The sequence below is a fragment of the Streptomyces griseorubiginosus genome, from assembly GCF_001514195.1.
Taxonomy (GTDB): Bacteria; Actinomycetota; Actinomycetes; order Streptomycetales; family Streptomycetaceae; genus Streptomyces; species Streptomyces griseorubiginosus.
This window is the reverse complement of sequence record NZ_KQ948734.1, coordinates 267,833-322,579: the sequence shown is the minus strand read 5'-3', so window position 1 is coordinate 322,579 and position 54,747 is coordinate 267,833. Positions and strand designations below refer to the sequence as shown.

62 protein-coding genes (2 of these 62 only partly in view) are annotated in these 54,747 nt (G+C 69.2%); 14 read left to right on the top strand and 48 right to left on the bottom strand.

The window, feature by feature from the left end:
* The 4 genes from AQJ54_RS01555 to AQJ54_RS01540 form a co-directional block, all read right to left on the bottom strand.
* Positions 1-141, bottom strand: partial view of an alpha/beta fold hydrolase gene (locus AQJ54_RS01555; RefSeq protein ID WP_062233073.1) — the 5' end (the start) only. 1,113 nt of this gene lie to the left of the window's left edge; the window shows 141 of its 1,254 coding nt (coding positions 1-141); it begins with the start codon at positions 139-141; its stop codon lies off the left edge, out of view.
* Positions 142-228: 87 nt separating this feature from the next.
* On the bottom strand, positions 229-1,398 hold the full coding sequence (gene alr, locus AQJ54_RS01550; RefSeq protein ID WP_062233071.1) for an alanine racemase: 1,170 nt from the start codon (positions 1,396-1,398) through the stop codon (positions 229-231).
* 74 nt (positions 1,399-1,472) lie between these two features.
* Positions 1,473-2,117, bottom strand: a complete 645-nt coding sequence (locus tag AQJ54_RS01545) for a M23 family metallopeptidase (protein ID WP_062023430.1) — start codon at positions 2,115-2,117, stop codon at positions 1,473-1,475.
* 115 nt (positions 2,118-2,232) lie between these two features.
* Complete coding sequence (locus AQJ54_RS01540) at positions 2,233-3,819, bottom strand: NAD(P)H-hydrate dehydratase (protein ID WP_248845280.1); 1,587 nt, start codon at positions 3,817-3,819, stop codon at positions 2,233-2,235.
* Positions 3,820-3,917: 98 nt separating this feature from the next.
* On the opposite strand from AQJ54_RS01540, the gene AQJ54_RS01535 reads away from it, so the two are divergent.
* Entirely contained in the window at positions 3,918-4,544 is a 627-nt protein-coding gene (locus tag AQJ54_RS01535; RefSeq protein ID WP_062233065.1) for a TOPRIM nucleotidyl transferase/hydrolase domain-containing protein, read from the top strand.
* A 55-nt stretch (positions 4,545-4,599) separates the two neighbouring features.
* Here AQJ54_RS01535 and AQJ54_RS01530 read toward each other — a convergent pair whose 3' ends face one another.
* Together AQJ54_RS01530 and AQJ54_RS01525 are read right to left on the bottom strand one after the other, a co-directional pair.
* Positions 4,600-4,971 carry a holo-ACP synthase gene (locus AQJ54_RS01530; RefSeq protein ID WP_062023424.1) on the bottom strand — a complete coding sequence of 124 codons (372 nt, stop codon included), beginning with the start codon at positions 4,969-4,971 and terminating at the stop codon, positions 4,600-4,602.
* A 9-nt stretch (positions 4,972-4,980) separates the two neighbouring features.
* Positions 4,981-5,880: a hypothetical protein gene (locus AQJ54_RS01525; RefSeq protein WP_062234802.1), complete on the bottom strand. Its 900-nt coding sequence runs from the start codon at positions 5,878-5,880 to the stop codon at positions 4,981-4,983.
* 100 nt (positions 5,881-5,980) lie between these two features.
* Here AQJ54_RS01525 and AQJ54_RS01520 point away from each other — a divergent pair, with 100 nt between their 5' ends.
* On the top strand, positions 5,981-6,604 hold the full coding sequence (locus AQJ54_RS01520; RefSeq protein ID WP_062233062.1) for a histidine phosphatase family protein: 624 nt from the start codon (positions 5,981-5,983) through the stop codon (positions 6,602-6,604).
* Between the two features lie 9 nt (positions 6,605-6,613).
* On the opposite strand, the gene AQJ54_RS01515 is transcribed toward AQJ54_RS01520, so the two are convergent.
* Positions 6,614-7,015 (bottom strand): ATP-binding protein, encoded by a 402-nt coding sequence (locus tag AQJ54_RS01515; protein ID WP_062023421.1) that lies wholly within the window; start codon positions 7,013-7,015, stop codon positions 6,614-6,616.
* 201 nt (positions 7,016-7,216) lie between these two features.
* Between AQJ54_RS01515 and AQJ54_RS01510 the strand changes: the two genes are divergently transcribed.
* Genes AQJ54_RS01510 through AQJ54_RS01495 form a run of 4 tightly spaced genes read left to right on the top strand, consistent with a single transcriptional unit; the run spans position 7,217 to position 10,904 of the window.
* A complete protein-coding gene (locus AQJ54_RS01510; protein WP_062233059.1) occupies positions 7,217-8,053 on the top strand; it encodes a helix-turn-helix domain-containing protein in 837 nt (278 codons plus the stop codon).
* Between the two features lie 5 nt (positions 8,054-8,058).
* Entirely contained in the window at positions 8,059-8,247 is a 189-nt protein-coding gene (locus tag AQJ54_RS01505) for a DUF397 domain-containing protein (RefSeq protein ID WP_062233056.1), read from the top strand.
* Between the two features lie 33 nt (positions 8,248-8,280).
* Positions 8,281-9,252 (top strand): hypothetical protein, encoded by a 972-nt coding sequence (locus AQJ54_RS01500; RefSeq protein ID WP_062233053.1) that lies wholly within the window; start codon positions 8,281-8,283, stop codon positions 9,250-9,252.
* A gap of 17 nt (positions 9,253-9,269) precedes the next feature.
* Positions 9,270-10,904 carry a M16 family metallopeptidase gene (locus AQJ54_RS01495; protein ID WP_062233038.1) on the top strand — a complete coding sequence of 545 codons (1,635 nt, stop codon included), beginning with the start codon at positions 9,270-9,272 and terminating at the stop codon, positions 10,902-10,904.
* Positions 10,905-10,921: 17 nt separating this feature from the next.
* On the opposite strand, the gene glmS is transcribed toward AQJ54_RS01495, so the two are convergent.
* Positions 10,922-12,769, bottom strand: coding sequence for a glutamine--fructose-6-phosphate transaminase (isomerizing) (gene glmS / locus AQJ54_RS01490; RefSeq protein WP_062233036.1), 1,848 nt, complete (start codon positions 12,767-12,769; stop codon positions 10,922-10,924).
* 44 nt (positions 12,770-12,813) lie between these two features.
* Here glmS and AQJ54_RS47725 point away from each other — a divergent pair, with 44 nt between their 5' ends.
* The 4 genes from AQJ54_RS47725 to AQJ54_RS01475 all read left to right on the top strand — a co-directional run bounded on the left by AQJ54_RS47725 (position 12,814) and on the right by AQJ54_RS01475 (position 16,367).
* A complete protein-coding gene (locus AQJ54_RS47725; RefSeq protein WP_428843770.1) occupies positions 12,814-13,311 on the top strand; it encodes a CPCC family cysteine-rich protein in 498 nt (165 codons plus the stop codon).
* A gap of 111 nt (positions 13,312-13,422) precedes the next feature.
* Positions 13,423-14,355, top strand: coding sequence for a CbrC family protein (locus AQJ54_RS01485; protein WP_248845279.1), 933 nt, complete (start codon positions 13,423-13,425; stop codon positions 14,353-14,355).
* A gap of 96 nt (positions 14,356-14,451) precedes the next feature.
* Positions 14,452-15,420, top strand: a complete 969-nt coding sequence (gene coaA, locus AQJ54_RS01480) for a type I pantothenate kinase (protein ID WP_051735403.1) — start codon at positions 14,452-14,454, stop codon at positions 15,418-15,420.
* A gap of 26 nt (positions 15,421-15,446) precedes the next feature.
* Positions 15,447-16,367 carry a DUF389 domain-containing protein gene (locus tag AQJ54_RS01475; protein ID WP_062233033.1) on the top strand — a complete coding sequence of 307 codons (921 nt, stop codon included), beginning with the start codon at positions 15,447-15,449 and terminating at the stop codon, positions 16,365-16,367.
* Positions 16,368-16,447: 80 nt separating this feature from the next.
* Here AQJ54_RS01475 and glmM read toward each other — a convergent pair whose 3' ends face one another.
* The 3 genes from glmM to rplM all read right to left on the bottom strand — a co-directional run bounded on the left by glmM (position 16,448) and on the right by rplM (position 19,003).
* Positions 16,448-17,806: a phosphoglucosamine mutase gene (gene glmM, locus AQJ54_RS01470; RefSeq protein ID WP_062233030.1), complete on the bottom strand. Its 1,359-nt coding sequence runs from the start codon at positions 17,804-17,806 to the stop codon at positions 16,448-16,450.
* Between the two features lie 189 nt (positions 17,807-17,995).
* Positions 17,996-18,517 (bottom strand): 30S ribosomal protein S9, encoded by a 522-nt coding sequence (rpsI, locus tag AQJ54_RS01465; protein ID WP_030317286.1) that lies wholly within the window; start codon positions 18,515-18,517, stop codon positions 17,996-17,998.
* Positions 18,518-18,559: 42 nt separating this feature from the next.
* A complete protein-coding gene (gene rplM, locus AQJ54_RS01460) occupies positions 18,560-19,003 on the bottom strand; it encodes a 50S ribosomal protein L13 (protein WP_028809313.1) in 444 nt (147 codons plus the stop codon).
* Positions 19,004-19,900: 897 nt separating this feature from the next.
* Between rplM and AQJ54_RS01455 the strand changes: the two genes are divergently transcribed.
* Positions 19,901-20,794 carry a hypothetical protein gene (locus tag AQJ54_RS01455; RefSeq protein WP_062023405.1) on the top strand — a complete coding sequence of 298 codons (894 nt, stop codon included), beginning with the start codon at positions 19,901-19,903 and terminating at the stop codon, positions 20,792-20,794.
* A gap of 79 nt (positions 20,795-20,873) precedes the next feature.
* Here the strand turns inward: AQJ54_RS01455 and AQJ54_RS01450 are convergent, their stop codons facing one another.
* The 6 genes from AQJ54_RS01450 to AQJ54_RS01425 all read right to left on the bottom strand — a co-directional run bounded on the left by AQJ54_RS01450 (position 20,874) and on the right by AQJ54_RS01425 (position 28,566).
* Positions 20,874-21,401 carry a GtrA family protein gene (locus tag AQJ54_RS01450; RefSeq protein WP_062023404.1) on the bottom strand — a complete coding sequence of 176 codons (528 nt, stop codon included), beginning with the start codon at positions 21,399-21,401 and terminating at the stop codon, positions 20,874-20,876.
* Between the two features lie 8 nt (positions 21,402-21,409).
* A complete protein-coding gene (locus tag AQJ54_RS01445; protein ID WP_062023402.1) occupies positions 21,410-22,168 on the bottom strand; it encodes a polyprenol monophosphomannose synthase in 759 nt (252 codons plus the stop codon).
* A 68-nt stretch (positions 22,169-22,236) separates the two neighbouring features.
* Positions 22,237-24,012, bottom strand: coding sequence for a glycosyltransferase family 39 protein (locus AQJ54_RS01440; RefSeq protein WP_062233027.1), 1,776 nt, complete (start codon positions 24,010-24,012; stop codon positions 22,237-22,239).
* A complete protein-coding gene (locus AQJ54_RS01435) occupies positions 24,009-25,931 on the bottom strand; it encodes an ArnT family glycosyltransferase (RefSeq protein ID WP_248845278.1) in 1,923 nt (640 codons plus the stop codon). The genes AQJ54_RS01440 and AQJ54_RS01435 overlap by 4 nt, the downstream gene beginning before the upstream one ends.
* Entirely contained in the window at positions 25,928-26,977 is a 1,050-nt protein-coding gene (locus AQJ54_RS01430) for a glycoside hydrolase family 26 protein (protein ID WP_062023400.1), read from the bottom strand. The genes AQJ54_RS01435 and AQJ54_RS01430 overlap by 4 nt, the downstream gene beginning before the upstream one ends.
* Positions 26,974-28,566, bottom strand: coding sequence for a glycosyltransferase family 2 protein (locus AQJ54_RS01425; RefSeq protein WP_062234795.1), 1,593 nt, complete (start codon positions 28,564-28,566; stop codon positions 26,974-26,976). The genes AQJ54_RS01430 and AQJ54_RS01425 overlap by 4 nt, the downstream gene beginning before the upstream one ends.
* 292 nt (positions 28,567-28,858) lie before the next feature.
* On the opposite strand from AQJ54_RS01425, the gene AQJ54_RS01420 reads away from it, so the two are divergent.
* Complete coding sequence (locus AQJ54_RS01420) at positions 28,859-33,265, top strand: Ig-like domain-containing protein (protein WP_062233024.1); 4,407 nt, start codon at positions 28,859-28,861, stop codon at positions 33,263-33,265.
* Positions 33,266-33,283: 18 nt separating this feature from the next.
* Here AQJ54_RS01420 and truA read toward each other — a convergent pair whose 3' ends face one another.
* From truA to rpsJ, 31 genes are all read right to left on the bottom strand, one after another.
* Positions 33,284-34,138: a tRNA pseudouridine(38-40) synthase TruA gene (gene truA / locus AQJ54_RS01415; RefSeq protein WP_062023396.1), complete on the bottom strand. Its 855-nt coding sequence runs from the start codon at positions 34,136-34,138 to the stop codon at positions 33,284-33,286.
* Between the two features lie 68 nt (positions 34,139-34,206).
* Positions 34,207-34,722 carry a 50S ribosomal protein L17 gene (rplQ, locus tag AQJ54_RS01410; protein ID WP_062023394.1) on the bottom strand — a complete coding sequence of 172 codons (516 nt, stop codon included), beginning with the start codon at positions 34,720-34,722 and terminating at the stop codon, positions 34,207-34,209.
* A 186-nt stretch (positions 34,723-34,908) separates the two neighbouring features.
* Complete coding sequence (locus AQJ54_RS01405; RefSeq protein WP_003966937.1) at positions 34,909-35,931, bottom strand: DNA-directed RNA polymerase subunit alpha; 1,023 nt, start codon at positions 35,929-35,931, stop codon at positions 34,909-34,911.
* Between the two features lie 218 nt (positions 35,932-36,149).
* A complete protein-coding gene (gene rpsK / locus AQJ54_RS01400) occupies positions 36,150-36,554 on the bottom strand; it encodes a 30S ribosomal protein S11 (protein WP_003956432.1) in 405 nt (134 codons plus the stop codon).
* Between the two features lie 70 nt (positions 36,555-36,624).
* Positions 36,625-37,005, bottom strand: a complete 381-nt coding sequence (gene rpsM / locus AQJ54_RS01395) for a 30S ribosomal protein S13 (RefSeq protein WP_020135802.1) — start codon at positions 37,003-37,005, stop codon at positions 36,625-36,627.
* A gap of 194 nt (positions 37,006-37,199) precedes the next feature.
* A complete protein-coding gene (gene rpmJ / locus AQJ54_RS01390) occupies positions 37,200-37,313 on the bottom strand; it encodes a 50S ribosomal protein L36 (protein ID WP_003998809.1) in 114 nt (37 codons plus the stop codon).
* A 29-nt stretch (positions 37,314-37,342) separates the two neighbouring features.
* On the bottom strand, positions 37,343-37,564 hold the full coding sequence (infA, locus tag AQJ54_RS01385) for a translation initiation factor IF-1 (protein ID WP_003948620.1): 222 nt from the start codon (positions 37,562-37,564) through the stop codon (positions 37,343-37,345).
* Between the two features lie 224 nt (positions 37,565-37,788).
* Positions 37,789-38,625 carry a type I methionyl aminopeptidase gene (gene map, locus AQJ54_RS01380; RefSeq protein WP_062023392.1) on the bottom strand — a complete coding sequence of 279 codons (837 nt, stop codon included), beginning with the start codon at positions 38,623-38,625 and terminating at the stop codon, positions 37,789-37,791.
* Positions 38,626-38,739: 114 nt separating this feature from the next.
* Positions 38,740-39,402: an adenylate kinase gene (locus AQJ54_RS01375; RefSeq protein WP_062233021.1), complete on the bottom strand. Its 663-nt coding sequence runs from the start codon at positions 39,400-39,402 to the stop codon at positions 38,740-38,742.
* The gene (gene secY / locus AQJ54_RS01370) at positions 39,402-40,715 is read right to left on the bottom strand and encodes a preprotein translocase subunit SecY (protein ID WP_030317309.1); all 1,314 of its coding nucleotides are present in this window, start codon (positions 40,713-40,715) and stop codon (positions 39,402-39,404) included. Before secY ends, AQJ54_RS01375 begins: the two co-directional genes overlap by 1 nt.
* Before the next feature lie 176 nt (positions 40,716-40,891).
* Positions 40,892-41,347: a 50S ribosomal protein L15 gene (gene rplO, locus AQJ54_RS01365; RefSeq protein WP_003974249.1), complete on the bottom strand. Its 456-nt coding sequence runs from the start codon at positions 41,345-41,347 to the stop codon at positions 40,892-40,894.
* A 2-nt stretch (positions 41,348-41,349) separates the two neighbouring features.
* Complete coding sequence (gene rpmD, locus AQJ54_RS01360) at positions 41,350-41,532, bottom strand: 50S ribosomal protein L30 (protein ID WP_003974250.1); 183 nt, start codon at positions 41,530-41,532, stop codon at positions 41,350-41,352.
* Positions 41,533-41,534: 2 nt separating this feature from the next.
* A complete protein-coding gene (gene rpsE / locus AQJ54_RS01355; RefSeq protein WP_009190144.1) occupies positions 41,535-42,140 on the bottom strand; it encodes a 30S ribosomal protein S5 in 606 nt (201 codons plus the stop codon).
* 39 nt (positions 42,141-42,179) lie between these two features.
* Positions 42,180-42,563 (bottom strand): 50S ribosomal protein L18, encoded by a 384-nt coding sequence (gene rplR / locus AQJ54_RS01350; RefSeq protein WP_030317315.1) that lies wholly within the window; start codon positions 42,561-42,563, stop codon positions 42,180-42,182.
* 3 nt (positions 42,564-42,566) lie between these two features.
* On the bottom strand, positions 42,567-43,106 hold the full coding sequence (gene rplF, locus AQJ54_RS01345) for a 50S ribosomal protein L6 (RefSeq protein ID WP_062023388.1): 540 nt from the start codon (positions 43,104-43,106) through the stop codon (positions 42,567-42,569).
* A 25-nt stretch (positions 43,107-43,131) separates the two neighbouring features.
* Positions 43,132-43,530, bottom strand: coding sequence for a 30S ribosomal protein S8 (gene rpsH / locus AQJ54_RS01340; RefSeq protein WP_007384075.1), 399 nt, complete (start codon positions 43,528-43,530; stop codon positions 43,132-43,134).
* A 210-nt stretch (positions 43,531-43,740) separates the two neighbouring features.
* Complete coding sequence (locus tag AQJ54_RS01335; RefSeq protein ID WP_003956452.1) at positions 43,741-43,926, bottom strand: type Z 30S ribosomal protein S14; 186 nt, start codon at positions 43,924-43,926, stop codon at positions 43,741-43,743.
* A 5-nt stretch (positions 43,927-43,931) separates the two neighbouring features.
* Positions 43,932-44,489 (bottom strand): 50S ribosomal protein L5, encoded by a 558-nt coding sequence (gene rplE / locus AQJ54_RS01330; RefSeq protein WP_020135807.1) that lies wholly within the window; start codon positions 44,487-44,489, stop codon positions 43,932-43,934.
* Positions 44,489-44,812: a 50S ribosomal protein L24 gene (rplX, locus tag AQJ54_RS01325; RefSeq protein ID WP_003992365.1), complete on the bottom strand. Its 324-nt coding sequence runs from the start codon at positions 44,810-44,812 to the stop codon at positions 44,489-44,491. Before rplX ends, rplE begins: the two co-directional genes overlap by 1 nt.
* 2 nt (positions 44,813-44,814) lie before the next feature.
* Entirely contained in the window at positions 44,815-45,183 is a 369-nt protein-coding gene (rplN, locus tag AQJ54_RS01320) for a 50S ribosomal protein L14 (protein WP_003998823.1), read from the bottom strand.
* A 195-nt stretch (positions 45,184-45,378) separates the two neighbouring features.
* Entirely contained in the window at positions 45,379-45,666 is a 288-nt protein-coding gene (gene rpsQ / locus AQJ54_RS01315) for a 30S ribosomal protein S17 (protein WP_007384073.1), read from the bottom strand.
* The gene (rpmC, locus tag AQJ54_RS01310) at positions 45,666-45,890 is read right to left on the bottom strand and encodes a 50S ribosomal protein L29 (protein WP_010036720.1); all 225 of its coding nucleotides are present in this window, start codon (positions 45,888-45,890) and stop codon (positions 45,666-45,668) included. Before rpmC ends, rpsQ begins: the two co-directional genes overlap by 1 nt.
* Positions 45,890-46,309, bottom strand: a complete 420-nt coding sequence (gene rplP, locus AQJ54_RS01305) for a 50S ribosomal protein L16 (protein ID WP_004927269.1) — start codon at positions 46,307-46,309, stop codon at positions 45,890-45,892. Before rplP ends, rpmC begins: the two co-directional genes overlap by 1 nt.
* Before the next feature lie 5 nt (positions 46,310-46,314).
* The gene (gene rpsC, locus AQJ54_RS01300) at positions 46,315-47,139 is read right to left on the bottom strand and encodes a 30S ribosomal protein S3 (protein ID WP_062023386.1); all 825 of its coding nucleotides are present in this window, start codon (positions 47,137-47,139) and stop codon (positions 46,315-46,317) included.
* Positions 47,139-47,486, bottom strand: coding sequence for a 50S ribosomal protein L22 (rplV, locus tag AQJ54_RS01295; RefSeq protein ID WP_003974262.1), 348 nt, complete (start codon positions 47,484-47,486; stop codon positions 47,139-47,141). Before rplV ends, rpsC begins: the two co-directional genes overlap by 1 nt.
* 44 nt (positions 47,487-47,530) lie before the next feature.
* Positions 47,531-47,812 carry a 30S ribosomal protein S19 gene (rpsS, locus tag AQJ54_RS01290; protein ID WP_007384069.1) on the bottom strand — a complete coding sequence of 94 codons (282 nt, stop codon included), beginning with the start codon at positions 47,810-47,812 and terminating at the stop codon, positions 47,531-47,533.
* Positions 47,813-47,824: 12 nt separating this feature from the next.
* Complete coding sequence (gene rplB, locus AQJ54_RS01285) at positions 47,825-48,661, bottom strand: 50S ribosomal protein L2 (protein WP_007384068.1); 837 nt, start codon at positions 48,659-48,661, stop codon at positions 47,825-47,827.
* A 38-nt stretch (positions 48,662-48,699) separates the two neighbouring features.
* Entirely contained in the window at positions 48,700-49,119 is a 420-nt protein-coding gene (rplW, locus tag AQJ54_RS01280; RefSeq protein WP_062023384.1) for a 50S ribosomal protein L23, read from the bottom strand.
* Positions 49,119-49,775: a 50S ribosomal protein L4 gene (gene rplD, locus AQJ54_RS01275; RefSeq protein WP_062023383.1), complete on the bottom strand. Its 657-nt coding sequence runs from the start codon at positions 49,773-49,775 to the stop codon at positions 49,119-49,121. Before rplD ends, rplW begins: the two co-directional genes overlap by 1 nt.
* Positions 49,776-49,779: 4 nt before the next feature.
* Entirely contained in the window at positions 49,780-50,424 is a 645-nt protein-coding gene (rplC, locus tag AQJ54_RS01270) for a 50S ribosomal protein L3 (RefSeq protein ID WP_020135811.1), read from the bottom strand.
* A 17-nt stretch (positions 50,425-50,441) separates the two neighbouring features.
* Positions 50,442-50,750, bottom strand: a complete 309-nt coding sequence (gene rpsJ, locus AQJ54_RS01265) for a 30S ribosomal protein S10 (RefSeq protein WP_003948644.1) — start codon at positions 50,748-50,750, stop codon at positions 50,442-50,444.
* A gap of 869 nt (positions 50,751-51,619) precedes the next feature.
* Between rpsJ and AQJ54_RS01260 the strand changes: the two genes are divergently transcribed.
* Entirely contained in the window at positions 51,620-53,875 is a 2,256-nt protein-coding gene (locus AQJ54_RS01260) for a hypothetical protein (RefSeq protein WP_159055495.1), read from the top strand.
* Between the two features lie 17 nt (positions 53,876-53,892).
* A protein-coding gene (locus tag AQJ54_RS01255) for a M14 family metallopeptidase (protein ID WP_062233016.1) crosses the window boundary here: on the top strand, positions 53,893-54,747 show its 5' portion. The gene runs 339 nt beyond the window's last position; 855 of the gene's 1,194 nt are visible here — the first part of the coding sequence; the start codon lies at positions 53,893-53,895; its stop codon lies off the right edge, out of view.

Sequence of the window (54,747 nt, the reverse complement as noted above, 5' to 3'; positions counted from 1 at the left end):
CGCGGCGCCCGCGGCGATCACGCCTATCGCGGCGCCGGCGATCCCGGTCGCCCGGCGCCAGCCGGCGCCCGCCCCCGCCGCGGAGGCGAGGGCCACCGTGGCGGCGGCGTCCACGACGGCCTCCGCACTGCTCTCGCTCACGTACCGCTCCTGTTCAATGGGTCAGGTGTCGCTGGGTCGGGTGACACGGGTGTGGCACGAGGCGTGGTTCTGACACGCACTGTGCGACTACCCCGCTTGTTCCTCGTTCACATAGACGCGCGGAACGCGGGTTCCGATGCGGGTCACGATTTCGTACGCGATGGTGCCCGCGGCCTGGGCCCAGTCCTCGGCGGTGGGCTCGCCCCCGTCGCCGGGCCCGAAGAGCACGGCCGGGGCGCCGGCCGGCGGTTCGTCGCCGCCGAGGTCCACGACGAACTGGTCCATGGCGATCCGCCCGGCGACCGTACGCCACTTGCCGTCGACCAGGACCGGGCCGGCCCCGGAGGCGTGCCGGGGGACGCCGTCCGCGTAGCCGACGGGGACGAGGCCGAGGGTGGTCTCGCCGGGGGTCACATAGCGGTGGCCGTAGCTGACGCCGTGGCCGCCCGGGACGCGCTTGACCAGGGCGATCGACGCGGACAGCGTCATCACCGGGCGCAGCCCGAAGTCGGCGGGGGCGCCGAGGTCGGGGCTGGGCGAGATGCCGTAGAGCGCGATCCCGGTGCGGACCAGGTCGAAGTGGCTCTCCGGGAGGGTGAGCGTGGCGGGCGAGTTGGCGATGTGCCGGACCTCGGGGGTGACGCCCTGGCCCTCGGCGTACGCCACCATCTCGCGGAAGAGGGCGAGCTGGGCGGCGATGGAGGGGTGTCCGGGCTCGTCGGCGCAGGCGAAGTGGGACCAGAGGCCGGTGACGCGCAGGAGTCCCTCGGACTGGGCGCGCAGGGCCTCGGCGACCAGCTCGGCCCAGTCCTCGCCGGGCTGGCAGCCGCCGCGCCCGAGCCCGGTGTCGGCCTTGAGCTGCACGCGCGCGGGCAGGTCCGCCGCGCGGGCCGCGTCGGCGACCTCGCGCAGCGCCCACAGGTCGCTGGCGGACACGTCGAGGTCGGCCTCGATCGCCTCCCGCCAGGGCCCGCCGGGGGTCCACAGCCAGCACATGATCCGCCCCGGCAGACCCGCCTTGCGCAGCGCGAGGGCCTCCTCCGGGGTGGCGGTGCCCAGCCACTTCGCACCCGCCTCGACCGCGGCGCGGGCACAGGGCACCGCGCCGTGGCCGTAGGCGTCGGACTTGACCACCGCCATGAGGGCGGCCCCGGACGCGCGGGCGCGCAGGGTCCGCACATTGGCCCGCAGCGCGGCCAGGTCGATCTCGGCTCGGGCGCGGAGCGGTGCGGTCGGGGCGGTGGCTGTCTCGTTCATGGCGCCCCCAGTGTCTCAGAGGCGACCGACACCACCGATGAGCACGTCCCGTGGGACGCCCTCGGATACGGGTGTCAGAGGGTCAGGCCGTGCCGGGCCAGGTACTTCACCGGGTCGATGTCCGAGCCGTACCCGCGTTTGGCGCGCACCTCGAAGTGCAGGTGCGGGCCGGTGGCCCGCCCGGTGGCACCGCTGCTGCCGATGCGGGTACCGGCCTTGACCTTGGCACCGCGGGCGACCGAGATCTTGGAGAGATGGCCGTAGACGACGTACTTGGAGTCGCTCAGCTTGATCGTCACGGCCTTCCCGTACGACCCGGACCAGCTGGCCAGGACGACGGTGCCGGTGCCGACCGCGTAAACCGGGGTTCCCGTGGAGACGGCAAGATCCACTCCGGTGTGGTATCCCACCAGCCAGTTGCCCCGCACGCGGTAACGCATCGTCACCCGGGCGCGCTTGCGGATGGGTCTGCTCCACTTGGCCAGGGCGCGGTCACTGTCATCGACCTCGACGTCCTCGGTGGCCGCCAGCAGTTCCTCGAATTCCTCGTCGTACTCGTCGCCGGCGCAGGTGCCTTGAGGCTCCTCCGCCGACGTATCAGGGGGGTTGGGGGGATCCGGGGAGTCCTCACGGAAACCGAGAACGGGACTCCCCAGAACGACTGCCGCTCCGCCCAGCCACTCACGCCGGGTGGTGCCGCGTATATTTGGCTCATCCATGCGGCCAGCGAAACATCGCTCTTTCGGCGCCGCATATTCGACCGAGCGGTATTGGTCCCATCAGGTAGTAGTTCGGGGCCCGTCGTCCATTTGCCGCCCCGCGCTCGGGCCTCCGTCAGTCAGCGAGGTCCCTCACGTCCCGCCAGGCCTCCGGCACGGCGTCCGCCACGTCGTGCGCCCCCACCGGCGCCCCGTCCGCCGCGAACCGCCCGGCCAGCCCGTGCAGGTACGCGGCCGTGCTGCCGGCGTCCAGGGCACCGAGCCCCGACGCGAGCAGGGAGCCCGCGAGACCGGACAGCACGTCTCCGCTGCCGGCCGTGGCCAGCCAGGCCGTCCCGGTCGGATTGACGCGTACGGCCCCGCCGCCCGGGTCGGCGACCAGCGTGGTCGAGCCCTTGAGCAGCACGGTCGCGTCATAGCGGGCGGCGAGTTCCCGCGCGGAGGCCAGCCGGGCCCCCTCGACCTCCTCCCGGGGCACCCCGAGCAGCGCGGCGGCCTCGCCGGCGTGCGGGGTCATGAGGGTCGGCGCGGTCCGCGCGCGTACGGCGTCCCGGTCGGCGAGCCGCAGCCCGTCCGCGTCGACGAGCACGGGCACGTCCGAGGCCAGTACCTCGGCGACGGCCGAGGCGTCGTCCCCGGCGCCCGGCCCGACCACCCAGGCCTGGACCCGTCCGGCCTGCCGCGGCCCGCGGTCGGAGACGAGGGTCTCGGGGAAGCGGGCGAGCACGGCGTCCCCGGCGGGCCCGACGTACCGCACGGCACCGGCACCGCCGCGCAGCGCCCCGGCGACGGCGAGCACGGCGGCCCCCGGATAGCGCGCCGACCCGGCGGCGATCCCGACGACACCGCGCCGGTACTTGTCGCTCTCCCCGGACGGCACCGGCAACAGCCGCCGTACGTCGGCGTGCTGGAGGGCCTCCAGGACGGGCTCCCCGGGAAGGTCGAGGCCGATGTCGACGAGCCGTACGGACCCGGCGTACTCGCGCGCCGGATCGACCAGCAGCCCCGGCTTGTGCGTCCCGAAGGTGACGGTGAGGTCGGCCCGCACGGCCGCGCCGCGCACCTCCCCGGTGTCGGCGTCGACCCCGCTCGGCAGATCCACGGCGACGACGGCACAGCGCGCGCTGTCGGCGAAGGCGGCGAGGCGTGCCGCGTCGGGCCGCAGCCCGCCCTTCCCGCCGATCCCGACGATGCCGTCGAGGAGGAGGTCGGCGTTTCGGATCGCGTGCTCGGCGGTCTCGAAGGTCTTGGCGGTGTCGGCGGTGTCGGCGGTGTCGGCGGTCTCGGCGGTCTTGGCCGTATCACCGTTCTTAGCCGTATCGGCGGTCTTGGCCGTATCACCGTTCTTAGCCGTATCGGCGGTCTTGTCCGTCTCGGCGGTCGCGGTGATCTCGACGGTTCGCCCGCCGGCCCGGCGCAGGGCGGCGAGCCCCGCGGCGTGGGCCCGCTCGGGTGCGAGGAGCACGGCGGTGACTCCGGCGCCGCGCCGCGCGAGGCGGGCGCCCGCGTAGAGGGCGTCCCCGCCGTTGTCGCCGCTGCCGACGAGCAGCACGACCCGGCGGCCGTACACCCGCCCCAGCAGGTCCGCGCAGGCCGCCGCGAGCCCGGCCGCCGCCCGCTGCATGAGCGCACCCTCCGGCAACCGGGCCATCAGCTCCCGCTCGGCCGCCCTGACCGTCTCCACGCTGTACGCAGTTCGCATGGGTCCGAGTCTCCCCTTCCTTCCGTGGTCCCGGCTGCCTCTCGTGGTACCCGGATATTCCGTGCCGTCGCCCGGACCGGGGGTGCAGACTCGGCGGCATGGCAGACATGGGGGCGTTCCGGGACGCGGTGACCGACTGGGCGAACGGGGGTTCCGGCGAGGCGGCGCGTGAACTGGCCGAGCGGCTGGGGGTACGGGCTGCGGTGCTGCTGGAGGGCCCGAGCGATCTGGCGGCTGTGGAGACGCTGGCGGCGCGGCGGGGCCGGGACCTGGCCGCGGAGGGGGTGGCCGCGGTGTCGATGGGCGGCGCGATGAGCATCGCCCGCTTCGCCGCGGTGCTCGGACCGCCGGGCCTCGACCTGCGTCTGACGGGCCTGTGCGACGTCCGCGAAGAGCCCTTCTACGAGCGTGGGCTCCAGCGGGCGGGCGCGGCCGACGCGGTGTACTTCGTGTGTGTGGCGGACCTGGAGGACGAGCTGATCCGCGCGCTGGGCACGGCGAGGGTCGAGGAGATCGTCGAGGCGGAGGGCGACCTGCGCCCCTGGCAGACCTTCCTCTCCCAGCCCGCCCAGCACGGCCGCCCCCGCGACCAGCAGCTGCGCCGCTTCCTGGGCACGAAGAAGGGCCGCAAGATCCGCTACGGCCATCTGCTGGTCGAGGCGCTGGAGGCGGACCGGGTGCCGGGGCCGTTGGAGGAGTTGTTCGGGGCGCTGGGGGACGGGTGAGGGGGGCTCCGTGGGGGCGAGGTTCAAGGGCGGTCGCCGGTGTTCCGAAGCGCCGTCACCCCTCCGCGATCACGACCGCCGAGGCGACTCCCGCGTCGTGACTGAGCGACACGTGCCAGGACTGCACCCCGAGTTCGGCGGCCCGCGCGGCCACGGTCCCGGTCACCCGCAGCCGGGGCTGCCCGCTGTCCTCGACGTACACCTCGGCATCGGTCCAGTACAGCCCGGCCGGCGCCCCGAGCGCCTTGGCCAAGGCCTCCTTGGCGGCGAACCGGGCGGCCAGCGAGGCGACCCCTCGCCGCTCCCCGCTGGGCAACAACAACTCACCGTCCACGAACAGCCGCTGCGCCAGCCCGGGCGTCCGCTCCAACGACGCGGCGAACCGCTCGATCTCGGCGACGTCGATACCTACCCCGATGATGCTCATGCGGGCACTTTACGATTCGTCGTCGAACAGCTCCTCGGCCCGCTCGACCGTCCGGGATCGCTCCAGCCAGGTGTCCATGCGGTCGAGGTCGGTGCAGCTGGTGATCCGCTCGCGCACACTGTCCGTCACGGGGATGCCGCGCACCTCCAGCACGGACAGAATCCCCTTGGCCTCGCCTTCGGCCCGTCCCTCCGTCTTGCCCTCCAGATAGGCCATCTCCCGAACGGTCCCCCGGCCGGGGAAGTAGCTGACGAACGACATGATCCGATTCCATTTCTCTCCGGCTGGGGTCTTGCCCAGGGTGACTTCCAGGAAGTCGAAGAAGTACTCGGCGGTGCCGGGATCCGTCTCCCGTAGTTCCTGAAGGGCGCTGCTGATCGCTTCCAGTATGGCGTCGCAGCCGGGGTTACGGGCGTGTGCCAAGGCGGAGAGCACGGCCAGAGCGAGGTTCTTCGCCGCGGTCCTGGCATCGGTGATCACCGGCAGGTTGTCCGGCCCGGCGACCAGCGGATACACCCGTAGAGCCGTCCACCCGCGCGTGCCGCAGTCGAAGGGACCGGCGGCCCACTTGGCCGTGGGGCCGTCCTGACAGACCACGAGCAACAGCACGGGAAGCCGGAACTTCGCCTGGAGGTAAGCGACGTAGTACGCCCAACTCGCCTCCTTGCTCGCGACCTTGCCCGACTGCGACTCGATCGCGAGCAGGAAGTCCTCGCCGTCGGACGGCCCGATGCGCAAGACAGTGTCCACGCGCCGCTCCAACGGGCGGGCCTCCGTCACGTCGGTCGTGATGGCGTCCACGGTCGCCTTCGCGGATAAGGGGACGCCCAGCACCTCGAACACGGAACCAAGGATCTCGGGCCGCTCCTGAAAGATCCGGTGCATGCCCTCGTGAGCTGATGTGACCATGTGGGGAACGTAGATCACCCGGCGGCCGGTCCCCACGCGGAACCGTGCCGTTCACTCTTTCGAGGAGCGCTGAAACGTTCCCTGCACAGAGGAGCCCGAGATGACCGGCAGAGCCACCCGTTACCTCTATCTCGCCCGGCACGGTGAGGCGCTGGTGGATGAGAGCGGGTTGACCGAGGTGGGTCGGCGGCAGGCCGGGCTGCTCGGTCGGCGGCTTCGGGGTGTCCCGCTCACGGCCGTTCACCACGGGCCGTTGCCGCGGGCGGCGCAGACCGCCCGTCTGGTCCACGAGCAGCTGGAGAATGTTCCCCTGCTGCCCTCGGACGTCGCCGACGACTACGTCCCTTACATTCCCCCGGCGGACGAACTCCCCTCCGACCACGCCGACTTCTACCTCCGTTTCCTCGCCGACACCACCGACGAGGAGCGTGAGCGAGGTGCTGTGCTCGCAGACCAGGCGCTCGATCTCTTCACCGGCCCGGTCGACGGCGACGAGGACCGGCACGAGCTGGTCGTCACCCACAACTTCCTCGTCGCCTGGCTCGTGCGGGACGCCCTGCACGCCCCCAAGTGGCGCTGGCTCGGCCTCAACCACGCCAACGCGGCGCTCACGGTGATCCGTTACCCGCCCGACCGGGCCCCCGCCGTCCTCGTCACCAACGACATGCGCCACCTGCCCGCCGCCCTGCGCTGGACCGGCTTCCCGCCCGAGTCCCACGTCTGACGGCCCCGTTCAGGCCGCGGCCAGCTCGCACCACACGTACTTCCCCCGGTTGCCGTGTCTCGCCAACGGCTGCCACCCCCACAGATCCGCACAGGCCGCGACCAGCGCCAACCCCCTCCCCTCCTCCCCCAGCACCTCCAACTCACCCGGCGGCGGCGGAGGTTCGGGGTCCGCGTCCCACGCTCCGATCCGCAACACCCCGGCCGACCACCGCACCCGCAGCGCGGCCGGCCCCTTCGTATGCCGTACGGCGTTCGAGACCAACTCCGCGGCGAGGAGCTCCGCGGTGTCCGTCAGACGGATCAGGCCGTGCATGGTCAGGATGAGGCGGAGGGTGCGGCGGGCCACGGTGACGGCTCGGAGGTCGTTGGGGATGTACAGCGTGTACTCCCAGGGGTCGGCTGGAGGCATGGGTCAACTCCGCATCGGTGAGAGGTGGTTGGGTGCGGTGGCGGTGCCGCGTCCGTCATGGCAGAACGGAGCGGTGCACTTCCGCAGAGTGAGCGTTGCGTCACCGACGGTAGGGCTTTCATGTAATACATAGCAAGCGGATCGCGTAATCTGCCCCCTAACGAGCCATTCCGGCAGGCATGTTGAAGCGAGGAGCGATCGATGGTCCTGAGGCGCGAGCCCACCGCGCGTCACATGCGTCTGGGGATCGAGCTACGGAGGCTCCGCGAGGGCGCCGGCCTCACCACCATCGAGGCGGCGGCCCTCCTCGGGGCGAACCGCGTCCAGATCACCCAGATCGAATCGGGCCTCGCAGGCGTCAGCGAGGAACGGCTGCGCCGCCTCGCCAGCCATTACGACTGCACCGACCAGGAGTTCATCGACGCCCTGGCCGCCATGGCAACCGACCGGACACGCGGCTGGTGGGAGGAGTACCGAGGGCAGCTGCCCACCTCGTTCCTGGACCTCGCCGAGCTGGAACACCACGCCACATACCTGCACGAGGTGTCGATCCTGTACGTGCCGGGGCTGCTCCAGACGGAGGACTACGCTCGCGCCGTCTTCTCGGCCAGGGTCCCCGAACTCACCCCTGAGGAACTCGAACTGCGCGTGGGGCACCGCATGAGGCGCCAGGAGATCACCGTCGCGTACGAGTCGGTGATCCACGAGTCGGCACTGCGCATCAGGGTCAGTGACCGCGCCGCCTCCCGGGCACAACTCGTCAGGCTCCTCGAACTTTCCGAGTCGGACGACATCAGCGTTCGGGTCATTCCGTTCGACCTGGACGGCTTCGCCTCGGCTGCCAGCACCATGGCGTACGCCGGTGGCCCCGTGCCCAGACTGGACACCGTGGTGCGTGATGTCCCCCACGGCTCTGCCTTCATCGACTCCGAGGCTCAACTCACCGCCTTTCGAACGCGCTTCCGTAAGGTGGAAGCCGTATCACTGGACCCCGGGCAGTCGCGCGACTTCATCAACCGGCTGACGAAAGAGCTGTGAGGCCCATGGAGAACTGGCGGAAGTCGTCCTACTCAGGCCCGGACGACGGCAACAACTGCGTCGAGATATCCACCTCCCCCACCCACGTATCCATCCGCGACTCCAAAACCCCCGCCCGAGCCACCCTCACCCTCCCCACCCCCGCCTTCACCACCTTCCTCGACGCCCTCAAGCGCACCCTCGAAACCCGGTAACCCCGCGTAACCCCTCCTGCTAGCCTCCGCCGTATGGGCGACAGCACTGACGACGGGCCCAGACCCCTCGTCACCGATCCCTTCGACGCCGTGCCCGCGCTCGCCCCGCTGAGGGATGCCGCGTGGGACGGGGACTGGGAGGCCGTGCGGGCGTTCTTCGAGGGGATCGCCGCCGACGAAGCCACCGGCGTCGAGAAAATCTCCCTCGCCGCCGCGCTCCTCGCCGGGGTCGACCGGACCGAGTGGTTCCTGGAGAAGGCGGTGAAGGACCGGCCCGCCGGCCCCCTCCCCCGCACGCTCCTCGCCGAGCGGTACGTCCAGCTCGGCTGGCGCGCCCGCGGCCGCGGCCCCGCCGAGAGCCTCTCGTGGGACGCGGCCCGGCAGTGCCACGACTGGCTGTGCAAGGCGGAGTTGCTGCTGATCGAGGTGTGCGCGGAGGAGCCGGCGTACGTCCCCGCGTGGACGACCCGGCTTTCGACCGCCCGTGGGCTGGGGCTCGGGCAGTCCGAGGCCCGGCGGCGTTACGACCGGCTGGCCGAGCACCACCCGCACCACGTCCGCGCGCAATCGGAGCTGTTGCGGCAGCTGTCCCCCGAGTGGGGCGGTTCCTGGGAGGCGGCCCACGGCTTCGCCGAGGAGTGCGCGAGCGCCGCACCGGACGGATCGCACGCCGGTGTCCTGATCGCCGAGGCCCACCTCGAACACTGGGCCGCGCTGGAGGGTGCCGAGGCCGAGGAGTACCTGCGGAGCACGACGGTCCGCGACGAACTGCTGCGGGCCGCCCGCGTGTCCGTCCTGCACCCGGACCACCGCCGGGACTGGCGCTGGACCGACAGCCACAGCGCCTTCGCCCTGGCCCTCTCCCTCGGCGGCCATGCCGGTGACGCCGCCCCGCACTTCGCCGCCCTGGGCGACACGGTGTCGGAGTCGATCTGGCGGAACGTGCCCGACTGGAGGACCCGGTTCATCGAGTACCGCACGGCCGCCGCTCAGGCGACGCCCTGAGGGAGGGGACACCCGACATGACCGCACAGGAGCACCCGCCCGCCCCGACGGCGAACGGCCTCGCTGCCCCCGACGGCCTCGACGCGCTCGACGGCCTCGTCCGCCACACCACCGTCCACGGCATCCCCACCCTCTTCGCCCCGAGCGCCGACCGTCAGATCACCGCCGGTCTCGCCTTCCGGGTCGGCCACGCCGACGAGACCCTGCCCACCGCGGGCATCACGCACCTCGTCGAACACCTCGCGCTGCACCACCTGGGCCTGTCCGACCTGCACTTCAACGGCGCCACGGCGAGCACGTACACCCTCTTCCACGTCACAGGCGACGAGGACGAGGCCGTCACGTATCTCAACGGCGTGTGCGCGGCCCTGCGTGACCTCCCGATGAGCCGGATGGAGACGGAGAAGGAGATCCTGCGCACCGAGGCCGGCAGCCGCGGCAAGGGTCCGCTGTCCCGGATGCCGCTGTGGCGTTACGGCGCCCAGGGCTACGGCCTGGGGAGCCAGGACGAACTCGGCACCTGGAGCCTGACCGCCGACCAGGTGCGCGACTGGGCCGGGACCCGCTTCACCCGGGACAACGCCGTCCTCTTCCTCACCACGGACCGCGTCCCGGACGGCCTGGACCTCACCCTGCCCGCCGGCCGCCGCTTCCCCACCCCGCCCGCGACCAGCACGCTCCCCGCCACCCCCGCCTGGCTGCACGGCGAGGACGGCCATGTCGTCTTCACCTCCGTCGTGCGCCGCTCCACCGCGGCCACCGTGTTCGCCGAGGTGCTGGGCCGCGCCCTCTTCCAGGACCTGCGGCAGAAGGGCGGCTACTCGTACTCGGCGGAGGCCGACTACTCCTCGCGCGACGCCGACTTCGCCACCGTCACCGCGTACGCCGACGCGCTGTCGCAGAAGCAGGACGCGGCGGTCGGCGGGTTCGTCGACGCGTTCGCCCGGCTGCGCGCGGGCCGCATCGAGCAGTCCGAACTGGACTCCGCGCGCGGCAAGTTGCTCAAGCGCTACGACGTCCCCGACCTCGGCGCGGCCCTGCTGCCGTCGTACGCGCTGAGCCTGCTGACCGGCCATCGGATCCTGGCTCCCGAGCAGTACCGGGAGGAGCTGCGGGCGGTCACGGTCGAGGATCTGCGCGAGGTCGCCCGGGAGGCGTGGGACGCCGGGCTGCTCCAGGTGCCGGGCGCGGGAGCCGACTGGGCGGGCCTCACCCAGGCCCCCCACTTCTCACCGTCCGGGGTCTCCGGCACCCTGCACCCGTCCCTGGAGGACGAGGACGTCACGCTGATCATCGGGGCCGCGGGCGTGACCCTGTCGACGCCGGCCGGCCTGGTCACCGTGCGCTACGACGGCTGTGCCGCGATGACCACCCGCCCCGACGGAGCCCGGTGTCTGATCGGCCTCGACGGCTTCCAGGTGATCGTGGAACCGACCCTGTTCGGGGAGGTCACGGAGGAGCGGATCGCCGTACTGGACAAGGCCGTTCCGCCCGCTGTGATCGTCCCGCTGCCCGCACGCCCCGCGGCGGAGATCCCTCAGCCGCGCGAGGGTGCGGCCCCCCGGCCGCCCGCCGGCCCCCGCAAGAAGGCGGGTGCCGTACGGGGCGAGTCGCTCATGACCCGGCTCCTGAGGGCCGGCCGGAGGAAGTAGCGGCGTCCGACCCCTGCCTATTCGACCGTCACCGACTTCGCCAGGTTCCGCGGCTGGTCCACCTCGTTGCCGCGGGCGGTGGCCAGCTCGCAGGCGAACACCTGCAACGGCACGGTCGCCACCAGCGGCTGGAGCAGGGTCGGGGTGGCCGGGATCCGGATCAGGTGGTCGGCGTACGGCACCACGGTCTCGTCCCCCTCCTCCGCGATGACGATCGTCCGCGCGCCCCTGGCCCGGATCTCCTGGATGTTGGACACGATCTTGTCGTGGAGCACCGACCGTCCGCGCGGCGACGGCACGACGACCACGACCGGCAGGTCCTCCTCGATCAGCGCGATCGGCCCGTGCTTCAGCTCGCCCGCCGCGAAGCCCTCGGCGTGCATGTAGGCGAGTTCCTTGAGCTTGAGCGCGCCTTCGAGGGCCACCGGGTAGCCGACGTGCCGTCCGAGGAACAGCACGGTGTTCTTGTCGGCCAGCGACCGCGCCAGCGCCCGCACCGGCTCCATGGTCTCCAGGACCCGCTCGACCTCACCGGAGATGTGCGACAGGTCCCGGATCACGGCGGAGATCTCGTCGCCCCACTTGGTCCCGCGCACCTGCCCCAGGTACAGCGCGACCAGGTAGCAGGCCACCAGCTGGGTCAGGAACGCCTTCGTGGACGCCACGGCGACCTCGGGCCCGGCGTGCGTGTACAGCACGGCGTCGGACTCCCGGGGGATCGTGGACCCGTTGGTGTTGCAGATCGCCAGCACCTTGGAACCCTGCTCGCGGGCGTGCCGCAGCGCCATGAGGGTGTCCATGGTCTCCCCGGACTGGGAGATGGCGATGACGAGGGACCGGGAGTCCAGGATCGGGTCCCGGTAGCGGAACTCGCTGGCCAGCTCCACCTCGCAGGGGATACGGGTCCAGTGCTCGATGGCGTACTTGGCGATGAGGCCCGCGTGGAAGGCCGTACCGCAGGCGACGATGACGACCTTGTCCACCTCGCGCAGTTCGGCGGTGGGGATCCGCACCTCGTCGAGGCTCAGCGACCCGGCCGCGTCGATCCGGCCCAGCAGGGTGTCGGCGACGGCCTTGGGCTGCTCGGCGATCTCCTTGAGCATGAAGTAGTCGTAGCCGCCCTTCTCGGCGGCGGAGGCGTCCCAGTCGACGTGGTAGGAGCGGACGTCGGCGGGCCGCCCGTCGAACCCGGTGACGGTCACGCCGTCGCGCCGCAGCTCCACGACCTGGTCCTGACCGAGCTCGATGGCCGACCGGGTGTGCGCGATGAAGGCGGCGACGTCGGAGGCGAGAAAAGCCTCCCCCTCGCCTACGCCCACGACGAGCGGCGAGTTCCGCCGAGCACCGACGACCACATCCGGCTCGTCGGCATGCACCGCGACCAGCGTGAACGCCCCCTCCAGCCGTCGGCACACCAGCCGCATGGCCTCGGCGAGGTCGGCGGTGGCGGAGAACTCCTCGGCGAGCAGATGCGCGACGACCTCGGTGTCCGTCTCGGAGGCGAGGGTGTGCCCCCGCTCCTCCAGCTCGGCGCGCAGCGCGGCGAAGTTCTCGATGATCCCGTTGTGGACGACGGACACCCGGCCGGCGTTGTCCAGATGCGGATGCGCGTTGGCGTCCGTGGGCCCGCCGTGGGTCGCCCACCGCGTGTGCCCGATCCCGGTGGGCCCCGACGGCAACGGCCGATCGACCAGCTCCTTCTCCAGATTCACCAGCTTCCCGGCCTTCTTGGCAGCAGCCAGCCCCCCGTCCGCCAGCACGGCGACCCCGGCCGAGTCGTACCCCCGGTACTCCAGCCTCTTCAGCCCGGCCATCACCACATCGAGCGCCGACTGCGACCCCACGTATCCCACGATTCCGCACATGCGGGGCAGCCTAGGGGGCGGAGGGCTACGGGACACGGCACTTGGTGCCCGGTTTCGGATATTGCCACCAGGGTGGAATCCGGCCAACCTTCCCGTCGCCACCCCCGCGTGCAGGGCACGGTGGCTCCGACGGGTACCCCGATTCCGTGGTAGCGAGCACCGTGTATCCCTGTCCGTGCTGCGGGTACCTCGTCCTCGACGATGGGCCCGGTGGGTACGAGATCTGCCGTATCTGTCGCTGGGAGGACGATCCGGGGCAGCTCCGCTCGCCCTGGCTCCCGAACGGGCCGAACCGGCCTCCGCTCATGGAGGCGCAGCGCTCGTTCGCGGAGACGGGTGTGAGTGATCCGCGTCGGCGCCAGTGGGCCACCGCCCCGCTGGCGTCCGATGTGCGGGACCCGGGCTGGAGGCCGTTCGACGTGGAACTGGACGGCGGTCCGGACCAGCGGACGGAATCCGGGTACTGGCCACCGGACAGGACCACTCTGTACTGGTGGCGACCGGGATACTGGCGGTCTTCCAGCGCCCGGCACCCGGCCTGATCACACACGGGGGCGGCTTCCCGACAGGGGGCCGCCCCCGGCTGTGCACCTGCGGGGAGTCCGCGTGAACCCCACTTCGGCCTGGCAGCGCACCGCATACGTAGGAGCAACGTGAGTTACAGCCTGTACCTGTGGCGGTTCGTCGGCGGTGAGCCCGCCCCCATGGACGAGACCGCGATACGCGACGTCCTGGGCCCCGTGACCGTCGGCGGAATGCCGGCCACCGGCTTTCCGGAGTTCTGGGACATCGAAGCCGAGGACGGCGGCGAGGCCGAGGTCTACGGTGACGGCCTCGGGCTCTCCTTCAACCGCTTCGCCACCGGTGACGTCCTCGACCTCGTGGCCGAGCTCGCCCGCAGAACGGGCGCGGGCGTCATCCCGCAGGACTGCCCGGTGATCCTGACGCACGAGGCCGACCGCGGACACCTCCCGGAGAGCCTCCGCGCCGAAGCGATCGTCGTGGCCCCCGAGGCCCTGACCGGCCACGCGATCCAGCTGTTGATCTCCCCGCAGCCGGAAGCCCGCAGACGGCCCGCCCTCCCCGCGTTCCCCTATCACCCGAGCCCCGTCGCCACCGGCTCCGTCACCGCCTCCGACGCGCCCTGCGTATGCTGCGGGCAGGAACGCGGCTGGGTCTACACCGGCCCCGTCCACGCCATCGACGCCCCGGACAGCGGCATCTGCCCGTACTGCATCGCCTTCGGGAAGGCCGCGGAGCGCTATGACGCCACTTTCGCCGACGGCATCGAGGGGGACGTGTCCGAAGAGGTCGTCGAGGCGGTCCTGAGGCGTACACCGGGGTTCGTGGCCTGGCAGTCCCCGTACTGGCTGACCCACTGCGGGGACGGCGCCGCCTTCCTGGGCCGTGCCGGGGCGAAGGAGCTGGAGAAGCATCCGGAAGCCGTCGACCGGCTCCGCGCCGAGTGGCCGGACGACCGGTTCGACGATTTCCTCGCCGCCCTCGACGAGGACGGCGGGCCCACCGCGTACCTCTTCCGCTGCCGCCACTGCGCCACCCACCTCGCCTACGCGGACTTCACCTGAGCCCTGTCGCCCCGTCGAGGCCCCGCGTGACACACCCCACCCCCCACCCCGTTCAAACTCCGTTAACAATGGACTGTGATCTCTCCGGTCTCCCCGATGCCCCGGAGCGCCCACCGGCACAAGCCGGAGGCGACTCCCTACGTCGACCTCACCCGAGCCGAGTGGAGTGCGCTGCGTGAGAAGACGCCGCTCCCGCTGAACGCCGAGGAGGTCGAGAAGCTGCGTGGTCTCGGTGACGTCATCGACCTCGACGAGGTGCGGGACATCTACCTCCCGCTGTCCCGGCTGCTCAATCTCTACGTCGGTGCCACGGACGGGCTGCGAGGGGCGCTGAACACGTTCCTCGGCGAGCAGGGCTCCCAGTCCGGCACCCCCTTCGTCATAGGCGTCGCCGGCTCGGTCGCCGTCGGCAAGTCCACCGTCGCCCGGCTCCTGCGCGCCCTGCTCTCCCGCTGGCCCGAGCACCCCCGCGTCGAGCTCGTCACCACGGACGGCTTCCTGCTCCCCACCCGGGAACTCCAGGCCCGCGGCCTCATGTCCCGCAAGGGCTTCCCCGAGTCGTACGACCGCCGGGCGCTGACCCGTTTCGTCGCCGACATCAAGGCGGGCAAGGACGAGGTCTCGGCGCCGGTCTACTCCCACCTGATCTATGACATCGTCCCCGGCGAGAAGCTCACCGTCCGCCGCCCCGACATCCTGATCGTCGAGGGCCTGAACGTCCTCCAGCCCGCCCTCCCCGGCACCGACGGCCGCACCCGCGTCGGTCTCGCCGACTACTTCGACTTCAGCGTGTACGTCGACGCGAGCACCGAGGACATCGAGCGCTGGTACCTGAGCCGGTTCAAGAAGCTCCGCCAGACCGCCTTCCAGGACCCCGAGTCGTACTTCAGGAAGTACACCCAGGTGTCCGAGGAGGAGGCACTCGACTACGCCCGCACCCTCTGGCGCACCATCAACAAGCCCAACCTGGTGGAGAACATCGCCCCCACCCGCGGCCGGGCCACCCTCGTCATCCGCAAGGGCCAGGACCACAAGGTGCGCAAGCTCAGCCTCCGCAAACTCTGATCGCGGGCGCCTGTTAGAAAGGCGTCATGCTGCATCTGCGCCTCATCACACCGGCCGGGAAGACCGACGACGTGGTCCGCCTGATCGAGAACACGGTCGGCACCACCCACCTCGTCGTGCTGCCGGGCGCCGCCCGCAACCCGGCCGGCGACGTCGTGATGTGCGACGTGGCCCGCGAGGCCGGTGACGAACTCATCGGTGCGCTGCGGGAGTTGGACCTGGACAAATCCGGCTCCATCGCCGTGGAGAACATCGACCTGTCGCTCTCCAAGCGTGCCGACAAGGCCGAGGACGAGGCACCAGGCGAGGGCGCCGACGCGGTCCTGTGGGAGCACCTGACGGACGCCACCCACGAGGAGTCGACGCTCTCCGTCACCTACCTCGCCTTCCTCGTCCTCGCCACGATGATCGCGGCCTGCGGCGTGGTCCTCGACAACGCGATCCTCATCGTGGGCGCGATGGCGGTGGGCCCGGAGTTCGGCCCGCTCGCGGGCATCTGCACGGCGGTGGTCCAGCGCCACCCGCGGCTGGCACTGCGCTCCCTGATCGCCCTGCTGGTCGGCTTCGCGGCGGCCATGGTGGTGACGGTCGGCTTCACCTGGTTCATGGACGCCCTGAACCTGTTCACCAAGGACCAACTGGAAGCCGACCGCCCCAACACCGGCTTCGTCTACGCCCCCGACGCCTTCTCGTTCGTGGTGGCGGTCCTGGCCGGAATCGCCGGCACCCTGAGCCTCACGTCGGCCAAGTCGGGCGCCCTGGTGGGCGTGGCCATCTCGGTCACCACGGTCCCGGCGGCAGCGAACGCGGCGGTGGCCCTGGCCTACGGCGACATGAGCCAGACGGTCGGCTCGACCAACCAGCTCCTGCTCAACCTCATGGGCATCGTCCTGGCAGGCACTCTGACGCTGCTCCTCCAGAAGTGGCTCTGGCGAAAGCCCCGTTAGGGGCGCGGGGAACTGCGCGACAAGCCACAACAAGCCCGCAGCCCGCCACGCACCTCAACCCCCCACCCCTACCCGGCCCTTCAGCCAAGCGCAGACTTCACCGCATCCGCCAACCGCCCGGCGACAGACCGCGCCTGATCGATGTCCGCCGCCTCGACCATCACCCGAACCAACGGCTCGGTCCCGGACGGCCGCAACAACACCCGCCCCGTCTCACCGAGTTCCCGCTCCGCATCGGCGACAGCGTTGGCCAGCTCCGCGGACGTCGACACCCGAGTCCGGTCCACATCAGGCACGTTGATCAGAACCTGCGGCAACCGCTCCATCACACCCGCCAGCTCGCGCAGCGACCGCCCGCTCTCCGCGACCCGAGCGGCCAGCATCAGCCCGGTCAGCGTCCCGTCCCCGGTCGTCGCGTGGTCCAGGATGATGACGTGCCCGGACTGCTCGCCGCCCAGGGCGTACCCGTGCTCCTTCATCTCCTCCAGCACATAGCGGTCCCCCACCGCGGTCTGGACGAGCCGCAGCCCCTCCCGCTCCAGCGCCAGCTTGAACCCGAGGTTGGACATGACCGTGGCGACGACGGTGTCGGACCGCAGCGCGCCCCGCTCCTTCATGGCCAGCGCGAGCACGGCCATGATCTGGTCGCCGTCGACCTCCGCACCGGTGTGGTCGACGGCCAGGCACCGGTCCGCGTCCCCGTCGTGCGCGATGCCGAGCGCGGCCCCGTGCTCGACGACCGCGGCCTTCAGCAGGTCGAGGTGGGTGGACCCGCAGCCGTCGTTGATGTTGAGGCCGTCCGGGGACGCACCGATCGTGATCACCTCGGCCCCGGCCCGCGAGAACGCCTCCGGCGAGACCCGGGCGGCGGCGCCGTGCGCCTCGTCGAGGACGATCCTCAGCCCGTCCAGCCGGTTCGGCAGTACGGCGATGAGGTGCGCCACGTACTGGTCGAACCCCTCACCGTAGGACCGCACCCGGCCGACCCCGGCACCGGTCGGCCGCTCCCACGGCTCACCGTGCCGGTGCGCGTCGTAGACCGCCTCGATCCGGTCCTCCAGCTCGTCGTCGAGCTTGTGGCCGCCGCGGGCGAGGAACTTGACGCCGTTGTCGGGCATGGCGTTGTGGCTCGCGGAGAGCATGACGCCGAGGTCGGCGCCGAGGACGCCGGTGAGGTACGCCACCGCGGGCGTGGGCAGTACGCCGACCTTCAGCACGTCCACGCCGGCGCTCGCGAGGCCCGCGACGACGGCGGCCTCCAGGAACTCCCCGGACGCGCGGGGATCACGTCCGACGACCGCCGTTGGCCGGTGGCCCTCGAACGAACCCGCCTCGGCCAGCACGTGCGCCGCCGCGACCGACAGACCGAGCGCCATCTCGGCCGTCAGATCCGCGTTGGCGACACCGCGCACGCCGTCCGTGCCGAAGAGTCGTCCCACTTGTCCTCCTGGGGAAGCGTCAGTTACGGAGATCATCCGATCACATGAGCCTTTGAGCGCCTTGTGCCGTTATACGCCTCAGGCAGTGATAAACGAACGCCCCGACGGCACTGTGGCGTGCCGCCGGGGCGAACGGACGTACTGCTGACCCGCGGATACGAGCCGGTACGAGCAGACAGGCAGCGAAGCTTAACGCTTGCTGTACTGCGGGGCCTTGCGGGCCTTCTTGAGACCGGCCTTCTTGCGCTCGACCGCACGGTCGTCGCGGCGGAGGAAGCCGGCTTTCTTGAGGGCGCCGCGGTTGTTGTCCACGTCGGCCTCGTTCAGCGCGCGGGCCACGCCGAGGCGCAGGGCACCGGCCTGACCGGAGACACCGCCACCCGCGATGCGGGCGATGACGTCGTAGCGGCCCTCGAGCTCGAGCACCTTGAAGGGCTCGTTGACTTCCTGCTGGTGCACCTTGTTCGGGAAGTAGTCCTCGAGGGTGCGACCGTTGATCTTCCACTTGCCGGTGCCCGGGACGATCCGGACGCGGGCGATGGCGTTCTTGCGACGGCCCAGGCCGGCCGCGGGCTGCGGGTCGCCGAAGCGGCCCGCGAGCGACTCCGAGGTGTAGTCGCCCTCGACGGGGACCTCGGACTCGGTGGTGTAGCTGTCGATGTCGACGATCTCTTCGCCCTCGACGGGCGTCTCGACGGTGGTCTCGGCCACGATGCTCCTCAGATTCTCTTCAGTCTTAGGGGGTGGCCGGACTTACTGCGCGACCTGGGTGATCTCGAACGGCACCGGCTGCTGGGCAGCGTGCGGGTGCTGGTCGCCCGAGTAGACCTTCAGCTTGGTGAGCATCTGACGGCCCAGGCTGTTCTTGGGGATCATGCCCTTGACGGCCTTCTCGATGGCCTTCTCGGGGTTCTTGTCGAGGAGCTCGTCGTAGCGGACGGAGCGCAGACCACCCGGGTAGCCGGAGTGGCGGTACGCCATCTTCTGGGTCCGCTTGTTGCCGGACAGGTGAACCTTGTCGGCGTTGATGATGATGACGAAGTCGCCCATGTCCATGTGCGGGGCATAGGTCGGCTTGTGCTTGCCACGGAGAAGGTTCGCGGCAGTGGTGGCCAGACGGCCCAGGACGACGTCCTGGGCGTCAATGACGTGCCACTGGCGAGTCACATCACCGGGCTTGGGGCTGTACGTACGCACTTCGCAGCCTTCTTCTTCAGTGGATGGGTGCTGACACATGGCATCACTGAAGCGATCGTGCAGCTGGGGACGACAAATATGCCGGGACACCGCCCGTATGCCGCCCACTGGTAACTGCTCCAGGGAACCTAGGTAGAGGCCTCTCGCATGAGAACGAGCACACCTATACACAACGAAGAAGCAGGATACCCGGGGTCCCACGGACGGGTCAAAACGAGCCCCGAACCACCCCCTCGCCCCCCCGATACTGATCCGAGCCACCACAGACCGTCGTCCGGGCCGCGGCCGTCTCCCGTCCGCGCCGACCAGCCCCCGGACCGAGCCGACGCCGACTCCCATCCGAGCCGGCTCAGACCCCCGGCCGAGCCGGCTCAGATCACCGGCCGAGCCGCCCGAGACCTCCGGCCCGGGCCCACGCAGACACTGGTCCGGGGCGATGCAGACTCCCCGCTCCGGGCGACGCGGACCCCGGCCCGCACCGATGTGGACCCCGGTCCGGGCCGCTGCCGGCTCTGGTCAGAGCCGACCCCGTCCCCCGGCCCAAGCCGAGACCCACTCGCTCCGGGCCGGCTCAGGTCCCCGGCCCGGGCCGAGCCGACGCGGACTCCCCTCCGGGCCGATGCCGACTCCCGTCCGGGCCGACGTGAACCCCCGGGCCCGAGCCGACACAGAACCGCGGCCGAGCCCACTGGCCCAAGCCCACACCGACTCCCGTCCGAGCCCCACTCAGCCCTCGGCCCGAGCCGACGCCGCCCCTCGGTTCAGGCCAACCCCAAACGGCTTCTCGGGACGTGGCGGAGGCTTCGGGAGGAGATGTGCACGGGTGCCGGAAAGGTCCCCCGGGCCGGTGTCCACAGGCCCGACAGCACCTCCCGCACCCCGTCTAAGATGCGCCCCATGAGCTTTGGGCAGCAGGGGGGACCCCCGTCCCAGTGGGATCCCTGGAAACCGCAGTCGCAGCAGCCGTGGAGCAGCGGCGGGGGCGAGCAGACTCCGGACTGGGCCGCGCTCGCCGAGGCCTCCGAGATCCGTAACAGGCGCCGTCGGCTGTTCTTCATCGTCGGCGGCGCGCTCGCCACGGTCGGCATAGGCACCGCCGTCGCGATGGCCGTCGTATCGGCGAACAACGGCGACGACCAGGCCAACAAGCCGACCTCGTCGCTGCCGGCGACCGCCGACATCCCGAGCGCCACCGGGACCGCGCCGTCGTTCGCGCCGACCAGCGCCCCGCCGCCGCTGGACCCGAAGGAGTTCATCGCCAGCAAGGCCAAGGACACGGACCCGCTCAGCGCCAAGCTCCTCTTCCCGGGGACCCAGCTGACCATGGGCTCCACCGTGTACAAGAAGGGCGAGACCTCCGACACCAGGAACTGCGCCGCCGCGGACACCGTCCAGGCGAGCCTCGGCAAGATCCTCAAGGCCGACGGCTGCACCCAGTTCATGCGCGTCAGCTACACCAAGGACGGCGTCTCGGTGACGGTCGGTGTGGCGGTCTTCGACACCGAGGCCCAGGCGCAGAAAGCCAAGGGGCAGGTCAACACCAAGAAGGACATCGTGAAGTCGCTGTCCGGCGGCGCGGTCAAGCCCTTCTGCAACGCCGCGATCTGCCGCACGACCTCGAACTCCTACGGCCGCTACGCCTACTTCACCATCTCCGGCTTCGCGGGCGGCAAGAACGTCACGGAGAAGGACACCGCGGTCTTCAGCATCGGCGACAACCTGGCCGAGTTCACCTTCCGCCAGATCCACCGCCGGGGCGAGGCACAGGCCTCCACAGCGGCGGGCGAGTGACCCGGCGCCCCCGAGGGCGCGCCGGGTCACTCCGGCCGGATCAGGTCAGCGGCCGGATCAGGTCAGCGGCGGTATCAGGTCAGCCGCGCTCCCAGGAGCCGCTCAGGGCGGGCTCGGGGTACGGCACGACGGGATCGGGGGACTCCTCGGCGGTCCGCCGGCTCCCCGTCGCCCTGAAGACCCAGGTGCGGTAGGACCAGAACCGGAACAGGGTCGCGATCCCGATGCCGAGGAACTTGCTGACGTTGGTGGCGAGCGTGCCGTCCCAGCCGAGACCGTAGGTCGTCGCGTAGAGGACCGAGTTCTCGATCACCAGGCCGATCGCGCTGAACAGCAGGAAGAGCGTCAGCTCCTTCCTGCGGCTGTTGCGGTCCTCCTGGTCGCGGTTGCGGTACGCGAAGTACCGCAGGCCCAGGTAGTTGCTGAGGATCGCGACGACCGTGGCCAGGACGCTGGCCCGGACGGTCTGCCACTCGGTGACGGTCCGGATGAGGTTGAAGACCGCGAGGTTGACCACGAAGCCCGAGGCACCCACCATGCCGAACTTCGCGATCTCGCGGTACAGCTTCCCGAATCGGGAGGGAAGCGCGTGTCGTCCGCTGCTCACCGTCCCGTTCAGCCCCGTCGGTTGCGCAGTCGCAGCCGTACGGGCATCACCGCCGACTCGATCTGCGTCGAGAGGTTCATCTTGGAGACGCCCTCGGTGCGCTCCTCGAAGCGGATCGGGATCTCCACGGCGCTGTGCCCGGCCCGGACCGCCTTGAACTTCAGCTCGACCTGGAAGCTGTAGCCGGCGCTGTCCAGCGTCGCGAGATCGATGTCCCGCAGCGTGGCGGCCGACCACAGGTTGAACCCGGCGGTGATGTCCCGGATCTTGGTGCCGAGCACGGTCCGGGCGTAGCGGTTGGCGAAGCGCGAGAGCAGCACGCGGTGCCTGCCCCAGTCCTCGTCCAGCGAGCCGCCCTCCACGTACCGGCTGCCGACGACCAGGCCGACCCCGGACGCCAGGGCCGTACCGAGCATGCGTGGGACCGCTTCCACCGGGTGGCTGCCGTCGGCGTCCATCTGGACGACGTACTCGGCGCCCTCGTCGAGCGCAGCGCTCATGCCGGCGACGTACGCCCGGCCGAGACCGTCCTTCTCGGTCCGGTGCAGCACGCTCATCCGGCGCCGCCCGTCCCAGTTGTACTTGTCGGCGAGCTCCTCGGCGATCCGTCCGGTGCCGTCCGGGCTGGAGTCGTCGACGACCTTCAGGTGCAGCCCCTCGATGGGCAGCCCGAGGACCAGCTCCGCCATGCGCGGCAGGTTGGCGGCCTCGTTGTACGTGGGCATCACCACGGTGACAGCCACGTCCGCCCCCACGTCGTACGTCATCTTCTTTTCCCTCCCCAATTGATTGCTCCCCCCGCCGGACGCGGGTCGTCCCGCGTCCGGAACCCAACTCAGGTATGCACCTTGCGCTTGGCGGCGTCGTCCCCGTCCGCGGACGGGTCGTCCGTCGCCGCGCGTGTCCTTTCGAGGAGCACGAGCTGGAGGTATGACAGCTTCTTGGTCCTCACGACCTTGAAGCTCTTCTGGATCGCCTTCGCCGTCGTCTTCGGCATGCCGCTGAACGGCTGTCCGTCGAGCGTCGTCGACACGAGCCACAGCCGGTCGGCCTTGGCCAGGCACCGCGCGGCGTCCGGGCATTCGAGCGCGCCGAACGACCCCAGTTGCTGGGGCGTGCGGTACATCAGCGAGTCGCGCGGGCGGCCGGCGTCGTCGCGCAGTTCGTAGTCCATGGCCCGGCGCTCGGACATCACCCCGCTGAAGACGATGCCGTCGCCCTTCTTCTGCCCGGCCTCGACGATCCGGGCGGCGCCGCGGAAGTCGGGCTCGCCCAGGGCGTTGTGCCGGGTCTCACGGATGCCGGGCAGGGCCTGGAAGGCGAGCCCGGCGACCGCCGCCGCCACGAGCACCCAGCCGAAGCCCCGCCGCACCGCCGCTCCCGTGCCGGCCTTGGCCCCGGCCACCGGTCCCGCGATCCGCACCACGGCGACGGCCGCGAGCAGCACCCAGGCGGGCGCGGTGAAGAGCAGGTAGCGCGGCAGGAAGAGGTGCAGCTGCGCGGCGGTGGCGTAGGTCGCCACGGGCGGCAGCACGATCCAGACGGCCAGCGGAAGGGCCCGCCGGCCCGCGAAGAACAGCCCGAGCGCGCCGAGCGCCATGACCGGCACGGCCACCGCCCAGGTCCCGAAGAGGTTCTTCGGGAAGTCGAGCAGGTCGTTGACGGTCGGGTTGTTCCAGGCGATCTGGCCGCTCTGCCCCGAGCCGGAGACGGCCATGGGGATGACGAAGCACAGGCCGAGCGTGCAGGCCGCGGCGAAGGCCCAGCCCACGATCTTGTCGCCGGACCGCCGGGCGATGAGGATCATCACCAGATGGGCGCCGAGGACGGCCATCGACGCCAGGTGGCTCCAGCCGATCATGGGCACCGACAGCGTGTAGGCGACCCACACCTTGAACGACGGCTTGTCCAGCGCCCTGGCGAGCAGCAGCGTCGACAGCAGCACCGCGGCCACCGCGAAGGCGTACGGGCGGATCTCCTGCCCGTACCGCGTGGTGGTCGGCACGACGGCGAAGGCGAGCCCCGCGAGCAGTCCCGCCTGCGTGGTGAACAGCCGCCTCCCGAGCAGGGCGAGCAGGCCCGCGGAGGCCGCCATGGCCACCGCACCCGGGATGCGCATCGCGGTCGGGGAGTCCCCGGCCACGGCGATCCAGAAGTGCATGAGCACGTAGTACGGCGTGAACACGACGTCGATGGAGCGGATCAGCAGGCTCAGGTCGTGGAAGGACAGCGTGGCCGCCCACCAGGTGGCGTGCTCGTCGCGCCACAGCTCGCGGTCGCCGATCCGGTGCAGGATCAGCGCGAGGGCGAGGGCCGTGGGCACCAGGAAGACCGCCGCGGTGGCGAGCCGCCCGCCCTTGCGCCTCTCGGGCTTGTCCTCGGCCGGCCCGTCGGTGGGCGGCTGCGGATCCACCGGTTCGGGGGCGTACGTGTCCTGCCCGCCCGGATACCCGCCCCGGTCGGCGTACTGCCCCGGAGCGCCGTACGCGCCCGGCTCGGCGTAGGTGCCCTGCGCCGAGCCGGCGTACGTGCCCTGCCCGGCGTAGGGGTCGTGGCCGCCCGAGGTGTCGGGGTACCCGCCTCCGTAGGGAGCGGGGGCGTGGGGACTCATCGCTTCACCCAAATCCGGTAGGCGTGCTCTCCGCTGCTCGTGGTGTACGGGAACACGGCCGCCAGCCGGTAGTGGGAGTTGTTCTTCAACCCCTCCTTCACCGCCTGGTACGTCACCGGGCTGACGTCGCCGTGCATCACGATCGCGTCGAACTTTCCGTCACGGACGGCCTGGCGGAACGCGTCGGGGCCGGTGTACTGCTTGCCGTCCTTGCCCCGGTAGTCCATGAAGTAGGTGTTCTGCCACTGCGTCCAGTTGGTCTTGTCCCGCAGGTAGTAGGCGGGGACCTCCTGCTCCTCGGCGAGGTAGGTGCCCTTCCGGTCGACGACCGTGCTCAGGTACGCGGTCATCTGCGTGGAGTCCGGGAAGCTGTACGCCCGCTGGGCCTGCACCATGCCGAACACGAGGGTGGCGACGTACAGCAGGATGCCGAGCTGGGGATGCCGGAAGTGCGGGCCGACCAGACGGGCCATGCCGAGGCCGGCCAGCGGCGCCGCGAAGAACAGTCCGAAGCCGACGTGCTTGTAGAGCGAGATCTCGGTGTGCAGGTGGATCTGGTAGGCGGGAGCGAGCAGCGCGGTGCCCGTCAGGACCAGGCCGAGCGCGGCGCGCCGTACGCGCCCCGGGGTCTCGCCCTCGATCCACGGCATCTCGCCCATCCGCCCGCGCAGCACGTAGGCGATCGTGCCGCCGAGCGCGGCCAGGAAGACCAGTCCGCCCCACTCGGCGCTGTGCTGGAGCATCGTGGCCGCCGTGTCCGTGCCCTTGGCACGGTCGGTGGTGGTGGAGCTGATGCCGCCCAGCGGTCCGGAGAAGTAGTAACCGATCCCGAGCAGGGCCGCGATGCCCGTGCCCAGCACCACACCGCGGCCCAGGGCGCGGATGCCGCGGTGCCGGTGCGCGGTGATCACGGCGAGCACCACCAGGGTGGGGAGGTACAGACCGGAGGCGTACTTCACGCCGAACGCGAGCGCGGCCGGCGGGGCCGCGAGCAGCACGGCGAAGGCCTTCATCCGGTCGGTGCGCACCACCGCCCAGGCGGACAGCGCGAGCAGGAAGATGGCGGCGGCGTCGTAGGTGGCGAAGTTGCCGAGCACGATCGTCGACTGGAGCACCGAGAAGAGCGCGGCCGCCCCGAGCGCGGCGCGCAGGTTGAACAGGCGCCGGGTCAGCGCGTACAGCAGCGCGGTGGCGCCCAGCATGAACAGCAGGCTGACCACGCGGACGCCGGTGAGGCCGAAGTAGCTGTCCACGGCACCGGCGAGCACCGGGTACAGCTTCGGGTGCCCGGAGAAGTAGGCCGCGAAGTCCACCGGCAGCTTGGTGCCGTGCAGCAGGTTGGCCAGCTCGTAGTGGCCCGCCGCGACGTAGAGCGCCTCGTCCTGGAAGGCCGTCCCGGTCAGCCGCAGGGACAGCCCCGCCTGCACGAGCAGGATGAACAGCAGCACCCCGCGCCCGAGCAGCTTGCTGCGCCGCGTGTCCACGGCCCATGACGACTCCGGCACGGCCGGCAGCGTGTAGCCGGGCTTCCTCGGCTCGGGCTCGGCGGCCGCGGGGGCCGCCGGTCCGGGCTCGACGGCGGTGTAGGAGGCGTACGGGTCGAAGGGCGCGAAGGTGTCGTAGGCCTGCTGGTCGGTGTACTCGGACGTCCGGCCCTGGACGTCGAAGCGCCAGCTGCCGGTCTCGGTGAACCAGCCGGGCTGGTAGTCACCGGCCTGATGCCCCGCGGGCGCGTGGGCCTGCTGCGCCTGGGGGCGGGTCGGGGCCTGCTGCGCGTACTGCCGCAGGCTCTCCCGCTGCTCCTGCCGCCGGTCCTGTGGCGCGGGTCCGTGACCGCCGTCGCCGTACTGCTGCGCGTACCCGTAGGGGTCGTGCACCTCGGGCTCGTCCGCCCACGTGGGCGTGGTGCGATCGCTCACGGCTTCGTCACATCGAATCCGAAGTCCGGGTTCGCGGCCTGCTTCTTGAAGGTCTTCTCGGACAGCGGACCGCTGTTGATGCGCCAGTCCGTCTCCTTGTCGAAGTTGAACCAGACGAACCCGATGACGTCGTCGCGGTCGGCGGTCCCCTGGAAGAGGGACTCGATGTCGGCGGGCTTGCGCTCACCGGCCTGGGCGGCGGTCTCCGCGATGATGAACGGTTTCTTTGTGAAGCCGCGGATCTCGGTCATGGTCGGCCCGTACAGCGTCTTGTACGTGTTCGGACCGGTGGCCCCGTAGTAGCCGATGACGCCGACCCAGTCGACGTAGTCGTCGCCCGGCCAGAACGGCTTGAGCTTCACGTTCGGCATCGGGTGCGTGACGTTGGGGCTCCACACCCAGATGACCTGGGTGGCGCCCTCGTCGTCGAAGATGTCGTGGATGTGCTTGTACGCGGCGGTGAACTGGGCGGCGGTGGCCTTCTTGGTGCCCCACGGGTACCAGAAGCCGTTCATCTCGTGCCCGAAGCTGATCGCCACGGGCAGGTTCAGGTCCGCGACGGACTGCGCGTACTCGCGGATGTAGGCGTCCTGCCTGCCCGAGGCGATGTCCTTCAGGCTCGTCTTGAACGGCTCCCAGGCGATGAACGCCACCGCGCCGTAGTCCCAGGAGTTCTGCACGAGCTGCTGCTCGTACTGGTCGCCCCAGGCCGAGTAGAACTCGATCAGGTTGGGCTTCTTGCCGGCCCTCTTCGCGAAGTCCTGGACGGCCGTCATCCTGGCGGGGGCGCCGTCGGCCGCCACCCCCAAATACTTCTTCTTCGGGTCCAGCAGCGGCCGCACGTCGTACGGCGGCTCGGGCTTCGCCGACTCGGTGGCCTCGGCCGTGCCGGTGGCGTCCGGGTTCTCGCCCTGGCCGCGCTCGTACTGGGCGCGGCCCTCGTCGGAGAACGTGCTGCATCCGGCCAGCAGGGCGCCGGCGAGCAGGACGGCGGCCAGCGCCCGCAGGGGACGCGGGGCTCGCACCTGGCGTACGGAGAAACTCATGCGGTCGCTTCCTGCACTTCCTGGGCGTGCGGCTGGACGAGAACACGGCCGACGACCATGGCGTAGAAGAGGCCGGCGGACAGCATCAGCGCGAAGTCCGGCGGATAGAGGGTGAGCATGCGCCAGGCCGCGACGAGGATCCAGGCCACGGCGGTGCCGCCGGTCCAGAAGATCATGCAGTTCCAGTAGCGGCGCATGCCGTTCTTCTTGGCACCCGCCGAACCGGTGGGCTTCCAGCCCATGGGGCGGCCCCGCAGCACGTCCCAGACGGCGAAGACGTGCGACCACCCGTACATGACACGGACGGCCCAGGCCTCCAGCCGGTACGGCGCCCGGTGCCACAGCGGCAGCACCAGCGTGACGTACGCGACGCTCGGCAGCACCCAGAGGGTGGCCTCGGCCCGCATCAGGTCCGGGCGCAGGATCATCAGGCCGAGCGGGATGATCGGCGCGATGAACGTGGCGAGCGCGGTCTGGAGGTAGTAGAGGAAGCCGGAGACGTAGCAGAGCCGCGTCTTGAACTTGAGGTCCATCTCCCAGAACCGCTTGCTGGTCAGCAGCTCCAGCGAGCCCATGCACCAGCGGTACTGCTGGTTGTGGAAGGCGCCGGCCGTGTCCGGGCACACCCCGGCGGACAGCGCGACCGGCACGTAGCGCAGCTTCCAGCCGAGGGCCCGCAGGTCGAAGCCGGTGTACATGTCCTCGGAGTGCTCGATCAGCGTGATGCCGCCGGTCTGCTCCAGGGCCGCGCGCCGGTAGATGGCGCACGAGCCGACGCAGATGGACCCGTCGTGGTCCTCACGGGAGGTCTGCACGGAGCGGTAGAACTGCTCCTGCACGGCGCCCGCGCCCCGCTCGATCCAGTTCTGCGCGTCGACGATGCGGAAGAACTGCGGCGACTGCACGATGGCGACCTTCTCGTCGTCGTCCATGTGCGGCAGCAGCTCGTCGAGCAGGTCGGCGCGGGGCGCGAAGTCGGCGTCCAGGATGAGGATGTGGTCGCCGTCGGTCTTCTCGAAGGCGTGGTTGAGGTTGCCGGCCTTCTTGAACCAGCCGCGGTTGGGCCGCACCACGTAGTGGAAGCCGAAGTCGGCGGCCATGGCCCCGACCTCGTCCTCGGCGGCGTCGTCGAGGACGTACGTCTTCACGACGCCCTGGTAGCTGCCGGCCAGCCGGTTCACATGGACCCAGGTGTTGTGCAGCACCTCCAGGGGCTCACCGCACACCGGCAGGAAGATGTCCACGCTCGGATACCGGGCGGGCTGCCAGGCGCGGACGAGGCGCTTGTGCTTCTTGACGTCGAAGTCCTTGCTGAGCCCGTCGAGGTACAGCGAGATGAGGTAGTCCGCGATGACGAACGCCAGCAGCGGCAGGGTCAGCCAGAACCAGGGGCTGGACGCCGTGAACAGGAGCTGGCTCACCGCGAGGCACGCGAAGCTGATCAGCGAACCCGCCGTCAGGACCCACAGGTGGCGGCGCGTGTACGAGTACTTCTCCACGTCGTCCGGCGGCTGCGGCAGCAGCCCGTGGGTCTCCTCGACCCGCTTTCGCCGGCGAGAACGCGCGGCGGTGCCGACTGCACTAGTCATCAAACCCCCCAGGGCCGAACCGGCCCTGCCTACCCCTCCGGATGCCCGACCATCCCCATAAATCGAACTCTCAGTCGGACCGCGAAAGCATAACCGGCTTTGCGCTTTACGCCTCAACTTTCTTGTTAAGTGAGGGTTTCATCACGGGTCACAGGGGTAACCGCTGTCGCTCCAGTGGGCAATCCGGTCAACAGATGATAAGAACAACCACTCAGTCTTCACGTATGTGCCGTACCTGTGACCGTTCCGGGCGCGGACACCAGAGGGGGGTTCCGTCTTGCCTGGGTTTCCCATGCCCGCACGCGGTGGCAGGCACCGCAGCCGTCGGCGCACATGGCTGCTCTCGGTCGTCGCCACGGCCGTCGCGGCGCTGATCGGCACGATGATCAGCCTGATCGCGTCCTCCGCCCAGGCCGACCAGAACACCCAGGGTGTGGACAACCTCCGCACCAACTGGGACCAGGACGAATCCGCCCTCTCCCCCGCGGTCGTCCAGTCCTCCGCCTTCGGCCGGCTCTTCGCCACCAAGCTGGACGGGCAGATCTACGCCCAGCCGCTGGTGCTCGGCGACCAGGTGATCGCGGTCACGGAGAGAAACACCCTGTACGGCCTCGACCGCACCACCGGCGCGATCGAGTGGAGCAAGAACTACGGACCGTCCTGGCCCGCCTCGGCGATCGGCTGCGGGGACCTGACCCCCGACATCGGGGCGACCGCGACCCCCGTCTACGACCCCGCCACCAGCTCCCTCTACTTCACCACCAAGGTCGACGACGGCACCGCCACGCACCGCAACCCGAAGTGGCTGATGCACTCCGTGGACCCGGCGTCCGGAGCCGAGCGCCCGGGATGGCCGGTCACCATCGCCGGCAGCCCCGTCAACGACCCGAGCGTCAGCTTCGACGCCTACTACCAACAGCAGCGCCCCGGCCTGCTGCTGATGGACGGCATCGTCTACGCCGGCTTCGGCGCCCACTGCGACGCGTGGCCGTACCGCGGCTACGTCGTCGGCGTGAGCACCACCGGACACGACATCACCTCGATGTGGGCCACCGTGACCGGTGCCACCACGGGCGGCGCAGGCATCTGGCAGTCCGGCGGCGGACTCGTCTCGGACGGCTCCGGCCGGATCTTCTTCAGCACCGGCAACGGCATCAGCCCCGCGCCCGGACCGGGCAAGACCGTCCAGGGCACCCTGGCCGAGTCCGTCGTCCGCCTCCAGGTGGGCGCGGACAACAGCCTCAGCACCGCCGACTTCTTCAGCCCCAGCGACGCCGCGACCCTGGACCTCACCGACCAGGACATCTCCTCGGGCGCCCCGATGGCGCTCCCGGACGGCTACGGCACCGCCGACCACCCCCATCTGCTGGTCCAGCAGGGCAAGGACGGGCGGGTCTTCCTGCTCGACCGCGACAACCTCGGCGGCATGGGCCAGGGCCCCCAGGGCGGCGACGCCGCGGTGAGCGTGTCCGGCCCCTACCAGGGCATGTGGGGCCACCCCGCGTTCTGGGGCGGCGACGGCGGCTACGTCTACGTCGTCGGCAACCAGGGTCCGCTGCGCGCCCTCAAGTACGGCGTGCGCAACGGCGGTACGCCCACGCTGACCCTGACCGGCCAGAGCCAGGACACCTTCGGCTACACCAGCGGCTCCCCCCTGGTCACCTCCGACGGCGACGACGAGTCCAGCGCCCTGGTGTGGATGACCTCCGCGAGCAACGCCTCCGGAGCCGACGGCACCCTGCGCGCCTACAGCCCCACCCCCGACGGCAACGGCCTGCTCCAGCTGCTGTGGTCCGCGCCCATCGGCACCGCCACCAAGTTCAGCACCCCGACCGCCGACCGCGGCAAGGTGTACGTCGGCACCCGCGACGGTGTCCTCTACGGCTTCGGCAGCCCCGCCCGCACCGCTCTGACCGCGGCCTCGCTGAACTTCGGCCAGGTCGGCGTGGGTGACAGCAGCGCGGCCACGATGAAGCTGACCGCCACCCAGGACGTCAGCATCACCGGCCTCAAGGCCTCCGGGGCGTTCACGGTCGACCCGTCCGCCGTGCCCACCCCCGACCAGCCCACCGCGCTGGCGACGGACGCCACCCTGGACGTACCGATCAGCTTCGCCCCCACCACCACCGGTGGCATCAACGGCACCCTGACCGCGAACCTCTCCGACGGCCAGAAGCTGGTCTTCGCCCTCCACGGCGTCGGCACCCGGCCCGGCTTCGGAGCCGCACCCGGCGCCCTGGACTTCGGGGAGGTCCCCACCGGCAGCACCTCGACGCTGAACCTCCAGGTCACCAACACCGGCACCGCCCCCGAGACCATCGACGCGGTCGACGCGCCCGGCGGCGCCTTCTCCGCCTCGGGGCTGCCCAGCCCGGGGACGGTCGTACCGGCCGGCGGCTCGTTCGTGCTCTCGGTCACCTACACACCGGACGGCGACCAGGTCGACACCGACGCGCTCGTGGTCAGCAGCAGCGGCGGCGGCGCCACGCACACGCTGAGCGTGCCGCTCAGCGCGACGGCCATCACCGGTCAGGGGCACCTGGAGTTCTCCACGGACTCGCTGGACTTCGGCCAGGTCCCGGTCGGCAGCTCGAAGTCGCTGTCGTTCACGATCACCAACACCGGCAACATCCCGGTGAAGGTGACCAAGGCGAAGGCACCCACCGGTGACTTCAACAGCCCGGTGCAGCTCTCGGAGGGCCTGGTCATCGGCCCTGAGCAGACCGCGGTGCAGAGCGTGACGTTCACCCCGCGCTCCGGCACGGACCTGAGCGCCTTCTACGAGGTCACCGGCACCGGCACCGACGAGAACGGCAGCGCCCAGGGCGCCATGTACGTGCAGATCAAGGGCACCGGCACCGGCAGCGCCACGACCAGCTCGGCAGCCGACGGGAAGTGGCAGACCAACGGCTCGGCGGTGCCCGCCGACGGCGGCGGGGTCCAGCTGACCCCGGCCACCACCTATCAGGCGGGCTCAGCGGTGTACACCCAGCCGGTGCGCACCGAGGGTCTGCGCGCCACCTTCACCGCGAAGTTCGGCCCCGGCACCAGCGGGAAGGGCATGGCGTTCGCCCTCCTCGACCCGGCCCAGAACTCCGCCTCCGCACTGGGCGACTCCGGGGACGGCCTCGGCATCGCCGGGCGGCCGGGCACGGTGGTGGCGTTCGGCACGGGCTGGAACGACACGCTCAAGACGCAGAACTTCGTGGCCGTGGGCCGCAGCACGGCCGGTTCCCCGACGATCGACTACCCGTCGGCGAACACCCTCGGCATCGCCCTGCGCCAGGGCACGCACCAGGTCGACGTCCAGGTCGCCGCAGGCCATCTGTACGTCTGGATCGACGGGACGCAGGTGATGGACGCGACACCGACGCTGACGTCCACCGCGCTCCTGGCCTTCTCCGGTGCCACCGGCGACACCGCCGACGTGCACACGGTGAGCGGCCCGGTCGTCAGCGAGGCGGCGCCGGTCACCGAGCCGAAGGCGTCCACCTCGCTCCAGCTCACCGCGCCGAGCAAGGGTGTCCCGGGCCGGCAGCTCACCGTCACCGGCACCCTGACCTCGACCGCGGCACTTCCCGCGGGCCAGGCCCTGCACCTCACCCGGAACGGCACCGCGCTGCCCGACGTGACGACGAAGGCGGACGGCACGTTCACCTTCACGGACACCCCGCCGGCGGAGGGCACCTACACCTACGCCGCGAGCTACGCGGGCGACGCGACCCACGCGGCGGCGAACGCCACGGGTCTCGTCCAGGTGACCAAGCTGACCACCTCGGTCAGCGTGACGGCCCCGGCCACGGCCGACCGCGCGAAGAAGCTGACCGTGTCCGGCAAGCTCTCCGGTGCGCCCTTCGCCGCCGGCGGGGTCGTCAAGGTCACGAAGACCGACCTGGGACACACGTCCGGCACCGCACTGGCGGACGCGAAGGTCGCCGCGGACGGTTCGTTCTCGTTCCCGGACACCCCGCAGATCGGCGGCGCCAACGTCTACAAGGTGTCCTACGGCGGTGACGTCTCGCACACCCAGGGCAGCGGCAGCGCCACCGTCCAGGTGTCCAGGGCCGCCACGTCCCTGACGGTCGCCACCGACCACGGGACGTACAAGTACGGCCAGACCGCCAAGGTCACCGCCCACCTCGGCACCACCTACAACAGCCGTACGGTGGCGGTCTACGCCCAGCCGTACAGCGGCACCAAGGTCCTGGTGAAGTCCGCCAAGGTGGACTCGCACGGCAACCTGACGGTGTCGTACAAGCTCACCCGCAACACCACGTTCAGCGCGGTGTTCACGGGCGACCACCGGTACGCCCCGAAGACGACCGCCCGTGCGGTGCACACCTACGCGGGGGTCTCGCAGAAGCTGTCCGGCTACTACACGAACACGACCATCGGAAGCACCGTCTACCGGGTCTACCACCGCACCGCCAAGGAGCAGCTCGACGTCACCGTCGCGCCCAACAAGGCCGGCCAGTGCGTCAAGTACCGGGTGCAGCGGTACTACAACGGCGCCTGGCACACGCAGTCCACCTCGGCCTGCGCGGCCCTCAGCTCCAGCAGCACCGGCCGCCAGAAGATGTCCCTCACCAACGGGCTGAACAACAGGTACCGGGTGGCGGCGCAGTACGTGCACAGCAGCCGGGACAACACCAACATCGACACCTGGGGCTCCTGGCAGTACTTCACCGTCAGGCGGTGAGCTCAGCCTGCGGCCGGCTCAGGAGCCGGCCGCAGGCAACGTCCGCCTGTTGCGCGCCTGCTTGTTCCGCGCCGCCAGCAACTCGTCCGCCGGGTACCCGACTTCCTCAAGGGTCAGCCCGTGCGGCCGTACGACATGGACGGCACTGTCCCGGACCCCCGCGTCCAGCACCTTCCGCGGCCACTCCACGCCCCGGTGCCCGTCCCCCACGAACAGCAGGGCGCCGACCATGGACCGCACCTGGTTGTGGCAGAAGGCGTCGGCCCGGACCTCGATCTCCACGACCCCGTCCGCCCGCCGCCGCACCCCGAAGTCGAGGATCTCGCGGATCGTCGTCGCCCCCTCGCGCTTCTTCGCGTACGCGGCGAAGTCGTGCTCCCCGACGAGGGACCTGGCGGCGGCGTCCATGGCGGCGACATCCAGCTCCCAGTCGTGCCACAGCACATGGTTGCGCAGCAGCGGGTCCACCCCACCGGGCCGGTCCCCCACCCGGTAGACGTACCGCCGCCACAGAGCCGCGAACCGGGCGTTGAACCCGGCGGGAGCCTCCCGCAGGGACCACACCCGGACGTCCTTGGGCAGCCGCCCGGCGAGCCGCTTCAGCAGCTTCTCGCGATGCTCCTCCCACAACCCCGCGGGCAGATCCACATGCGCCACCTGCCCCCGCGCATGCACCCCGGCGTCGGTGCGCCCGGCCACCGTCAGCTCGTACGTCACGTCCCCGGACCGCGTCACGGTCCGCAGCGCGTCCTCGATCTCCCCCTGCACGGTCCGCCGCCCGCCGGCCTGCTTGGCCCACCCGGAGAACTCGGTCCCGTCGTAGGAGAGATCGAGACGGACACGGACATGACCGGGCTCTACTTCGTCACTCACACAGAGATCCTCTCAAGAACACCAAAGCGGGCCCGCTCCTCGAAAGGAACGGGCCCGCGGCGGAACGCTTACGCGTCCTTGGACTCCTCGGCAGCCTCAGGCTTGGCGTCCTCGACGACCTCGGTCTCCTCGACCTTGGTCTCCTCGGCGACCGGAGCAGCCTCGGCGTCCTTGGCGGCACGCTTGGTGGCGGCCTCGGCCTCACCCGTGGCCTGCTGCGCGACCGTCAGCGCCTCGACCAGCTCGATGACAGCCATGGGCGCGTTGTCGCCACGGCGGTTACCGATCTTGGTGATACGGGTGTAACCACCCGGACGGTTCTCGTAGCGCGGGCCGATCTCGGTGAAGAGCGTGTGGACGACGCTCTTGTCCGTGATCACCTGGAGCACCTGACGGCGGTTGTGAAGGTCGCCCTTCTTCGCCTTGGTGACCAGACGCTCGGCGTACGGCCGCAGCCGGCGGGCCTTCGCCTCGGTGGTGGTGATACGGCCGTGCTCGAAGAGGCTCTTCGCGAGGTTCGCGAGCAGCAGCTTCTCGTGCGCGGCACTGCCGCCCAGACGGGCACCCTTGGTGGGCTTCGGCATGATGTTTCTCCTAGGTGTCTGCCCCGGCCGTACCAGGTACCGGGGTCAGTATCTGAGCAGACGGTCGCCTGTCAGAGATCCGGACGACAAGCCCCGAAGGGGCGCGTCGTCCGGAAGGGGCGCGGGGAACTGCGCGACAAGCCACAGCGCACCCGCACCCAAGATCGAACCGTAGGGCCCGAGCTCTTAGTACTGCTCGGTCTCCACGAAGCCCGCATCCGCGTCGTCGTCCGCGCCGAACGCGTCCGCCGCAGCGGTGGGGTCGAACCCGGGAGGCGAGTCCTTGAGCGCCAGGCCCATACCCGCCAGCTTCGCCTTGACCTCGTCGATCGACTTCGCACCGAAGTTGCGGATGTCGAGCAGGTCGGCCTCGGAGCGGGCGACGAGCTCACCCACGGAGTGGATGCCCTCACGCTTGAGGCAGTTGTACGACCGAACGGTGAGCTCCAGCTCCTCGATCGGCAGCGCCAGGTCGGCGGCCAGGGCGGCGTCCGTCGGGGACGGGCCCATGTCGATGCCCTCGGCGTCGATGTTGAGCTCGCGGGCCAGACCGAACAGCTCGACCAGGGTCTTGCCGGCCGACGCCATGGCGTCACGGGGACGCATGGCCTGCTTGGTCTCGACGTCGACGATCAGCTTGTCGAAGTCGGTGCGCTGCTCGACACGGGTCGCCTCGACCTTGTAGGTGACCTTGAGAACCGGCGAGTAGATGGAGTCGACCGGGATACGGCCGATCTCCTGGCCCACCTGCTTGTTCTGCACGGCGGAGACGTAACCGCGGCCACGCTCGACCGTCAGCTCCATCTCCAGCTTGCCCTTGCCGTTGAGCGTGGCGAGGACCAGGTCGGGGTTGTGCACCTCGACACCGGCCGGGGGCGCGATGTCGGCGGCGGTGACCAGACCCGGGCCCTGCTTGCGCAGGTACATCACGACCGGCTCGTCGTGCTCCGAGGAGACGACCAGCTGCTTGATGTTGAGGATCAGGTCGGTGACGTCCTCCTTGACGCCCGGCACGGTGGTGAACTCGTGCAGGACGCCGTCGATGCGGATGCTGGTGACAGCAGCGCCGGGGATCGACGACAGGAGGGTGCGGCGGAGGGAGTTGCCGAGGGTGTAGCCGAAGCCCGGCTCCAGCGGCTCGATCACGAACCGGGAGCGGAACTCGTCGACGACCTCTTCGGTCAACGAGGGACGCTGAGCGATCAGCATGTGAATCCTTCAGTTCAGGGGCACCCACTATTTGATGCCCTGAGGTACTGCTACAAGGGTACGGGCGATACGACCCTTACAGAGCCGTACCGCCCGAGAAGCCCGAATGAAGCGAGGTCAGACGCGACGACGCTTCGGCGGACGGCAACCGTACTGCGACATGTGGGGGATAACCCCCACACCCCCAGCCGACAGCCGAGCCACCGTGAACCAGCGCGTCAGACGCGACGACGCTTAGGCGGACGGCAGCCGTTGTGCGGGGTCGGGGTGACGTCCTGGATGGAGCCGACCTCGAGGCCCGTGGCCTGGAGCGAACGGATCGCGGTCTCGCGACCGGAACCCGGGCCCTTCACGAACACGTCGACCTTGCGCATGCCGTGCTCCTGCGCGCGACGGGCAGCCGACTCGGCGGCCATCTGCGCGGCGAACGGCGTGGACTTCCGGGAGCCCTTGAAGCCGACGTGGCCGGCGGAGGCCCAGGAGATCACGTTGCCGGACGGGTCCGTGATGGAGACGATCGTGTTGTTGAACGTGCTCTTGATGTGCGCGTGGCCGTGAGCGACGTTCTTCTTTTCCTTGCGGCGCACCTTCTTGGCAGCGCCCTGACGACCCTTGGGGGGCATCTACAAACTCCTACGGGGAGGTGGTCGGTCCTACAGCGAAGACCGCTGATGAAGCGTTGTCCGCTGAGGACTACTTCTTGCCCGGCTTCTTCTTGCCGGCGATGGCGCGACGCGGGCCCTTGCGGGTGCGGGCGTTCGTGCTGGTGCGCTGACCACGGACAGGCAGACCACGGCGGTGGCGCAGACCCTGGTAGCAGCCGATCTCGACCTTGCGGCGGATGTCGGCCTGGATCTCGCGACGGAGGTCACCCTCGGTCTTGATGTTGTTGTCGACGTACTCGCGGATCGCGACGAGCTGCTCTTCGCTCAGGTCACGAACACGGGTGTTCGGGTCGATACCCGTCTCCGCCAGCGTCTGCTGCGAAAGAGTCCGGCCGATGCCGAACACGTAGGTCAGGGCGACCTCCACGCGCTTTTCGCGCGGGATGTCAACACCGGAAACGCGTGCCATTCAATGGCTCCAGTTGATCTTCGGAGGTCTGACGCAGAACCGGATCCCGACCGCCGTACCAGGTACGAATCGGGTCCTCGGCCTCCGAACCGAGGGTGTCGGGCGTGCACTGGCCGCCCGGGTTCCGCGTATTTACATATTCAGCTCGCGTCGCGCGAATCTCTGCGGATGCAGAGGGTGAGGCCGGTTTGCGATTAACCCTGGCGCTGCTTGTGGCGCGGGTTCTCGCAGATGACCATGACCCGGCCGTGACGGCGGATCACCCTGCACTTGTCGCAGATCTTCTTGACGCTCGGCTTGACCTTCATGGGATTGAGGTTCTCCGAGTCAGAGGGATCTACTTGTACCGGTAGACGATCCGGCCACGCGTCAGGTCGTACGGAGACAGCTCCACCACGACCCGGTCGTCAGGGAGGATACGGATGTAGTGCATCCGCATCTTGCCGCTGATGTGTGCCAGGACCTGGTGGCCGTTCTGGAGCTCGACCTTGAACATGGCGTTCGGAAGAGACTCGACGACAGTGCCCTCGATCTCGATGGCACCTTGCTTCTTGGCCACGCTTCGCCCTTCGAATCGACTACCTTGATCGACTCCCGCCAACGCATGAAGACATGCGGGCACACGAGAGTCGACGAGTCAGTCTACGTCAGCACTACCAGAAAAGACGAATCGAGGATCCATGCCCCGAGAGGGAGATCCTTATGCACGCCGGGACGCAAGGACACCCAGGGGCGCGGGGAACTGCGCGACCAGCCACAGCGCGCCCGCAGACGGCATACGCCCTAAGCAAGCGGATCCGGCGCCGCAACAACCCCGTGCTCCGCAAGCTTCGCCTTACCACCGTCCGGAGCCGTGAGCACCAGAGGACCAGCCTCCGTCAACGCCACCGAGTGCTCCCAGTGCGACGACCACGTCCCGTCCGTCGTGATGACCGTCCAGTCGTCCGACAGGACCTCCGTCCGGGGCGTCCCCAGGGACACCATCGGCTCGATCGCGAGGCAGAACCCCGGCACCAGCTTCGGCCCCTTCCCCCGCCGCCGGTCGACGTAGTTCAGCAGGTGCGGGTCCATGTGCATCTCGGTGCCGATGCCGTGGCCGCCGTAGTCCTCGATGATCCCGTACTTGCCGCCGCCCGGCTTCGGCTGGCGGCGGATGTACGTCTCGATGGCCCGGGAGACGTCGACCAGCCGGTTCCCCTGCTTCATCGCCGCGATGCCGGCCCACATGGACTCCTCGGTCACCCGGGAGAGCTCGATCAGCTCCGGGGCGTGACCGGATCCCACGAACGCCGTGAACGCCGCGTCCCCGTGCCAGCCGTCGATGATCGCGCCGCAGTCGATGGAGATGATGTCGCCGTCCTTGAGGACGACCTCGTCGGACGGGATGCCGTGGACGACGACCTCGTTCACCGAGGTGCAGATCGTCGCCGGGAAGCCGCCGTACCCCAGGAAGTTCGGCTTGGCGTCGTGCTCCGCGAGGACCTTGCGCGCGACCTGGTCGAGATCCCTGGTCGTGGCCCCGGGCACCGCGGCCTCACGGGTGGCCGCGTGGATGGCGGCGACGACCAGCCCCGCCTCACGCATCTTGGCGATCTGCTCGGGGTTCTTGATCTGCACCATGCTGCGGGGGCCTTTCGGAGAAAGAGAGACGGGCGCCATCAACGATACGTGCACCCACACAGCAGCCGCGGCCCCCTCGGAAGGGGGCCGCGGCTGTAGTACGGGGTGGAACCGCTACGCGGCGTGGTCCTCGCGCTTGAGGGCCTCCATCGCGCGGCCGGTGACGTCCTCCACCTTGCCGAGCGCCGAGATCGTGACCACCAGGCCCTGGGCCTTGTAGTAGTCGATGATCGGCTCGGTCTGGGTGTGGTAGACCTCCAGCCGCTTGCGGACGGTCTCCTCGGAGTCGTCGTCGCGCTGGTACAGCTCGCCGCCGCAGACGTCACAGACGCCGTCCTGCTTCGGTGCCTTGTACGACACGTGGAAGACGTGCGCCGAGTCGTTGCGGCAGATGCGGCGGCCGGCGATGCGCTTGACGACCTCCTCCTCGGGTACCTCCAGGTCCAGCACCGCGTCCAGCTTCATGCCCTCGGTGTGCAGCATCTCGTCGAGCGCCTCGGCCTGCGAGACGTTGCGCGGGAAGCCGTCGAGCAGGAAGCCGTTCTCGGCGTCGGGCTGCTCCATGCGGTCCTTGGCCATCCCGATGGTGACCTCGTCCGGAACCAGGTTGCCCGCGTCCATGTAGGACTTCGCGAGTTTGCCGAGGTCCGTCTGCTGGCTGATGTTGGCGCGGAACAGGTCGCCCGTGGAGATGTGCGGGATCGACAGGTTCTTGGCGAGGAACGCGGCCTGCGTTCCCTTGCCGGCACCCGGCGGCCCGACGAGGACGATACGCATCAGCGGAGGAACCCTTCGTAATTGCGCTGCTGGAGCTGGCTCTCGATCTGCTTCACCGTCTCGAGACCGACACCCACGATGATCAGGATGCTGGTCCCGCCGAACGGGAAGTTCTGGCTTGCCCCGAAGCCGACCAACGCCATCGTTGGCACAAGAGCGATCAGACCCAAGTACAGCGAACCCGGCCAGGTGATCCGGTTGAGTACGTAGCTGAGGTACTCAGCGGTCGGTCGGCCAGCCCGGATGCCCGGGATGAAGCCACCATACTTCTTCATGTTGTCGGCGACTTCCTCGGGGTTGAAGGAGATCGCCACGTAGAAGAACGCGAAGAAAACGATGAGCAAGAAGTAGAGCGTGATGTAGATCGGGTGGTCGCCCTTGACGAGGTTCTGCTCGATCCAGGTCTTCCAGCCCGAGTTGCCGTTCGAGAACTGCGCGACCAGAGCCGGGATGTAGAGCAGCGACGACGCGAAGATGACCGGGATCACACCCGCCTGGTTGACCTTCAGCGGGATGTACGTCGACGTACCACCGTAGGACCGGCGGCCGATCATGCGCTTCGCGTACTGCACCGGGATACGGCGCTGGGCCTGCTCGACGAAGACCACCAGACCGACCATGACCAGGCCGACCAGGATGACGGTGCCGAACTCGATCCAGCCGTCGGCCAGGGTGCCCTGCTTCTTGATGGCCCACAGCGCGGACGGGAAGGTCGCGGCGATCGAGATGAACATCAGGATCGACATGCCGTTGCCGATGCCGCGGTCGGTGATGAGCTCACCGAGCCACATGACGACGGCGGTACCGGCGGTCATCGTGATGACCATGACGATCGTGGTGAAGATCGCGCGGTCCGGGACGATGCTCGACGCCACGGTGCAGCCGGAGAAGAGCGCGCCGCTGCGGGCGGTGGCCACCAGACCGGTGCCCTGGAGGATGGCGAGCGCCACCGTGAGGTACCGGGTGTACTGCGTGATCTTCGCCGTACCGGCCTGGCCCTCCTTCTTGAGGGCTTCCAGACGCGGGATGACCACGGTGAGCAGCTGGAGAATGATGCTCGCCGTGATGTACGGCATGATGCCGAGCGCGAAGATCGTGATCTGCAGCAGCGCGCCACCGCTGAACATGTTGACCAGACCGAAGAGTCCCGTGTTGCCGGACGCCTGGTCCACGCACTCCTGGACGGACTTGTAGTCGACGCCAGGGATCGGAATGTGGGTACCCACGCGGTACACCACGATGATGGCGAGCGTGAAGAGCAGCTTCTTGCGCAGGTCGGGCGTCCTGAACGCCCGGGCGAACGCGGTGAGCACGGTGCCTCCTGCGACCCCCGCGCTACTGCGTCAAGGGTGACGGTCTTGAGGTTCGACGAATATGAGAGAAAGCAGTGCAGGCCACCTTACCGGCGACACTGCCCCCCGTGGAACGACCAACCGGGGATACCCCGTTGTGAGGTATCCCCGGTGGGTACTGCTTTACGTCATCGCGCTCAGACGAGCTCGGTGACCGTGCCGCCGGCGGCGGTGATCTTCTCCTTGGCGGAGCCGGAGACGGCGTCGACCGTCACCTGCAGCGCCACGGAGATCTCGCCCTGGCCGAGGACCTTGACGAGGCTGTTCTTGCGAACGGCACCCTTGGCCACCAGACCCTCGACGGTGACCTCGCCACCCTCGGGGTAGAGCGCGGCCAGCTTGTCGAGGTTCACGACCTGGAACTCGGTCTTGAACGGGTTCTTGAAGCCCTTCAGCTTCGGAAGACGCATGTGGAGGGGCATCTGCCCACCCTCGAAGCGCTCCGGAACCTGGTAGCGGGCCTTCGTGCCCTTGGTACCACGACCGGCCGTCTTACCCTTCGACGCCTCACCACGACCCACACGGGTCTTGGCGGTCTTGGCGCCCGGGGCGGGACGGAGGTTGTGGATCTTGAGCGGGTTGTTCTCCGCCATGATCAGTCGACCTCCTCGACCGTCACGAGGTGGCGGACGGTGTGCACCATGCCGCGGAACTCGGGGCGGTCCTCCTTGACGACCTGCGTGTTGATGCCCTTGAGACCAAGGGAGCGCAGGGTGTCACGGTGGTTCTGCTTGCTGCCGATGTAGGACTTGACCTGCGTAATCTTGAGCTGCGCCATGATTACGCACCCGCCCCGGCACGCGCACGGAGAAGAGCCGCGGGAGCGACGTCCTCAAGGGGCAGACCGCGGCGGGCCGCGATCTCCTCGGGACGCTGCAGACCCTTCAGGGCCTCCACGGTCGCGTGCACGATGTTGATCGCGTTGTCGGAGCCGAGCGACTTCGACAGCACGTCGTGGATACCGGCGCACTCGAGCACGGCACGCACCGGACCACCGGCGATAACACCGGTACCGGGCGACGCGGGCTTCAGGAGCACGACGCCGGCAGCCTTCTCACCCTGGATGGGGTGCGGGATGGTGCCCTGGATACGGGGGACCTTGAAGAAGTGCTTCTTGGCCTCCTCCACACCCTTGGCGATGGCGGCCGGCACCTCCTTGGCCTTGCCGTAACCGACACCCACGGTGCCGTCACCGTCGCCCACCACGACCAGCGCGGTGAAGCTGAAGCGACGACCACCCTTCACAACCTTGGCGACGCGGTTGATCGCGACGACGCGCTCAACGTACGCGGTCTTCTCGGCGGCAGCAGCGCCGCCGTCACGGCCCTTCCGGTCCCGCCGCTCGCCGCCACCGGCACCGCCACCGCGGCGCTGGGGTCCAGCCATTGGAATTACCTCTCTCTTTTTCCGCTAGCTACGAACGGCTCAGAACTTCAAGCCGGCTTCGCGGGCGGCGTCCGCCAGGGCGGCGATGCGCCCGGCGTACTGGTTGCCACCACGGTCGAACACGACAGCCTCGACACCGGCGGCCTTGGCGCGCTCGGCGACCAGGGCACCGACCTGCTTGGCCTGCGCCGACTTGTCGCCCTCGCCACCGCGCACCGTGGTGTCCAGGGTGGACGCCGACGCCAGGGTGTGACCCTTGATGTCGTCGATCACCTGGGCCACGATGTGGCGGTTGGAGCGGGTAACGACCAGACGGGGACGCTCCGCCGTACCGGAGATCCGCTTGCGGATCCGGATGTGACGGCGCTTGATCGCGGCGCGCTTGTAGGCGTCGCCCTTCAGGATCTTCTGTCCGTATGCCATGGCTTACTTACCCGCCTTTCCGACCTTGCGGCGGATGACTTCGCCCTCGTACTTGACACCCTTGGCCTTGTACGGGTCGGGCTTGCGCAGCTTGCGGATGTTGGCCGCAACCTCGCCGACCTTCTGCTTGTCGATGCCCTCGACCGAGAACCGGGTGGGGGCCTCCACCTTGAAGGTGATGCCCTCGGGGGCCTCGACGGTGATCGGGTGGCTGTAGCCGAGAGCGAACTCGAGGTTCGAGCCCTTGGCCGTCACGCGGTAACCGACACCGCTGATCTCGAGCTTCTTCACGTAACCCTGGGTCACGCCGGTGATCATGTTCGCCACCAGCGTGCGGGACAGGCCGTGCAGGGCCTTGTTCTGACGCTCGTCGTTGGGGCGGGTGACGTTGAGAACGCCGTCCTCACCCTTGGCGATGTCGATCGGCGCAGCGACGGTGTGCGAGAGGGTGCCCTTGGGGCCCTTCACCGAAACCGTACGGCCGTCGATGGTGACGTCCACGCCGGCGGGAACCGTGATGGGGAGCTTGCCAATACGCGACATAGCTGTTTCCTCCGATTCCTTTCCGCTACCAGACGTAGGCGAGGACTTCTCCGCCTACGCCCTTCTTGCCGGCCTGCTTGTCGGTGAGGAGCCCGTGGGACGTGGAGATGATGGCCACGCCCAGGCCGCCGAGCACCTTCGGCAGGTTGGTGGACTTCGCGTACACCCGGAGACCGGGCTTGGAGATCCGCTTGATGCCCGCGATGGAGCGCTCACGGTTCGGGCCGAACTTCAGCTCGAGGACGAGGTTCTTGCCGACCTCGGCGTCCTCGACCTTCCAGCCCGTGATGAAGCCCTCCTGCTGGAGGATCTCCGCGATGTGCGACTTGATCTTGGACGCCGGCATCGTCACGGAGTCGTGGTATGCCGAGTTCGCGTTCCGCAGACGCGTAAGCATGTCTGCGATCGGATCAGTCATGGTCATGAATTGGCCTTCGGCCTCTCTCGCCGGGGTTTCCAGGTGCCCATCCCTCTCCTCGATCCGAGACGAGGCGGGTGCGGTGCGGTGGACCTACGGCGTAGTAAGTCGTACGGGCGTCAGGGCGCCCAACCCTCCTAGCCTAAGCCATGGAGGGGTGGGCCCCTGACCAAACCCTTTGCTTACCGAGAGCTTCAGGTAACCCCAACTAGGGGATTACCAGGAGCTCTTGGTCACGCCCGGCAGCTCGCCACGGTGAGCCATCTCACGAAGGCACACGCGGCACAGGCCGAACTTGCGGTACACGGAGTGCGGACGGCCGCAGCGCTGGCAGCGGGTGTACGCACGCACACCGAACTTGGGCTTGCGAGCAGCCTTGGCAATCAGAGCCTTCTTCGCCATCTCGCTCACGCCTCCTTGAAGGGGAAGCCGAGGTGACGAAGGAGCGCGCGGCCCTCAGCGTCGTTGGTCGCCGTGGTCACCACGGTGATGTCCATGCCCCGGGTACGGTCGATCTTGTCCTGGTCGATCTCGTGGAACATGACCTGCTCGGTGAGACCGAAGGTGTAGTTGCCACGGCCGTCGAACTGCTTGGGGGACAGACCACGGAAGTCGCGGATGCGCGGCAGCGCGAGCGACAGGGTGCGGTCCAGGAACTCCCACATGCGGTCGCCACGGAGCGTGACGTGGGCACCGATCGGCTGGCCCTCACGCAGCTTGAACTGCGCGATGGACTTGCGGGCCTTGGTGACGGCCGGCTTCTGACCGGTGATCGTGGTGAGGTCGCGGATGGCGCCCTCGATCAGCTTGGAGTCGCGGGCGGCGTCGCCCACACCCATGTTGACCACGATCTTGACGAGGCCGGGGATCTGCATGACGTTCTCGTACTTGAACTCGTCACGCAGCTTGCCCGCGATCTCCTCGCGGTACTTCGTCTTGAGACGCGGAGTCGTGGTGGTAGCCATCAGATGTCCTCACCCGTCCGCTTGGCAACGCGGATCTTGTTGCCCTCGTCGTCGAAGCGGTAACCGACACGCGTGACGACCTTGTTGCCGTCCTTCTCCACGACCAGCTGGACGTTGGAGACGTGGATCGGGGCCTCGGTCGTGACGATGCCGCCGGCCTGCGAACCGCGAGCGGTCGGACCGGCCTTGGTGTGCTTCTTGACCCGGTTGACACCCTCGACCAGGACGCGGTCCTCGCGGGGGAAGGCCGCGATGACCTTGCCCTGCTTGCCCTTGTCCTTACCGGTGATGACCTGGACCAGGTCGCCCTTCTTGATCTTCATGCTTACAGCACCTCCGGAGCCAGCGAGATGATCTTCATGAACTTCTTCTCGCGCAGCTCACGCCCGACCGGGCCGAAGATGCGGGTGCCGCGAGGGTCGCCGTCGTTCTTCAGAATGACGGCGGCGTTCTCGTCGAAGCGGATGTACGAGCCGTCCGGACGGCGGCGCTCCTTGACGGTGCGAACGATGACCGCCTTGACGACGTCACCCTTCTTCACGTTGCCACCGGGGATCGCGTCCTTGACGGTGGCGACGATGACGTCACCGATGCCCGCGTAGCGGCGACCGGAGCCACCGAGCACACGGATGCAAAGGATCTCCTTCGCACCAGTGTTGTCGGCGACACGCAGTCGCGACTCCTGCTGGATCACGTCTATCTCCTGTTTGTCTGCCGGTTCCCTCCGGGGTTGAGCCGGAGAGCCTGGCGGAACCGTCCTGCGGATTTGCCCCGCAGGAATTACTTGCGCCTCGGGAAGGGAAGAACCCGCCCGCCGGGGATCTCGGTCCCCGGCGGGTGCCGGGGCCGAAGCCCCGGCGGGGGTCAGCGGGGGCGAACCCCCGCTTGATTACTTCGCCTTCTCGAGGATCTCGACGACGCGCCAGCGCTTGGTCGCCGACAGCGGGCGGGTCTCCGCGAGGAGGACCCGGTCGCCGACGCCGGCAGCGTTCTGCTCGTCGTGCGCCTTGAGCTTGTTGGTACGGCGGATGACCTTGCCGTACAGCGCGTGCTTGACGCGGTCCTCGACGGCGACGACGACGGTCTTGTCCATCTTGTCGCTGACGACGAGACCCTCACGGGTCTTGCGGAAGCCGCGGGCCTCTGCAGTCTGCTCAGTCACGTTGCTCTCACTCATCAGGCGCTCTCCACCGTCTCGATGCCCAGCTCGCGCTCACGCATCAGGGTGTAGATCCGCGCGATGTCCTTACGGACGGCCTTGAGCCGACCGTGGTTCTCGAGCTGACCGGTCGCCGCCTGGAAGCGGAGGTTGAACAGCTCTTCCTTGGCCTCGCGGAGCTTGTTCAGCAGCTCCTCGTTGCCCAGCTCGCGCAGCTCGGACGCCTTGGTACCGGCCGACATCACGCTTCACCTGCCTCGCGCTTGACGATCCGGCACTTCATCGGCAGCTTGTGGGCTGCGCGAGTCAGGGCCTCACGGGCGATCTTCTCGTTGGGGTAGGACAGCTCGAACATGACCCGGCCCGGGTGCACGTTCGCGATCCACCACTCCGGCGAACCCTTACCGGAACCCATGCGGGTCTCGGCAGGCTTCTTCGTGAGCGGGCGGTCCGGGTAGATGTTGATCCAGACCTTGCCGCCACGCTTGATGTGGCGGGTCATCGCGATACGGGCCGCCTCGATCTGGCGGTTGGTCACGTACGCCGGCGTGAGGGCCTGAATGCCGTACTCGCCGAACGCGACCGTCGTACCGCCCTTGGCCTGACCACGGCGCTTCGGGTGGTGCTGCTTGCGGTGCTTGACCCTACGGGGGATCAGCATGTCGGTCAGGCCTCCGTTCCGGTGCTCTCAGCCGGAGCGGCGGCGGGAGCCTCGGCCTTGGGGGCCTCGGCGCCGGCAGCCTGCTGCGGCTTGCGACCGCGCCGCTCGCCACCACGGCCACCACGGGCCGGGCGGTCGGCACCGCCACCGCGAGCCGGGCGGTTACCCGCACGGGCGGCAGCGTTCTCGGCGCGGACCTCGGCGATGTTCTTGACGTCGCCCTTGTAGATCCAGACCTTCACACCGATACGGCCGAAGGTCGTCTTGGCCTCGAAGAAGCCGTAGTCCACGTTCGCGCGGAGCGTGTGCAGGGGCACGCGGCCCTCGCGGTAGAACTCCGAGCGGGACATCTCGGCGCCACCGAGGCGGCCACCGCACTGGATCTTGATGCCCTTGGCGCCGGCCTTCATCGCCGACTGCATGCTCTTGCGCATGGCACGGCGGAAGGAGACGCGGGAGGAGAGCTGCTCGGCGACGGCCTGGGCAACCAGCTGAGCGTCGGTCTCGGGGTTCTTGACCTCGAGGATGTTCAGCTGGACCTGCTTGCCCGTGAGCTTCTCGAGGTCACCGCGGATGCGGTCGGCCTCGGCGCCACGGCGGCCGATCACGATGCCCGGACGAGCGGTGTGGATGTCCACACGCACACGGTCACGGGTGCGCTCGATCTCCACCTTGGAGATGCCGGCGCGCTCCATGCCGGACGTCATCATCCGACGGATGGCGACGTCTTCCTTGACGTAGTCCTTGTACAGCTTGTCGGCGTACCAACGCGACTTGAAGTCGGTCGTGACACCGAGCCGGAACCCGTGCGGGTTTACCTTCTGGCCCATTACCGGGTTCCTTCCTTGCTGCTGACGACCACGGTGATGTGGCTGGTCCGCTTGCGGATCCGGTAGGCACGGCCCTGGGCACGCGGACGGAACCGCTTCAGGGTCGGGCCCTCGTCGACGTACGCCTCGGAGATGAAGAGGCTGTCGGCGTCGGTGTGGTCGTAGTTGTGCGCGGCGTTGGCGATGGCGCTGTCCAGCACCTTGCCGACGGGCACTGAGGCTGCCTGCGGAGCGAATCGCAGAACAGCCTGAGCCTCCGTGGCATCCATGCCACGGATAAGGTCCACCACTCGGCGGGCCTTCATGGGCGTAACGCGGATGTACCGCGCCTGGGCCCTGGCTTCCATGGTTGTCCCTCTCAGTTACTTACGTGTCTGAATGCGATCCGCTGCTAGCGGCGCTTCGACTTCCGGTCGTCCTTGACGTGACCCCGGAAGGTGCGCGTCGGCGAGAACTCGCCGAGCTTGTGGCCGACCATCGACTCGGTGACGAACACCGGGATGTGGGTCTTGCCGTTGTGCACCGCGATCGTGTGGCCGAGCATGGCCGGGACGATCATCGAGCGACGGGACCAGGTCTTGATGACGTTCTTGGAACCGGCTTCGTTCTGGGCGTCCACCTTCTTGATCAGGTGGTCGTCGACGAAGGGCCCCTTCTTGAGACTGCGCGGCATCTAAACCCGCTCCTAGCGCTTCTTGTTCGTCTTGCGGCGGCGGACGATGTACTTGTTCGAAGCCTTCTTCGGCGAACGAGTACGACCCTCCTTCTGACCCCAGGGGCTGACCGGGTGGCGACCACCGGAGGTCTTGCCCTCACCACCACCGTGCGGGTGGTCAACCGGGTTCATCGCCACACCGCGAACGGTCGGGCGGACGCCCAGCCAGCGCTTGCGGCCGGCCTTGCCCCAGTTGATGTTGCTCTGCTCGGCGTTGCCGACCTCGCCGACCGTGGCGCGGCAGCGCTGGTCGACCAGACGGATCTCGCCGGACGGCATACGAAGGTGGGCCATGGTGCCCTCCTTCGCGAGCAGCTGCACCGAGGCACCGGCGGAGCGGGCGAACTTGGCGCCGCCACCGGGACGGAGCTCGATCGCGTGGATCGTGGTACCGACCGGGATGTTGCGGAGCGCCAGGTTGTTGCCCGGCTTGATGTCGGCCCCGGGACCGTTCTCGACGCGGTCACCCTGCTGCAGGTTGCGCGGGGCGAGGATGTAGCGCTTCTCGCCGTCCGCGTAGTGCAGCAGCGCGATGCGCGCGGTGCGGTTGGGGTCGTACTCGATGTGCGCGACCTTCGCCGGCACGCCGTCCTTGTCGTGACGACGGAAGTCGATCACGCGGTAGGCGCGCTTGTGTCCGCCACCCTGGTGGCGAACGGTCACACGACCGGCGTTGTTACGGCCGCCCTTGCTGTGCAGGGGGCGGACCAGCGACTTCTCCGGCGTGGACCGCGTGACCTCGACGAAGTCGGCGACGCTGGAGCCACGACGGCCCGGCGTAGTCGGCTTGTACTTGCGGATTCCCATTTCTCAGTCCTCGTCCGATATCGGACGATCCGACCCGCTTACGCGGTCGGACCGCCGAAGATGTCGATACGGTCGCCCTCGGCAAGGGTCACGATCGCGCGCTTGCTGTCGGCACGCTTGCCGAAGCCAGTGCGGGTCCGCTTGCGCTTGCCCTGGCGGTTGATCGTGTTGACGCCGGTGACCTTGACCGAGAAGACCGCCTGGACGGCCTGCTTGATCTGGGTCTTGTTGGCGCCCGGAGCCACGATGAACGTGTACTTGCCCTCGTCGAGGAGCGCGTAGCTCTTCTCGGAGACGACCGGCTTCAGCAGGACGTCACGGGGGTCCGTGAAGGCCTTGCTGGGCGCGGTGACGACGGTGTTCTTGCCCTCGGCGGCGTGGCGGCGCGCCTTGGCGACGCGCGCGGCCTTGGCGGCCTTCGCAGCCTTGGAGGCGATGCTCGGGTGACGCGTAGCCATCAGGCCTCGCTCCCTTCGGTGTCATTGGCCTTCGGGCCGGACACGAAGGACTCGAAAGCGGCCTGGGTGAAGACCACGTCGTCCGAGACGAGAACGTCGTACGTGTTCAGCTGGCCCGGCTCCAGGATGTGGACCTGGGGCAGGTTGCGGGCGGACAGCCACGAGGCCTCGTCGGCACGGTCGACGACCAGGAGCAGGTTCTTGCGCTCCGAGATCTTGCCGAACAGCGACTTGGCGGCCTTCGTGGAGGGGGTCGCACCCTCGACCACGCCGGAGACGACGTGGATGCGGTTGTGACGGGCCCGGTCGGTGAGAGCGTGGCGCAGGGCCGCGGCCTTCATCTTCTTCGGGGTCCGCTGCGAGTAGTCACGCGGCACGGGGCCGTGGACGACGCCACCGCCGGCGAACTGCGGCGCACGGGTCGAACCCTGACGGGCGCGGCCGGTGCCCTTCTGGCGGTACGGCTTCTTGCCGCCACCACGGACCTCGCCACGCGTCTTGGTCTTGTGCGTGCCCTGACGGGCAGCGGCCAGCTGCGCGACGACGACCTGGTGGATCAGCGGAATGCTGACCTTCTCGACGTCGAAGATCTCGGCCGGGAGCTCGACGGTCCCGGCGGTGTCGCCGGAGGGCGACAGAATGTCAATGGTGCTCATATCCTCAGGCCCCCTTGGCCGCGGTGCGGACCAGGACGAGGCCGCCGTTCGGACCAGGAACCGCGCCCTTGATGAGCAGCAGGCCCTTCTCCGCGTCAACGGCGTGAACGGTCAGGTTCTGGGTGGTGACCCGCTCGTTGCCCATACGACCCGCCATGCGGAGGCCCTTGAACACGCGGCCCGGGGTGGCGCAGCCACCGATGGAACCGGGCGAGCGGTGCTTGCGCTGGGTGCCGTGACCGGCGCCGAGGCCCTTGAAGTTGTGACGCTTCATGACACCGGCGAAGCCCTTGCCCTTGCTCTTGCCGGTCACGTCGACCTTGATCCCGGCCTCGAACACCTCAGCGGTGATCTCCTGGCCGAGGGTGTACTCGGAGGCGTCCGCGGTGCGGATCTCGACGAGGTGGCGACGCGGGGTGACATCGGCCTTGGCGAAGTGGCCCTTGAGGGGCTTGTTCACCTTGCGCGGGTCGATCTCGCCGAACGCGATCTGGACGGACTCGTAGCCGTCGACATCGTTCGTACGGACCTGGGTCACGACATTGGGGCCGGCCTTGACGACGGTGACCGGAACAACACGGTTGTTCTCGTCCCACACCTGCGTCATGCCGAGCTTCTCGCCCAGGATGCCCTTGATCTGCTTAGCCATCGTTCAGATCACCGGCCTCAGAGCTTGATCTCGATGTCGACACCGGCCGGGAGGTCGAGTCGCATCAGAGAGTCAACGGTCTTGGGGGTCGGGTCGAGGATGTCGATCAGGCGCTTGTGCGTGCGCATCTCGAAGTGCTCGCGCGAGTCCTTGTACTTGTGCGGCGACTTGATGACGCAGTACACGTTCTTCTCAGTGGGCAGCGGCACCGGGCCCGCGACCGACGCACCAGTGCGAGTCACCGTCTCGACGATCTTCTTCGCCGAGGAGTCGATGACCTCGTGGTCGTAGGCCTTGAGCCGGATGCGGATCTTCTGTCCCGCCATGGCTACTCGTTAGTCCTGTCTCTCTACAGCTCTGGAACCCGGTGTTCCCTTGACTTCCGCCGACCCACGCGGTCGGGTGTGTCGCACCCTCACTGACACAGATGTCCCTTGTTCGAACATCTTTTGCCTGAGAAAGAGGTCCACCGGGTGCCTGGTCGGCGCCGCACTGACACTTCCCGGAAGATTCCCGTACGTCCGCCCCAGCGCTGCCTTACGGCAGTTGGAACGACGAGTACTGTGGGACTCGCTTCCGGTCCCCCCGGCGGGAGGCGCGCAGCATCAACACTCGACCGAGCAACCCCGCTAGTCTGCCATACGGGGCACGGGCCTGGCCAATCGAGCCGGAGACAATACCCCGAGAGTGACGCAGGTCAAACACGCGGACCGCGCACGCACCGGAACAAACCACCCCTGTTCCACCCAAGGGGTACCGATCAGCGAAAGCGACGCGTAAGACTCCCCGGCACGCGTCTCGCACGCGTATGTCCTACACGCGTACAACGGGGGAAAAGTGACTGATCTGTTCCGTTTCGTTGCGCTCCGCGCGCCCGAGCGCACCGCACCCGCGCATTCCATAGATCTGCAGTCGTCCAGCGCGTTCCAGAAGGCGCTGGCATCGGCCAGGCAGAGCGAGAGCCCGGTCGACGCCGCGCGGCAGGTCGCCGGGCGCTATCTGGTCGGCGACTACGGCCCGGGATTCATCAAGGAGAGCGACGCGATCCCGGACCAGGGCGCCTACGACAAGCTGGCCGCGACCGCGGCCACGGCGCTGCACGCCGCGGACCTGAGCGCGGTCATCAAGTCGGGGTTCGGGAAGACACCGCAGGTCCTGGCGGCGGACGTCCAATTTCAAGCTCTTCGTGCAGAACGTGCACGACACGATCGTCGCCCTGTTCCTGCTGCCGGCCACGCGCTCGCACCCGATCAGCGACCTCGCCCGGCTCACCCGGCTGACGGGGCTGATCACCCGGGTGGCCGCCGCCGACGCCTCGCTGGAGGGCGCCGGTGAGATCCAGCGCTCGCTGAGCGAGTCGCTGGTGCTGCCGACCACCGTGTTCCCGCTGCGCGGCGGGCTGCCGCAGCCGGTCGGGGTCGGGGACCTGCTCGTCGTGAAGCAACGGCTCACCCGGTACGAGCCCGGGGATGTCGCCGACATCGAGAACATCCTCAAGGGCGAGAAGCGGGAGAAGCTCACCCACCACAACCTGACCATCGACACCACGGTGGTGACGGAGACCTCGAAGACGACGGAGACGACGACCTCGCTCGACGTGACCGAGCGGTTCGACTTCAAGAACGAGGTGCAGAACACCGTCAGCGAGGATCTGTCGCTCACCGGCGGCGTGAACGTGTCGGCGAAGTACGGCGCGGTGGAGACCAACGCGAACGCCGGCGTGGCCTACCGGCTGTCCAAGGAGGAGTCCGCCAAGGTCGCGACCGATCACGCGCGGGATGTGACGAACCGGGCGGCGACGAAGGTCACCGAGACGGTACGGCGACAGGAGACCACCCGCACGATCGAGGTGCTCAAGGACCGGGAGCTGCACTCGTTCGAGAACACCGGCCCGGGCAACGCGAACGTGAGCGGCGTCTACCAGTGGATGAACAAGGTCTACGAGGCGCAGACCTTCAACTACGGCAGCCGCCTCATGTTCGACCTGACGGTCCCGGAGCCGGCCGCCTTCGTCGTCGACGCCACTACCGTGAAGGGCGTCCAGGCGGCGATCACCCCGCCCGAGCCCTTCGTCGTCGTCAACGACGGCACGGCCACGCCGCACTGGCGCCCGGTGCAGCCCGGGGACCTCGGCCCGGACGGCCTCCTCAAGTCGGGCGTCGTCTCCCGTCCGATCACCCCCGCCGACGTGTCGTTCGAGCCTCTCTCGGCCACGTACTACGGCACGTTCATGGGCAAGTACGGCGCCCTGGGCGTCAACGCGCCCCCGGAGCCGTTCACCACCGTCACCAAGAGTCTGACCGGCAACAAGGACGACCACGACCATCTCGCGGTCGTGGACGACCTGACGATCCCGCAGGGCTACCAGGCCACCGCCATCACCGCCCAGGGCGCCTTCACCCTCTACGAGGAGGAGGACGGCGACGAGCGGATGTGGGTGTTCGTCGGCAAGCACCGCTTCGAGTGCAAGGGCGCAGGCACCCTGCCGCCGAACGCCGCGCTGCTGCCCGACCCGGACACCACGGTGATCAACGAGCAGGGCAGCATGCCCATCGCCGTGGAGACCCAGCAGGCGCGGGACTTCGCGGTCACGGTCGAGGTGACGTGCGCACGGACCGACACCGCGGTCGAGCAGTGGCGGCTCGACACGTACAACGCGCTGGTCAACGCGCACGAGAACCTGGTCAGCGGCTATCAGGACAAGGTGAAAGCCCAGGCGGTGCAGGCGGCCGCCACCGTCTCGCTCGGCCGTAATCCGGCACAGAACAGGCTGATCGAGCGCGCGGAACTCAAGAAGGCGTGCATCTCCCTGCTGTCGGGCACCGATCTCTACGACGCCGACATCGACGACGTCAAGGTGAACTCCACGGCGCCCGCCTTCCCGCGCCCGAACGTTCCGCAGCGTCCGAACCAGAACGTCGTCGGCTCCGACCAGGAGGCGTTCATCCGCTTCTTCGAGCAGGCATTCGAGTGGGAACACATGATGTACGTGTTCTACCCGTACTACTGGGCCCGCCGCGAGACGTGGTACGCCAACGCGCTCGCCGACGACCCCGACCCGCTGTTCGCCGAGTTCCTGAAGGCGGGCGCCGCCCGGGTCGTCGTACCGGTACGGCCCCAACTGGAGGGCGACGTACGGTACTTCCTCATGACGGGGCAGATCTGGAACGGCGGTGCCGTGCCCGGCATCACCGACACCGACTACCTCCCGATCACCGAGGAGATCCGCGCGCGCGACGACGCGCCCGGTGGCGAGGTTCCGCAGGGCGATCCCTGGGAGGTCACGCTGCCGACCACCCTCGTCCGGCTCAGGGCGGACGACACGCTGCCGGAGTGGCGCAAGTTCCAGGTCAACGGCCAGGACGTGTGGGTGCCCGGCCGCATCGTGGCCGGCAAGTGGACCCCCGACCTCGGGAAACTCGACAGCCACGGCAACTGGACCCCTCAGTGAAGGGCCGGTGACCCTTCATGACGGCGAACAGCTATGTCTTCTTCGGCACGGAACCGCGGTTCGTGCTGATCGTGGCCGGCATCCACGAGAGCGAGCAGGGCGGCATCGAGGTGGCGCACTGGATCCGGACCAAGCTGGCGGCCCGCACCAGGCCGACCCGCTTCGGGGCGGTCGTCATCCCCGACGTCTTCCCCGAACGCGGTCTGCAGGCAAGGGCCGACGAGTGGAAGCGGGGCGACACGGGCAACACCTGGCGGGAGGTCCCGCGCCCCGGCAGCCCGGGGGTGGTCCTCCACCCCGCCCGTCACTTCCCCCCGCCGGGAGAGCCGTTGAGTGCCCTGCGGAAGGGGCTGCTGATCGACCGGGCCGGCACTGAGCTGAGGGAGGACAAACGGACGCTGCCCCAGTTGCCGGAGATCCGGTACGTCATCCAGTTCGTCGAGCGGTTCCAGCCGATCAGGATCGTCAGCATCCACGGCACCCACCCGGTGACCAGGGACGACGTGAAGGGCAGAAAAGCCCAGACCGGTATGAGCGACGACGAGATCAAGAACTGGGACGGCGTCTCCGCCATCAAGGGGGTGAACTTCCCGGGCATCTTCGTCGACCCGAGATACCAGCTCGGCAAGGACTGCCCGAAGTTCGACCTGGAGACCTGCAAGTTCGACCCTCTCCTGGACCCGGCCTTCCCGGTGCAGAGCGCGGGAAAGGACGGCAAGGGGACGAACCGGCGCTTCGACTCGGCCCGCACCCCGGACGGCAGGGCGGATGACGCTCTCGCCCTCAAGGCCGCCCAGGCCGTCGCCCGGCTGGACCCGGCGCTCGTACGCGGCAACCACGTGAGCGAGGCCGTTCCCCTCGTGCACTACGCC

Bases quoted from the DNA above. Each gene is read 5' to 3' on its own strand.
- AQJ54_RS01440 (WP_062233027.1), bottom strand. From the start codon at position 24,012: ATGAGTCCCCACGCCCCCGCTCCCTACGGAGGCGGGTACCCCGACACC.
- rpmC (WP_010036720.1), bottom strand. From the start codon at position 45,890: ATGTCGGCCGGTACCAAGGCGTCCGAGCTGCGCGAGCTGGGCAACGAG.
- AQJ54_RS01375 (WP_062233021.1), bottom strand. From the start codon at position 39,402: ATGCGTATCGTCCTCGTCGGGCCGCCGGGTGCCGGCAAGGGAACGCAG.
- rplD (WP_062023383.1), bottom strand. From the start codon at position 49,775: ATGAGCACCATTGACATTCTGTCGCCCTCCGGCGACACCGCCGGGACC.
- rplE (WP_020135807.1), bottom strand. From the start codon at position 44,489: ATGGCTACCACCACGACTCCGCGTCTCAAGACGAAGTACCGCGAGGAG.
- rplR (WP_030317315.1), bottom strand. From the start codon at position 42,563: ATGGCATACGGACAGAAGATCCTGAAGGGCGACGCCTACAAGCGCGCC.
- AQJ54_RS01430 (WP_062023400.1), bottom strand. From the start codon at position 26,977: ATGAGTTTCTCCGTACGCCAGGTGCGAGCCCCGCGTCCCCTGCGGGCG.
- rplQ (WP_062023394.1), bottom strand. From the start codon at position 34,722: ATGCCGAAGCCCACCAAGGGTGCCCGTCTGGGCGGCAGTGCCGCGCAC.
- rplP (WP_004927269.1), bottom strand. From the start codon at position 46,309: ATGCTGATCCCCCGTAGGGTCAAGCACCGCAAGCAGCACCACCCGAAG.
- AQJ54_RS01505 (WP_062233056.1), top strand. From the start codon at position 8,059: ATGGAGAACTGGCGGAAGTCGTCCTACTCAGGCCCGGACGACGGCAAC.
- rpsS (WP_007384069.1), bottom strand. From the start codon at position 47,812: ATGCCGCGCAGTCTCAAGAAGGGGCCCTTCGTCGACGACCACCTGATC.
- AQJ54_RS01540 (WP_248845280.1), bottom strand. From the start codon at position 3,819: ATGCGAACTGCGTACAGCGTGGAGACGGTCAGGGCGGCCGAGCGGGAG.
- rpsQ (WP_007384073.1), bottom strand. From the start codon at position 45,666: ATGAGTGAGAGCAACGTGACTGAGCAGACTGCAGAGGCCCGCGGCTTC.
- AQJ54_RS01525 (WP_062234802.1), bottom strand. From the start codon at position 5,880: ATGGTCACATCAGCTCACGAGGGCATGCACCGGATCTTTCAGGAGCGG.
- rplB (WP_007384068.1), bottom strand. From the start codon at position 48,661: ATGGGAATCCGCAAGTACAAGCCGACTACGCCGGGCCGTCGTGGCTCC.
- rpsH (WP_007384075.1), bottom strand. From the start codon at position 43,530: ATGACCATGACTGATCCGATCGCAGACATGCTTACGCGTCTGCGGAAC.
- rpsC (WP_062023386.1), bottom strand. From the start codon at position 47,139: ATGGGCCAGAAGGTAAACCCGCACGGGTTCCGGCTCGGTGTCACGACC.
- coaA (WP_051735403.1), top strand. From the start codon at position 14,452: ATGCCCCGGAGCGCCCACCGGCACAAGCCGGAGGCGACTCCCTACGTC.
- AQJ54_RS01335 (WP_003956452.1), bottom strand. From the start codon at position 43,926: ATGGCGAAGAAGGCTCTGATTGCCAAGGCTGCTCGCAAGCCCAAGTTC.
- rpmD (WP_003974250.1), bottom strand. From the start codon at position 41,532: ATGGCGCAGCTCAAGATTACGCAGGTCAAGTCCTACATCGGCAGCAAG.
- AQJ54_RS01425 (WP_062234795.1), bottom strand. From the start codon at position 28,566: ATGACTAGTGCAGTCGGCACCGCCGCGCGTTCTCGCCGGCGAAAGCGG.
- AQJ54_RS01510 (WP_062233059.1), top strand. From the start codon at position 7,217: ATGGTCCTGAGGCGCGAGCCCACCGCGCGTCACATGCGTCTGGGGATC.
- rplV (WP_003974262.1), bottom strand. From the start codon at position 47,486: ATGGAAGCCAGGGCCCAGGCGCGGTACATCCGCGTTACGCCCATGAAG.
- map (WP_062023392.1), bottom strand. From the start codon at position 38,625: ATGGTGCAGATCAAGAACCCCGAGCAGATCGCCAAGATGCGTGAGGCG.
- rpmJ (WP_003998809.1), bottom strand. From the start codon at position 37,313: ATGAAGGTCAAGCCGAGCGTCAAGAAGATCTGCGACAAGTGCAGGGTG.
- AQJ54_RS01530 (WP_062023424.1), bottom strand. From the start codon at position 4,971: ATGAGCATCATCGGGGTAGGTATCGACGTCGCCGAGATCGAGCGGTTC.
- AQJ54_RS01495 (WP_062233038.1), top strand. From the start codon at position 9,270: ATGACCGCACAGGAGCACCCGCCCGCCCCGACGGCGAACGGCCTCGCT.
- AQJ54_RS01545 (WP_062023430.1), bottom strand. From the start codon at position 2,117: ATGGATGAGCCAAATATACGCGGCACCACCCGGCGTGAGTGGCTGGGC.
- rpsK (WP_003956432.1), bottom strand. From the start codon at position 36,554: ATGCCCCCCAAGGGTCGTCAGGGCGCTGCCAAGAAGGTGCGCCGCAAG.
- rpsE (WP_009190144.1), bottom strand. From the start codon at position 42,140: ATGGCTGGACCCCAGCGCCGCGGTGGCGGTGCCGGTGGCGGCGAGCGG.
- AQJ54_RS01535 (WP_062233065.1), top strand. From the start codon at position 3,918: ATGGCAGACATGGGGGCGTTCCGGGACGCGGTGACCGACTGGGCGAAC.
- rpsJ (WP_003948644.1), bottom strand. From the start codon at position 50,750: ATGGCGGGACAGAAGATCCGCATCCGGCTCAAGGCCTACGACCACGAG.
- rplW (WP_062023384.1), bottom strand. From the start codon at position 49,119: ATGGCTACGCGTCACCCGAGCATCGCCTCCAAGGCTGCGAAGGCCGCC.
- AQJ54_RS01520 (WP_062233062.1), top strand. From the start codon at position 5,981: ATGACCGGCAGAGCCACCCGTTACCTCTATCTCGCCCGGCACGGTGAG.
- AQJ54_RS01515 (WP_062023421.1), bottom strand. From the start codon at position 7,015: ATGCCTCCAGCCGACCCCTGGGAGTACACGCTGTACATCCCCAACGAC.
- AQJ54_RS01405 (WP_003966937.1), bottom strand. From the start codon at position 35,931: ATGCTGATCGCTCAGCGTCCCTCGTTGACCGAAGAGGTCGTCGACGAG.
- rplX (WP_003992365.1), bottom strand. From the start codon at position 44,812: ATGAAGATCAAGAAGGGCGACCTGGTCCAGGTCATCACCGGTAAGGAC.
- AQJ54_RS01475 (WP_062233033.1), top strand. From the start codon at position 15,447: ATGCTGCATCTGCGCCTCATCACACCGGCCGGGAAGACCGACGACGTG.
- alr (WP_062233071.1), bottom strand. From the start codon at position 1,398: ATGAACGAGACAGCCACCGCCCCGACCGCACCGCTCCGCGCCCGAGCC.
- rplF (WP_062023388.1), bottom strand. From the start codon at position 43,106: ATGTCGCGTATTGGCAAGCTCCCCATCACGGTTCCCGCCGGCGTGGAC.
- glmS (WP_062233036.1), bottom strand. From the start codon at position 12,769: ATGTGCGGAATCGTGGGATACGTGGGGTCGCAGTCGGCGCTCGATGTG.
- rpsM (WP_020135802.1), bottom strand. From the start codon at position 37,005: ATGGCACGCGTTTCCGGTGTTGACATCCCGCGCGAAAAGCGCGTGGAG.
- rplC (WP_020135811.1), bottom strand. From the start codon at position 50,424: ATGGCTAAGCAGATCAAGGGCATCCTGGGCGAGAAGCTCGGCATGACG.
- rplO (WP_003974249.1), bottom strand. From the start codon at position 41,347: ATGGCGGAGAACAACCCGCTCAAGATCCACAACCTCCGTCCCGCCCCG.
- AQJ54_RS01445 (WP_062023402.1), bottom strand. From the start codon at position 22,168: ATGACGTACGACGTGGGGGCGGACGTGGCTGTCACCGTGGTGATGCCC.
- AQJ54_RS01500 (WP_062233053.1), top strand. From the start codon at position 8,281: ATGGGCGACAGCACTGACGACGGGCCCAGACCCCTCGTCACCGATCCC.
- AQJ54_RS01455 (WP_062023405.1), top strand. From the start codon at position 19,901: ATGAGCTTTGGGCAGCAGGGGGGACCCCCGTCCCAGTGGGATCCCTGG.
- AQJ54_RS01420 (WP_062233024.1), top strand. From the start codon at position 28,859: ATGCCCGCACGCGGTGGCAGGCACCGCAGCCGTCGGCGCACATGGCTG.